This window comes from Bacillus sp. FSL R5-0512 (assembly GCF_038593295.1).
Classification (GTDB): domain Bacteria; phylum Bacillota; class Bacilli; order Bacillales; family Bacillaceae; genus Bacillus; species Bacillus safensis.
The window spans coordinates 1,897,754-1,953,968 of sequence record NZ_CP151982.1 but is presented as its reverse complement, the minus strand read 5'-3'; the positions used below and the strand labels follow the sequence as shown (position 1 = coordinate 1,953,968).

The 56,215-nt window shown below is 41.3% G+C and carries 64 protein-coding genes and 1 other RNA gene (2 of these 65 cut by a window edge); 46 read left to right on the top strand and 19 right to left on the bottom strand.

Translation table 11 applies throughout. From position 1 onward, the window contains the following. Positions 1 to 258, bottom strand: the 5' portion of a protein-coding gene (locus tag NSQ25_RS09845; RefSeq protein WP_061109259.1) for an SDR family NAD(P)-dependent oxidoreductase. 771 nt of this gene lie to the left of the window's left edge; the window shows 258 of its 1,029 coding nt (coding positions 1-258); its start codon is at positions 256 to 258; its stop codon lies beyond the left edge, outside the window. A gap of 246 nt (positions 259 to 504) precedes the next feature. On the opposite strand from NSQ25_RS09845, the gene NSQ25_RS09840 reads away from it, so the two are divergent. After that, positions 505 to 1,227: an acylneuraminate cytidylyltransferase gene (locus NSQ25_RS09840; RefSeq protein ID WP_046311519.1), complete on the top strand. Its 723-nt coding sequence runs from the start codon at positions 505 to 507 to the stop codon at positions 1,225 to 1,227. A 229-nt stretch (positions 1,228 to 1,456) separates the two neighbouring features. On the opposite strand, the gene NSQ25_RS09835 is transcribed toward NSQ25_RS09840, so the two are convergent. Both NSQ25_RS09835 and NSQ25_RS09830 read right to left on the bottom strand, forming a co-directional pair. Further along, complete coding sequence (locus NSQ25_RS09835; protein WP_326136273.1) at positions 1,457 to 2,419, bottom strand: DUF3880 domain-containing protein; 963 nt, start codon at positions 2,417 to 2,419, stop codon at positions 1,457 to 1,459. A gap of 15 nt (positions 2,420 to 2,434) precedes the next feature. After that, positions 2,435 to 2,836 carry a hypothetical protein gene (locus tag NSQ25_RS09830; protein ID WP_024422714.1) on the bottom strand — a complete coding sequence of 134 codons (402 nt, stop codon included), beginning with the start codon at positions 2,834 to 2,836 and terminating at the stop codon, positions 2,435 to 2,437. Between the two features lie 206 nt (positions 2,837 to 3,042). Between NSQ25_RS09830 and cgeC the strand changes: the two genes are divergently transcribed. From cgeC to NSQ25_RS09765, 13 genes are all read left to right on the top strand, one after another. Next, positions 3,043 to 3,363 carry a spore maturation protein CgeC gene (gene cgeC / locus NSQ25_RS09825; protein WP_326136274.1) on the top strand — a complete coding sequence of 107 codons (321 nt, stop codon included), beginning with the start codon at positions 3,043 to 3,045 and terminating at the stop codon, positions 3,361 to 3,363. 17 nt (positions 3,364 to 3,380) lie between these two features. Next, a complete protein-coding gene (locus NSQ25_RS09820; protein ID WP_326136275.1) occupies positions 3,381 to 4,676 on the top strand; it encodes a glycosyltransferase family A protein in 1,296 nt (431 codons plus the stop codon). A 19-nt stretch (positions 4,677 to 4,695) separates the two neighbouring features. Then, positions 4,696 to 4,863, top strand: coding sequence for a hypothetical protein (locus NSQ25_RS09815; protein ID WP_326136276.1), 168 nt, complete (start codon positions 4,696 to 4,698; stop codon positions 4,861 to 4,863). Beyond that, positions 4,824 to 6,200, top strand: coding sequence for a sigma 54-interacting transcriptional regulator (locus tag NSQ25_RS09810; RefSeq protein ID WP_326136277.1), 1,377 nt, complete (start codon positions 4,824 to 4,826; stop codon positions 6,198 to 6,200). The genes NSQ25_RS09815 and NSQ25_RS09810 overlap by 40 nt, the downstream gene beginning before the upstream one ends. A 118-nt stretch (positions 6,201 to 6,318) precedes the next feature. Next, positions 6,319 to 7,719: a lysine 2,3-aminomutase gene (gene ablA / locus NSQ25_RS09805; protein ID WP_034280543.1), complete on the top strand. Its 1,401-nt coding sequence runs from the start codon at positions 6,319 to 6,321 to the stop codon at positions 7,717 to 7,719. 2 nt (positions 7,720 to 7,721) lie between these two features. Then, on the top strand, positions 7,722 to 8,003 hold the full coding sequence (locus NSQ25_RS09800) for a YokU family protein (protein WP_012010281.1): 282 nt from the start codon (positions 7,722 to 7,724) through the stop codon (positions 8,001 to 8,003). A gap of 79 nt (positions 8,004 to 8,082) precedes the next feature. Continuing rightward, positions 8,083 to 8,307, top strand: a complete 225-nt coding sequence (locus NSQ25_RS09795; RefSeq protein ID WP_024422709.1) for a YozE family protein — start codon at positions 8,083 to 8,085, stop codon at positions 8,305 to 8,307. Between the two features lie 142 nt (positions 8,308 to 8,449). Further along, positions 8,450 to 9,130, top strand: a complete 681-nt coding sequence (locus NSQ25_RS09790; RefSeq protein ID WP_024422708.1) for a hypothetical protein — start codon at positions 8,450 to 8,452, stop codon at positions 9,128 to 9,130. 250 nt (positions 9,131 to 9,380) lie between these two features. Further along, positions 9,381 to 9,551 carry a YozD family protein gene (locus NSQ25_RS09785; protein ID WP_065214722.1) on the top strand — a complete coding sequence of 57 codons (171 nt, stop codon included), beginning with the start codon at positions 9,381 to 9,383 and terminating at the stop codon, positions 9,549 to 9,551. Positions 9,552 to 9,601: 50 nt separating this feature from the next. After that, complete coding sequence (locus tag NSQ25_RS09780; protein WP_326136278.1) at positions 9,602 to 10,210, top strand: phosphatase PAP2 family protein; 609 nt, start codon at positions 9,602 to 9,604, stop codon at positions 10,208 to 10,210. Between the two features lie 54 nt (positions 10,211 to 10,264). After that, positions 10,265 to 10,582 (top strand): hypothetical protein, encoded by a 318-nt coding sequence (locus NSQ25_RS09775; RefSeq protein ID WP_326136279.1) that lies wholly within the window; start codon positions 10,265 to 10,267, stop codon positions 10,580 to 10,582. Between the two features lie 112 nt (positions 10,583 to 10,694). Next, positions 10,695 to 11,390, top strand: coding sequence for a purine-nucleoside phosphorylase (gene deoD, locus NSQ25_RS09770; protein WP_012010274.1), 696 nt, complete (start codon positions 10,695 to 10,697; stop codon positions 11,388 to 11,390). Positions 11,391 to 11,458: 68 nt separating this feature from the next. After that, on the top strand, positions 11,459 to 12,289 hold the full coding sequence (locus NSQ25_RS09765) for a M15 family metallopeptidase (protein WP_024422705.1): 831 nt from the start codon (positions 11,459 to 11,461) through the stop codon (positions 12,287 to 12,289). Positions 12,290 to 12,339: 50 nt separating this feature from the next. Here NSQ25_RS09765 and NSQ25_RS09760 read toward each other — a convergent pair whose 3' ends face one another. Together NSQ25_RS09760 and NSQ25_RS09755 are read right to left on the bottom strand one after the other, a co-directional pair. After that, the gene (locus tag NSQ25_RS09760) at positions 12,340 to 12,591 is read right to left on the bottom strand and encodes a hypothetical protein (protein WP_024422704.1); all 252 of its coding nucleotides are present in this window, start codon (positions 12,589 to 12,591) and stop codon (positions 12,340 to 12,342) included. 92 nt (positions 12,592 to 12,683) lie between these two features. Further along, entirely contained in the window at positions 12,684 to 13,382 is a 699-nt protein-coding gene (locus NSQ25_RS09755; protein WP_041117718.1) for a class I SAM-dependent methyltransferase, read from the bottom strand. A 150-nt stretch (positions 13,383 to 13,532) separates the two neighbouring features. Between NSQ25_RS09755 and NSQ25_RS09750 the strand changes: the two genes are divergently transcribed. Beyond that, on the top strand, positions 13,533 to 14,918 hold the full coding sequence (locus tag NSQ25_RS09750; protein ID WP_041117716.1) for a S41 family peptidase: 1,386 nt from the start codon (positions 13,533 to 13,535) through the stop codon (positions 14,916 to 14,918). Between the two features lie 39 nt (positions 14,919 to 14,957). On the opposite strand, the gene NSQ25_RS09745 is transcribed toward NSQ25_RS09750, so the two are convergent. The 3 genes from NSQ25_RS09745 to NSQ25_RS09735 all read right to left on the bottom strand — a co-directional run bounded on the left by NSQ25_RS09745 (position 14,958) and on the right by NSQ25_RS09735 (position 17,509). Then, entirely contained in the window at positions 14,958 to 16,451 is a 1,494-nt protein-coding gene (locus tag NSQ25_RS09745; protein ID WP_041117714.1) for a sodium:solute symporter, read from the bottom strand. Continuing rightward, on the bottom strand, positions 16,451 to 16,654 hold the full coding sequence (locus tag NSQ25_RS09740; RefSeq protein WP_024422700.1) for a DUF3311 domain-containing protein: 204 nt from the start codon (positions 16,652 to 16,654) through the stop codon (positions 16,451 to 16,453). The genes NSQ25_RS09745 and NSQ25_RS09740 overlap by 1 nt, the downstream gene beginning before the upstream one ends. A 237-nt stretch (positions 16,655 to 16,891) precedes the next feature. After that, complete coding sequence (locus NSQ25_RS09735; RefSeq protein ID WP_046311503.1) at positions 16,892 to 17,509, bottom strand: nitroreductase family protein; 618 nt, start codon at positions 17,507 to 17,509, stop codon at positions 16,892 to 16,894. 138 nt (positions 17,510 to 17,647) lie between these two features. On the opposite strand from NSQ25_RS09735, the gene NSQ25_RS09730 reads away from it, so the two are divergent. Together NSQ25_RS09730 and NSQ25_RS09725 are read left to right on the top strand one after the other, a co-directional pair. Next, positions 17,648 to 17,980, top strand: coding sequence for a winged helix-turn-helix transcriptional regulator (locus tag NSQ25_RS09730; RefSeq protein WP_024428324.1), 333 nt, complete (start codon positions 17,648 to 17,650; stop codon positions 17,978 to 17,980). A 75-nt stretch (positions 17,981 to 18,055) separates the two neighbouring features. Continuing rightward, complete coding sequence (locus NSQ25_RS09725; RefSeq protein WP_024422697.1) at positions 18,056 to 18,274, top strand: hypothetical protein; 219 nt, start codon at positions 18,056 to 18,058, stop codon at positions 18,272 to 18,274. 41 nt (positions 18,275 to 18,315) lie between these two features. On the opposite strand, the gene NSQ25_RS09720 is transcribed toward NSQ25_RS09725, so the two are convergent. Beyond that, positions 18,316 to 18,789 (bottom strand): Hsp20/alpha crystallin family protein, encoded by a 474-nt coding sequence (locus NSQ25_RS09720; protein WP_034280567.1) that lies wholly within the window; start codon positions 18,787 to 18,789, stop codon positions 18,316 to 18,318. Positions 18,790 to 18,875: 86 nt separating this feature from the next. On the opposite strand from NSQ25_RS09720, the gene rarD reads away from it, so the two are divergent. The 4 genes from rarD to bshB2 all read left to right on the top strand — a co-directional run bounded on the left by rarD (position 18,876) and on the right by bshB2 (position 21,178). After that, positions 18,876 to 19,787, top strand: coding sequence for an EamA family transporter RarD (gene rarD, locus NSQ25_RS09715; RefSeq protein WP_029705997.1), 912 nt, complete (start codon positions 18,876 to 18,878; stop codon positions 19,785 to 19,787). 78 nt (positions 19,788 to 19,865) lie between these two features. Then, positions 19,866 to 20,147 carry a hypothetical protein gene (locus NSQ25_RS09710; RefSeq protein ID WP_024428326.1) on the top strand — a complete coding sequence of 94 codons (282 nt, stop codon included), beginning with the start codon at positions 19,866 to 19,868 and terminating at the stop codon, positions 20,145 to 20,147. After that, positions 20,144 to 20,494 carry a YojF family protein gene (locus NSQ25_RS09705; protein ID WP_024428327.1) on the top strand — a complete coding sequence of 117 codons (351 nt, stop codon included), beginning with the start codon at positions 20,144 to 20,146 and terminating at the stop codon, positions 20,492 to 20,494. Before NSQ25_RS09710 ends, NSQ25_RS09705 begins: the two co-directional genes overlap by 4 nt. Before the next feature lie 18 nt (positions 20,495 to 20,512). Next, a complete protein-coding gene (gene bshB2, locus NSQ25_RS09700) occupies positions 20,513 to 21,178 on the top strand; it encodes a bacillithiol biosynthesis deacetylase BshB2 (protein ID WP_326136280.1) in 666 nt (221 codons plus the stop codon). A 45-nt stretch (positions 21,179 to 21,223) separates the two neighbouring features. On the opposite strand, the gene NSQ25_RS09695 is transcribed toward bshB2, so the two are convergent. Together NSQ25_RS09695 and NSQ25_RS09690 are read right to left on the bottom strand one after the other, a co-directional pair. Beyond that, a complete protein-coding gene (locus NSQ25_RS09695) occupies positions 21,224 to 22,585 on the bottom strand; it encodes an MATE family efflux transporter (RefSeq protein ID WP_326136281.1) in 1,362 nt (453 codons plus the stop codon). Between the two features lie 59 nt (positions 22,586 to 22,644). Next, the gene (locus NSQ25_RS09690; protein ID WP_008359993.1) at positions 22,645 to 22,770 is read right to left on the bottom strand and encodes a hypothetical protein; all 126 of its coding nucleotides are present in this window, start codon (positions 22,768 to 22,770) and stop codon (positions 22,645 to 22,647) included. 82 nt (positions 22,771 to 22,852) lie between these two features. Here NSQ25_RS09690 and cdaS point away from each other — a divergent pair, with 82 nt between their 5' ends. The 7 genes from cdaS (at position 22,853) to odhB (ending at position 33,086) form a co-directional block, all read left to right on the top strand. Next, the gene (gene cdaS / locus NSQ25_RS09685) at positions 22,853 to 23,479 is read left to right on the top strand and encodes a sporulation-specific diadenylate cyclase CdaS (protein ID WP_326136282.1); all 627 of its coding nucleotides are present in this window, start codon (positions 22,853 to 22,855) and stop codon (positions 23,477 to 23,479) included. A 404-nt stretch (positions 23,480 to 23,883) separates the two neighbouring features. Further along, positions 23,884 to 25,203 carry a peptidoglycan endopeptidase gene (locus NSQ25_RS09680; protein ID WP_041117706.1) on the top strand — a complete coding sequence of 440 codons (1,320 nt, stop codon included), beginning with the start codon at positions 23,884 to 23,886 and terminating at the stop codon, positions 25,201 to 25,203. 78 nt (positions 25,204 to 25,281) lie between these two features. Beyond that, positions 25,282 to 25,860: a superoxide dismutase family protein gene (locus NSQ25_RS09675; RefSeq protein ID WP_034280578.1), complete on the top strand. Its 579-nt coding sequence runs from the start codon at positions 25,282 to 25,284 to the stop codon at positions 25,858 to 25,860. Between the two features lie 89 nt (positions 25,861 to 25,949). Then, positions 25,950 to 26,828: a MoxR family ATPase gene (locus tag NSQ25_RS09670; RefSeq protein WP_034280579.1), complete on the top strand. Its 879-nt coding sequence runs from the start codon at positions 25,950 to 25,952 to the stop codon at positions 26,826 to 26,828. 11 nt (positions 26,829 to 26,839) lie between these two features. Continuing rightward, positions 26,840 to 28,756, top strand: coding sequence for a VWA domain-containing protein (locus tag NSQ25_RS09665; protein ID WP_326136283.1), 1,917 nt, complete (start codon positions 26,840 to 26,842; stop codon positions 28,754 to 28,756). Positions 28,757 to 28,980: 224 nt separating this feature from the next. Then, positions 28,981 to 31,815, top strand: a complete 2,835-nt coding sequence (gene sucA / locus NSQ25_RS09660) for a 2-oxoglutarate dehydrogenase E1 component (protein WP_326136284.1) — start codon at positions 28,981 to 28,983, stop codon at positions 31,813 to 31,815. Positions 31,816 to 31,829: 14 nt separating this feature from the next. Beyond that, positions 31,830 to 33,086, top strand: a complete 1,257-nt coding sequence (gene odhB, locus NSQ25_RS09655) for a 2-oxoglutarate dehydrogenase complex dihydrolipoyllysine-residue succinyltransferase (protein ID WP_024422686.1) — start codon at positions 31,830 to 31,832, stop codon at positions 33,084 to 33,086. A gap of 35 nt (positions 33,087 to 33,121) precedes the next feature. Here odhB and NSQ25_RS09650 read toward each other — a convergent pair whose 3' ends face one another. From NSQ25_RS09650 to NSQ25_RS09635, 4 genes are all read right to left on the bottom strand, one after another. Next, on the bottom strand, positions 33,122 to 34,072 hold the full coding sequence (locus tag NSQ25_RS09650) for a bile acid:sodium symporter family protein (RefSeq protein WP_326136285.1): 951 nt from the start codon (positions 34,070 to 34,072) through the stop codon (positions 33,122 to 33,124). Positions 34,073 to 34,221: 149 nt separating this feature from the next. Next, positions 34,222 to 35,043: a superoxide dismutase gene (locus NSQ25_RS09645; protein WP_034280588.1), complete on the bottom strand. Its 822-nt coding sequence runs from the start codon at positions 35,041 to 35,043 to the stop codon at positions 34,222 to 34,224. After that, positions 35,036 to 36,910, bottom strand: a complete 1,875-nt coding sequence (locus NSQ25_RS09640) for a prenyltransferase/squalene oxidase repeat-containing protein (protein WP_211043343.1) — start codon at positions 36,908 to 36,910, stop codon at positions 35,036 to 35,038. Before NSQ25_RS09640 ends, NSQ25_RS09645 begins: the two co-directional genes overlap by 8 nt. A 102-nt stretch (positions 36,911 to 37,012) precedes the next feature. Continuing rightward, entirely contained in the window at positions 37,013 to 38,497 is a 1,485-nt protein-coding gene (locus NSQ25_RS09635) for an aldehyde dehydrogenase family protein (protein WP_034280593.1), read from the bottom strand. Between the two features lie 212 nt (positions 38,498 to 38,709). Here NSQ25_RS09635 and NSQ25_RS09630 point away from each other — a divergent pair, with 212 nt between their 5' ends. From NSQ25_RS09630 to NSQ25_RS09595, 8 genes are all read left to right on the top strand, one after another. Next, positions 38,710 to 38,922, top strand: coding sequence for a DUF6501 family protein (locus NSQ25_RS09630; protein WP_024422683.1), 213 nt, complete (start codon positions 38,710 to 38,712; stop codon positions 38,920 to 38,922). Positions 38,923 to 38,971: 49 nt separating this feature from the next. Continuing rightward, positions 38,972 to 39,109: a DUF4025 domain-containing protein gene (locus NSQ25_RS09625; protein WP_080701155.1), complete on the top strand. Its 138-nt coding sequence runs from the start codon at positions 38,972 to 38,974 to the stop codon at positions 39,107 to 39,109. A gap of 279 nt (positions 39,110 to 39,388) precedes the next feature. Further along, complete coding sequence (locus tag NSQ25_RS09620; RefSeq protein ID WP_024422682.1) at positions 39,389 to 39,727, top strand: PH domain-containing protein; 339 nt, start codon at positions 39,389 to 39,391, stop codon at positions 39,725 to 39,727. Between the two features lie 175 nt (positions 39,728 to 39,902). Next, a complete protein-coding gene (locus NSQ25_RS09615; RefSeq protein WP_034280599.1) occupies positions 39,903 to 40,550 on the top strand; it encodes an SDR family oxidoreductase in 648 nt (215 codons plus the stop codon). Positions 40,551 to 40,641: 91 nt separating this feature from the next. Continuing rightward, positions 40,642 to 41,142 carry a TraR/DksA family transcriptional regulator gene (locus tag NSQ25_RS09610; protein ID WP_034280603.1) on the top strand — a complete coding sequence of 167 codons (501 nt, stop codon included), beginning with the start codon at positions 40,642 to 40,644 and terminating at the stop codon, positions 41,140 to 41,142. Between the two features lie 132 nt (positions 41,143 to 41,274). After that, a non-coding RNA gene (ssrS, locus tag NSQ25_RS09605) (6S RNA) lies at positions 41,275 to 41,460 on the top strand. Positions 41,461 to 41,593: 133 nt separating this feature from the next. Beyond that, positions 41,594 to 43,396, top strand: coding sequence for a DNA helicase RecQ (recQ, locus tag NSQ25_RS09600; RefSeq protein WP_326136286.1), 1,803 nt, complete (start codon positions 41,594 to 41,596; stop codon positions 43,394 to 43,396). Positions 43,397 to 43,630: 234 nt separating this feature from the next. Continuing rightward, positions 43,631 to 44,452 (top strand): LysM peptidoglycan-binding domain-containing protein, encoded by an 822-nt coding sequence (locus tag NSQ25_RS09595; RefSeq protein WP_326136287.1) that lies wholly within the window; start codon positions 43,631 to 43,633, stop codon positions 44,450 to 44,452. Between the two features lie 153 nt (positions 44,453 to 44,605). Here NSQ25_RS09595 and NSQ25_RS09590 read toward each other — a convergent pair whose 3' ends face one another. After that, positions 44,606 to 45,112, bottom strand: coding sequence for a GNAT family N-acetyltransferase (locus NSQ25_RS09590; protein WP_024428344.1), 507 nt, complete (start codon positions 45,110 to 45,112; stop codon positions 44,606 to 44,608). Between the two features lie 203 nt (positions 45,113 to 45,315). On the opposite strand from NSQ25_RS09590, the gene NSQ25_RS09585 reads away from it, so the two are divergent. From NSQ25_RS09585 to prpB, 4 genes are all read left to right on the top strand, one after another. Continuing rightward, positions 45,316 to 45,855, top strand: coding sequence for a DUF420 domain-containing protein (locus NSQ25_RS09585; protein WP_024422676.1), 540 nt, complete (start codon positions 45,316 to 45,318; stop codon positions 45,853 to 45,855). A gap of 168 nt (positions 45,856 to 46,023) precedes the next feature. Next, positions 46,024 to 47,166, top strand: coding sequence for a citrate synthase (gene mmgD / locus NSQ25_RS09580; RefSeq protein ID WP_061109246.1), 1,143 nt, complete (start codon positions 46,024 to 46,026; stop codon positions 47,164 to 47,166). Positions 47,167 to 47,168: 2 nt separating this feature from the next. After that, positions 47,169 to 48,605 (top strand): bifunctional 2-methylcitrate dehydratase/aconitate hydratase, encoded by a 1,437-nt coding sequence (locus tag NSQ25_RS09575; RefSeq protein WP_326136288.1) that lies wholly within the window; start codon positions 47,169 to 47,171, stop codon positions 48,603 to 48,605. A 12-nt stretch (positions 48,606 to 48,617) separates the two neighbouring features. Continuing rightward, positions 48,618 to 49,535 carry a methylisocitrate lyase gene (prpB, locus tag NSQ25_RS09570; protein WP_326136289.1) on the top strand — a complete coding sequence of 306 codons (918 nt, stop codon included), beginning with the start codon at positions 48,618 to 48,620 and terminating at the stop codon, positions 49,533 to 49,535. 233 nt (positions 49,536 to 49,768) lie between these two features. Here prpB and NSQ25_RS09565 read toward each other — a convergent pair whose 3' ends face one another. Then, entirely contained in the window at positions 49,769 to 50,431 is a 663-nt protein-coding gene (locus NSQ25_RS09565) for a lysozyme family protein (protein WP_034280614.1), read from the bottom strand. A 97-nt stretch (positions 50,432 to 50,528) separates the two neighbouring features. Then, on the bottom strand, positions 50,529 to 51,854 hold the full coding sequence (locus NSQ25_RS09560; protein ID WP_034280617.1) for an APC family permease: 1,326 nt from the start codon (positions 51,852 to 51,854) through the stop codon (positions 50,529 to 50,531). A 186-nt stretch (positions 51,855 to 52,040) separates the two neighbouring features. On the opposite strand from NSQ25_RS09560, the gene czrA reads away from it, so the two are divergent. After that, positions 52,041 to 52,370, top strand: coding sequence for a Zn(II)-responsive metalloregulatory transcriptional repressor CzrA (gene czrA / locus NSQ25_RS09555; protein ID WP_024422670.1), 330 nt, complete (start codon positions 52,041 to 52,043; stop codon positions 52,368 to 52,370). A 31-nt stretch (positions 52,371 to 52,401) separates the two neighbouring features. On the opposite strand, the gene NSQ25_RS09550 is transcribed toward czrA, so the two are convergent. Continuing rightward, positions 52,402 to 52,926 carry a hypothetical protein gene (locus NSQ25_RS09550; protein ID WP_034280620.1) on the bottom strand — a complete coding sequence of 175 codons (525 nt, stop codon included), beginning with the start codon at positions 52,924 to 52,926 and terminating at the stop codon, positions 52,402 to 52,404. Between the two features lie 117 nt (positions 52,927 to 53,043). On the opposite strand from NSQ25_RS09550, the gene NSQ25_RS09545 reads away from it, so the two are divergent. From NSQ25_RS09545 to NSQ25_RS09525, 5 genes are all read left to right on the top strand, one after another. Next, positions 53,044 to 53,976 carry a YafY family protein gene (locus NSQ25_RS09545; protein WP_326136290.1) on the top strand — a complete coding sequence of 311 codons (933 nt, stop codon included), beginning with the start codon at positions 53,044 to 53,046 and terminating at the stop codon, positions 53,974 to 53,976. A gap of 54 nt (positions 53,977 to 54,030) precedes the next feature. Beyond that, complete coding sequence (locus NSQ25_RS09540; RefSeq protein WP_070326576.1) at positions 54,031 to 54,504, top strand: GyrI-like domain-containing protein; 474 nt, start codon at positions 54,031 to 54,033, stop codon at positions 54,502 to 54,504. Between the two features lie 36 nt (positions 54,505 to 54,540). Beyond that, a complete protein-coding gene (locus tag NSQ25_RS09535) occupies positions 54,541 to 55,260 on the top strand; it encodes an MBL fold metallo-hydrolase (RefSeq protein WP_065214738.1) in 720 nt (239 codons plus the stop codon). Positions 55,261 to 55,263: 3 nt separating this feature from the next. Next, positions 55,264 to 55,836, top strand: coding sequence for a TetR/AcrR family transcriptional regulator (locus NSQ25_RS09530; protein ID WP_070326577.1), 573 nt, complete (start codon positions 55,264 to 55,266; stop codon positions 55,834 to 55,836). A gap of 148 nt (positions 55,837 to 55,984) precedes the next feature. Continuing rightward, positions 55,985 to 56,215: the start of an SRPBCC family protein gene (locus NSQ25_RS09525; RefSeq protein ID WP_061109242.1), read on the top strand. It continues 651 nt past the right edge of the window; 231 of the gene's 882 nt are visible here — the first part of the coding sequence; it begins with the start codon at positions 55,985 to 55,987; its stop codon lies beyond the right edge, outside the window.

The window sequence follows — 56,215 nt, the reverse complement described above, 5'->3', positions numbered from 1 at the left end:
CACACCCTTGACGAGCTGTCTCACGCGGCTTGCATCCCGGACATCTCCTAAAGCGAATACGACTTCTGGATGTTCTGCGTACTCATTTTTCATCATGTATTGTTTGCTGTCATCTTTACTGAAGACGATTATCTTCTTTGGAGAGCAACTTGTTAATTTATTCACGATTTGCCGGCCGATTGACCCCGTACCGCCTGTAACCAATATCGTTTTGTCACGAAAAAAGGTCTTCAAAGTCGTTTCTATCTGTTTGGACATATCTAATCCCCCAACTCTCATTTCTCTACTTTGCATCATATGTGAAAGAGCGGCATTCGTTTGAGGAAAAGAACCACTTCATGCATAAATTAGGTGAACAAATTATAACCATCTGCTAGTCGTCTTAATAGAATATGGAGAGATAAGAGATCAACTAGAAAAACGAGAGACCTGAATACTTCAGTACTGCGGTCAGCTCGGGAAGAAAATGGTAAGGGAGCTGTGCGCGAGGGGAGAAGAGAAGACATGTATAGGGGAAATCGTATTTTAGCTATGATACCTGCATTTAGAAGTCACGACGGACAGCATGATGAACACATACGCATATTGGCAGAGAGGCCGCTTATCTATTGGACCATTCAGCCGTTACTGCAAATGATTGAATTAGATGAAGTCATCGTCTCCTCAGAGGATGTCAATACGCAAATCATTTCATCTCACTACGGAGCAAATGTGATTGAACTGCCAAGCACACATGTGACAGAACAAACGCCGTCACTGTTAGCTGTGAAACATGCGCTTGCTTATTTAGAGCGGGAGGGAAAAACCTTTGATATTGTGCTGTATCTGCATCCATCGTCTCCTCTAAGACAGCCGGCAGATATCGAGAAGTGCTTGCAGCTTTTAGTGGAAGGGGGATATGACTGCACCGCATCTTTTACAGAGGCGTTAGAAAACCCAAATGAAACTTGGACACTGCATGAAAACAATGAAGCTACTTTATATAAGGACAATCATTACTTTTTCATGCCAAAGCATGAGCAGCCATATACGTATGGCCGGCTAAATGGTGCGGTATATGCTTTTCATGCTCATTATGCAAAAGAATGCATTCATTCCTTTTTAGAAGGATCTGTCGGAGCTTATATGATGGATCGCACGCGGTCGCTTGTGGTGAAACAGGAGGCAGACCGGAAAGAGGCAGAGAAAATTTTATTAGCTCACCGAGATGCGGAAGATCATGCATAAGCTGGCATTCAACGAGAAAAAGCGCCCAGTTATAGGGCGCTTTCAGCGTGTAGACAAACCCTCGCATTCGGTGTCAGGTCTGCGCTCCGGTGCTCACGAATGTCAAATTCGCTCCGCTCCGGTACTCGTCCTTCCTACACTGCAAAGGTTTTCTATCACGCTGAAAAGAAGACAAAGGGCTAAAATCAAGAACATTTTAGCCCTTTGTCAACAATTTGAAAGCGCCCAGTTATAGGACGCTTTTTACAATGTCATAAAGCCTTTGTGGCATCGTATCAAATGTATTCCAGCGAACGGTTTGTTCGTAGTTGTTCAGTGCGGCGGCCTTTCTTTCACATGCATTTGATCCATAGTATTCAACCTGTTCTATCAAATCGTCCTCATCTTTGTAAAAAGCAAAGCTTGAAAAAGCAGGCGGCGGAGGTAGATCCGTCAATTGAAAACTCCCAGTTGCAGCAATATCAAATGCTCTGTTATTGAGGCTCATATTTTGAATCATGGCTTTGTTTTTGTTATACGCAAATTGAGCCGGCCTATGCGGATTCAGGACAATCGCTGTCTGCTGATAAATGTCCGCCATTTGCTGAGGACTCAGCCAATTCGTTATGAGTGTGAAATCACGATAATGTCTCCGTGATTTGTTTAAGTGACGGTGCCATTCCTTACCTGCAACGAGAATACGCCATTTGTTTTGCTGCAAGAGTGTATCGATGGCTTTGATGCGGTTGGGATAAGGGTAGCCAATGAGTGCAATGTCATACGTGCACATCTCTTCTGGCGATTCATTTTTCTGAAAGACACGTGTATTTGCCGGAATGGGAAAGTAGTGCGTATGATCAGCGCCTAATTGTTTATAAAATGGCAAAACCCCTTCATCAATCGTTAATATAAGCTGAGCTTCATGTGCGCAAGCAGCTGACACATCTGTATAAAAGGGATCTTCTGTCATCCAAAGAACAATCGGGATTTTTTCTTGTTTGAATTGATGAAGCACATCTTTCGGAACATGATCACCGATCATCATCAAAACAAAATCCGGAGAAAATGTCCGGATTTTGTGCATGTTCGTGGGTAGAGATTCTCTATCAATCTTTACACATGAAAAGGGGGAATCAATGAAGCTTTCTTCTACCCATTGATCAAACATGTGATAGATTCCGCCGTAGCCAGAACTGATATAAAGAAGCTTCATGATGATCCTCTCACATTAAGAAGTGAATGTAACACTTTCAACTTTATCTACATCTAATAGAGTCGTTGCTGAGCCTGTAGGTGTGACAGAGCTTTCTTGTGTAACAAATACAACACCTGTTGAAGCATCGAATGATACAAATTGAACTGGCCCAATTAAATCTCCTGAGTCAGTGACAATGCTAATGACTGTTCCTGGTGCAAGTCTTGCAAAGATCCATCTTGCTGGCTGAGATACATCGAGTGTTGTAGCAGAATCTGAAGGTGATGCCTCAGCTGCCACTTCACTTAATAAATCGTTCAATTTTTCTTCCATTTGAACTCCTCCTTCTTCGAGATTAGCTGTTAATGCATGAGTAATTGGCTTGAAAAACACTTTCAATAGTTCCTTTTTTAATTCAGCACGCTTTTCGCTCATTTTTTCCCCATCCTTTCTTCATCAATTCAAACTCACCCCTATGTATATGCCGTTCTTTTTTTTTGGCATAAGCAGAACGCTGATTCCTGATCTTTTTTTCATTTAATCACTTCACACATTTTTAAAAATGTTTTCAAATGCTGAGGCTAAATGAAGTGACGCTCATACTCTAGTAAAGATTAAATGTGAAGAGAGAGGGATTATGAATGGAATTTGAACAATTATTAGATGGTTGGAACGAAGAATTACTAGAGTCGGAAGGAGTGCTTGAAATCATCTTGATTTTACTTCTTCTTCGTCTTTTAGAAGAAAGTGGGGAAGAGAATGTGTCAGACATCAAAGAATTACTTCGTCCATGGCTTGAGCTTGGCATTCCGTTGCCGCGTGTTCATTTGGTCAATGGAGATGTACTTCAAAACGTGGTTGTCGTGCAATTGTTTGATACGGTTGCAGTCTTTAAAAACGCGACAAATCAGCTAAGAGTGAGTGTTCCTTATGTGAACATTGTCAGCTGGGGGGCTTTTTAATCTAATCAAAAAGGATAATGATCATGAAAGTATCGGTGATTTTAACAAGCTACAATAAACCAGATTTCATTGATCGTGTGCTAAAGAGTATGGTAGATCAAACGTATCCGCATTGGGAGCTTTTGATTATGGATGATGGCTCAGAAGAGGGCACCATTCAAAAGATCCAGCCCTATTTAAGTGATGAACGCATTCAGCTGTATTCGCACACAGTTCATCCAGCAAAACGGCTGTTAACCGCACGATATGCGACGCTTATTAATGAAGCATTAACCCGTATAACAGGTGAGCTCATTTGTTATTTAACCGATGATACCATGTACCATCAAGATCGTTTGCTTAAAATGGTGGATGTTTTTCGGTCGAAGCCTCACATAGATATTGTGTATTCCTCGCAGCGGGTCGTGCATGTTGATCAGCATTTAGTGGAAACGATGAGTTTTATTCGAGAAGCAGATCAAATCTTAGAGCATGCGTCCTTTCAAGTGGACCATTGTTCGGTCATGCACAGAAGCTGCTTGCTTCCACTGATCTATGAAAAATACGGACAATATTGGGACGATGAGCCAAAGCACTGGCATCATGCAGATTCTGTATTTTGGATGAGGCTGAATCACTTCGCTGCGTTTTTTCCATTAAAAGATGTACTGGATACAACGTATAAAACGCCCCATTCCTTTCATCATCTGTTTTCGAGTATGCCGTATGATTTAATTGACGGAACGGTCATTGAAAAAGAAGGGGATTATTATCAAATCGCAGACGGGAAACTTCATGGAATTGAAAAACGCTGGATAAATGAAAAGAACAGGCGTGCGATCCGTGTTCCGCTGTTATGTGAGATGAAATATGAAATGAAAGAGAAGCTGGCAGTACCCAATTATACAGTTGTCACCGCAGATTATGGGAAAACGTTCTTTTATATTGAAGATCAGAAAAAAAGACGGTTTGCTTCAAAACGTGACGTGCAATATTTTCAGTTTCACCCAAAGGAGATCTATACGATTTCAAATGACCAGCTTCAGGCATTTGAGGATGGCAGCATCATTCAAGCTTCTCCCGTTTTCAGTCCGCCAAACAGGCGCCTGTTTAAATGGAAACAAGATGTTTATTTACTTGTGCACCATACCTTTTGCCGAATTGATTCTGAGGTCGTGAAGCGATTTGCTTTTTATCATCAGCCGATTAAGCTGTACCCGTCCCAATTTACGTTATTTCAAGAAGGAAAGCCGATTGTGCCGCTGTATAGGGAATCGCTGCAAGAATTCGATATGTCTCTTTATCAAACATCCGGACGAAAGCACTCCTCATAAGAGGGGTGCTTTTTTCGCAATGATTGCAGGAAGTAGGAAGGAAAAAGCGAAACATGAAAAGGACAGGGAACCATTTAGAAATGATCAAGCCGCTGAAAAATCGGCAATTGATGCCGGTTTTTTGGCACTGAAAGTGAGGGGGAAAGAATGGGGAAGGTTGTCGAAAGAGCAGATTGGTTTGAATTGATTTTAGAAGCCATTGATGAAGCCATTCACGTTGTAGATGATCAAGGGATGACGATTTTTTACAATCATAATGCCGCTAAGTTTGACTGTTTACAAAAAGAAGAGGTGATTGGCAAGTACATCCTTGATGTGTATCCCTCTTTAACTGAAAAAACAAGTACACTCATGCATGTTTTGAGAACAGGAAAGCCTATTTATCATTCGCTGCAAACCTATTTGAATAAAAACGGAGAAAGAATTGAAACAGTGAACACGACATTGCCTATTATCGAAGATAACGAGTTAATAGGCGCGGTCGAAGTCGCAAAAGATGTATCAAAGCTGTCGGCTCTTTCCAATCGGTTAGGGCAAAAAAAGCGGACACAAGACGCGGCTGAGGCCGTACAAATGAATGATTTTGCTTCATTTTTAACAAATGATCCGCTTTTAAAAGAAATGCTTGAAAGGGCAAAAAAAGCAGCTGCTTATCCATCATCAGTTGTTGTCTACGGGGAAACAGGGACAGGAAAAGAAGTGCTCGTTCAAGCCATTGTCCATGAATCTGACCGGAAAAATCAAGTGTTCATTCCGCAAAACTGCGCAGCACTCCCAGAATCATTACTTGAAAGTTTATTGTTCGGATCTGTCAAAGGGAGCTATACGGGCGCACTTGATCGCAAGGGACTTTTCGAATTAGCTGATGGGGGCACACTTTTTCTTGATGAGCTGCAAGAGATGCCGCTCACGCTGCAGACGAAATTATTACGTGTGTTAGAGGATGGCGTTGTCCGCCGCATCGGTGACGCAAAATCCATTCAAGTGGATGTTCGGCTCATTACTGCGCTCAATATGGACCCATTCGAAGCAGTGAAAAAGCAAATTTTAAGAGAAGATTTATTTTATAGACTGCATGTATCATCTTTTCATATCCCGCCGCTTCGTGAAAGAAAGCAAGATATCACGCTGCTATCCCGCCACTTCATTCAAACCTATCATCAGCAGTTTTCAAAAAACGTTACACGCCTTTCTGAAGAAACGGAACGATTGTTTATGGCTCACCACTGGCCTGGGAACGTTAGAGAATTAAAACATACGATAGAGCATGCCGTGTTGATGATGCCAAAGGAAGCGGAAGAGATCATCCCTCTATACCTTCCGGCTCATTTACGTGAGCAAAAGCTGGAAAAAGAAACATCTGAATCCTCCTTAAAAAATCAAGTGTCTTCATTTGAACAAACATTGATCCAAGAAGCTTTACATCAGCATAATGGAAATATTAAAAAAACCGCCGCTGCTTTAAAAATCCCTCGACAAACGCTGCAATATAAATTAAAGAAATATGCAGATGCCGAAATATAGGCACAACATCCAATTGAATATGACGGGTAAAAGCTCCTTTTGTAAAGAATAGGGGCATTTTCCCATGTTGGCACATAACTTGCATAGTATAAAGTGAATGCTGATAGGGGGAATGGATATGAATCAGAAATTGTATGAACCGGCACGTCACTGGAAGGACATTGAGCTTTGGAAGGATGTACCTGAGGAAAAGTGGAACGACTGGATTTGGCAGCTGACGCATACCGTGAAAACGCTTGAGGATTTAGAAAAAATCGTAAACTTAACAGAAGAGGAACGAGAAGGGGTGAAGATTTCCACTAAAACCATTCCACTCAACATTACACCCTACTATGCCTCACTGATGAATCCAGACGATCCAAGATGTCCAATACGTATGCAATCTGTGCCAATTGCAGAAGAGCTTCATAAAACAAAATATGATCTGGAAGACCCGCTGCATGAAGATGAGGACTCACCTGTCCCGGGGCTCACGCACCGATATCCAGATCGTGTACTGTTTCTTGTGACAAATCAGTGCTCCATGTACTGCCGTTATTGTACGAGAAGACGTTTTTCCGGCCAGATTGGTATGGGTGTGCCGAAAAAGCAGTTAGATGCTGCAATTGGATATATTAGAGAAACACCTGAGGTGCGGGACGTGTTAATTTCTGGCGGAGATGGGCTGTTAATCAATGATCAAGTGCTTGAATACATTTTGAAAAACTTACGGGATATTCCGCACGTTGAAATCATTCGGATTGGAACCCGCGCGCCGGTTGTCTTTCCGCAGCGTATTACAGATGAGCTGTGCGAGATTTTGAAAAAATATCACCCAGTTTGGCTGAACACCCATTTCAATACAAGTATTGAAATCACAAAAGAAGCAAAAGAAGCGTGCGAACGTCTTGTGAATGCCGGTGTTCCTGTAGGGAATCAGGCCGTCATCCTTGCAGGTATTAATGACAGTGTGCCGATTATGAAGAAGCTGATGCACGATCTTGTGAAGATTCGGGTCAGACCATATTATATTTATCAATGTGATTTATCTGAGGGCATTGGCCACTTTAGAACGCCGGTATCAAAAGGGCTTGAAATCATTGAGGGTTTAAGAGGACATACGAGTGGTTATGCAGTACCAAGCTTTGTAGTAGATGCGCCAGGAGGCGGAGGGAAAATTGCTTTACAGCCAAATTATTTATTATCGCAAAGCCCTGACAAAGTCGTCCTTCGTAACTTTGAAGGTGTCATCACCTCTTATCCAGAACCAGAGCATTACGTCGCAGGCCAGGCAGATGCGTATTTTAATGAAATTTATGAAGAGAAACAAGAACCGGCAATTGGTATTACCGCACTATTAGAGGATGAAGCGAGATCGTTTACGCCTGAGAATTTAAGCCGAATGAAACGTAGAGAAGCATATGAGACAAATCCTGAGCACGACACACTTAAAAACAAACGTGAAAAACGAGATGAATTAAAAGAGAAGAAATATCAAGCGCAGCTCAAAAAAGAACAAACCGTAAAGGAGGAGAAATAGCCTTGCTGACATGTGATTGGTGTGAGGAAAATAAAGCAAATGCGGAGCAGACAACAGTCTATTGGGAACTGATCACGGGCACACAATCAATTGAAATCATCGAAACGCCGTCCATTTCCTGCACGCACTGCGGGATGACCTATCAAAAGGATGAGACAGTCAAAGAGATTGAAGATCAATTAATTTTAGTGGATCAGACAAAACTTCCAGAAAAAATCTCCTATGAAGAATTAATGAGCATGGAGCGGTTATTAAAGCGAAATTACTTTGACTTTTCATCATAAGTTGTACCTCCGCCTATACAAGTCATCAAATTGCTGTATAATATAACAACAAAATAGTGTGTCGCGGAGGGAAAAACAGGTGAAGTCGTTTTACCATTATTTAATGAAGTTCAGACATCCAAAACCGAAAGATGAAATCAGCCATTTCGCAAATGCTGCGTACGAGGATCACAGCTTTCCTAAAGCTTCCACAGATTATCATGAGCTGTGCGCTTATTTAGAATTAAATGGTGATTATTTAAGCTCAATGACAACATTTGACGAAGCGTTTGAGCAATACGAAGTAGAAGTCAAAAAAAAATAACACACAACCGCTTATCCGGATGGAGAAGCGGTTTTTTCATGAGAAATAAAATGGCGTTTTGCATGGTGTGGTTGCCCATGCAGAATTCCTTGCGCCGGCATACGATACGTTAAGACCAAAAGTCGGGCAAGGGGGAGACAGAATGAAGGCGAAAGCACCAAAATATCAAGTAGGGGATATTGTCGTCGTTGTCATGTACGGCACAGTCGGAACGATTACAAAAGTCCATCAAATTGACCAGCACTATTTATATGAGGTCAATCATAATGAGGTGCTTTATTTTGAAACATCACTTCAGCTTTACGATGAGTATAGCGGAGTGATTGTCGATACAGAAAAGCTGGACATTGAATATGAGTTCCTCATTGGCGATGTTGTATATGTAAAAGATTACGGAAAAGAGCTGTTTAAAATCATCGGTCATCGGACTGAAATTTGGCGCTACCTTGAAGATGGCTGGGAAGATGTCATTTACGAACTCACGAGGCTGAAAGACGGAGAGTGGCTGGAAACAGAAGAGGAAGATTTAACGCTTGTCCTAAGAAAATATGAGATGGACCAGTTTGTTCATCAGCTTCTTTTTGTGCATTACGTCGGAGAAACCTCAAAAGAGTTAGAAGAAGATATGGTCCAAACGGCTCTATTGCAGCTGGAAGAGAAACAAGAAAGCGAATCTTCACTTGAATTTCTGGCTGTATCTATAGTGGATGAGCTTCTTGATATTTATAACGATTATAAAATTCTCTATGAATTTTTCAAAGATCCAGAATATAAGGATATGATGGATTTTATTTTGGAAAGTTTACACGAACATTTTGGTTAAAGAAAGACTTGTCCTAACACGAATAAAAAATAAGGCACACAGAAAAATGCAATCACATAAAACCATCCCCTCAAGATACGGCCCATCACCTGATCAAAAGTTTCTCCATCTAATATGCTTAACCATTTCATTGCCTCAAGCCCCATTTCTTTTTGTTTACTGCATTTATATGTATGGAATGAGCCATTATGACAAACTGTAATAAAAAACAGCCGGCGTTCATACATCATAAAAAAGGAGGCGGAATGCAATGAAAGAAGCAGATTTGGTGATTGATACAGAGGAAATTGCGGAGTTCTTCTACGTGGAGCTGATCAAAAGAGGGTACATACCTGCTGAGCTTGAAACATTTGAGCTGGCCGACATTACATTTGAATATATGCTGAAAAAAGCAATGATAGTTGAAGAAGAGGCGTGGTAGGTACTATACTTTGAAGAGATTCTGAAGAGAGAGGGAGGGGAATCTTTCGCGTGTACATCCTATATCTTTTCATTTTATTTGGCGCCATTGCTGCGCTCATGGTATCTGGGGCTTTTCAAGATTTGGACAACCAGATCATCTTATGGTTTGAAAGCATCAGACTCCCTTTTTTAAATGATGTCATGCTGGCTTTGACGGACTTAGGCATCAGCGCGCTGCTCGTTCCAATCATGCTCATTTTTAGTGTGGTCTTGTTTATGTATAAGCGCTACTACTCTATCATGATGCTTTTTCTACTATATCTCACAGAAAAAACAATCAATCATGAATTAAAGGGGCTGTTTGCTAGAGAGCGTCCGGCCTTTGATCACCTTGTAGGTGAAACGTATTACAGCTTTCCGAGCGGACATTCGATGAATGCAGCCACAATCTACCCTTTTATGGCTTATCTATTAGTTGAAATGATCCCACGGCTGAAAGAAAGACAAAAAATCGTCTATTTGATCACAGGGCTTTGCGTTCTGGCCATTGGCATCAGCCGGATGTATATCGGGGTGCATTATTTGACAGATGTTGCAGGAGGCTTTGCGATAGGACTCGCTTTATTTCTCATTTGTAAAAAGATTGACGAAAGATTGCCTGTCATTCGACAAAAATAGAAGAAGGAAATTGACAGATCCCAGCCAATTTTATATAAAAGGGGAGGGGTTTGAATGCAATTGACGTTGAGATTTTTTCAAAAGAAACCTTCAGCATTTCACTTAACCATTTATCAGACACCTGAATATGGCGCTGCAAGCGGGCATCTGCCTGTGTACCGGACAAAGATTGGCGGCAGAACACACCTTGATGTACTGGAAAAAGCATTCTCGACATTTAATGTACATGATACAGTCCCTAATGATTACAATGCGCGGTTTATCACAACAGGTGATATTGTTGTGATTGATGATAAGAAAAAGGGGAAGTGCTATTATCAGCTCTCTCCGGCAGGGTGGAAACGCAGTGAACGAATGATGACGATAGGTTAAATAGATGATTGATGATGCCAGCTTGAGATTCAGCTGGTATTTTCTTTTTTTAGCTCAATCGTTTATAATAAATAGGATAAAATACATAGTAAACGTAAGTGGAGGCTAAAAAATGAGTGTACATATTGGAGCAGAAAAAGGACAAATTGCAGAAACGGTATTGCTGCCAGGCGATCCGCTGCGTGCGAAATATATTGCAGATACATATTTAGAAGATGTTGAGTGCTATAACGAAGTGCGCGGAATGTATGGCTATACTGGAACCTATAAAGGAAAACGTGTTTCTGTACAGGGCACTGGGATGGGCGTACCGTCTATTTCGATTTATGTGAATGAACTCATTCAAAGCTATGATGTTCAAAACTTAATTCGCGTTGGATCTTGCGGAGCCATCAAAAGAGATGTCAATGTACGTGACGTCATTTTAGCCCAGACATCATCAACAGATTCACAAATGAATCGTGTGGCATTTGGACCGATTGATTATGCGCCATGCGCTGATTTTGGCCTGCTCAAGAAAGCCTACGACACGGCAGAAGCAAAAAATGTCGCTGTACGTGTCGGAAATGTATTTACAGCAGACCAATTTTACAATGAAAAACCACTTGAGCTCATGGCTCAATATGGTATCCTAGCGATCGAAATGGAGACAACCGCTCTTTATTCTCTTGCAGCAAAATTTGATCGAAAAGCGTTATCCATTTTGACTGTGAGTGATCACGTTCTAACAGGAGAAGAAACAACGGCTGAAGAGCGTCAAACAACGTTTGATGAAATGATCTTAATTGCGCTAGACTCCGTTTTATAATAGTATAAAGGGTGTGCTACAATGTAGCGCATCTTTATTTTTTTAGAAGAGCAAAAGGAAGGTATGTCATGAAGAAAAGCTACAAAATACTCTCAATCGCATCGATTCTTGGTTTGACAGCCGCGCTATCAGGCTGCCAGTTGCTGGATCAAAAAAGCGGTACATCTGAATCAAACAAAACAAACGAACAAAAAAACGCAGCAAGTTCATCTCCCCAGCACAACTCAAACGATAAGGCAGATTCATCGAATCAAGAGCTGACGTTAAAGAGTGAATATTTCAATGACATCAAGGTTGTGAGCGGTCTGAAAACCATTCAAAATCCTGAAAATGTGCTAGCACTTGTCAACAAAGAATATGCATTACCAGGAACCTATAAACCTTCTGATCTCGTTGTACCAAAAGTAGAATTCTCTTTTTCGGAAGATATTGAAAAGCGATATATCCGCAAAGAAGCAGCGGAAGCGCTTGAGAAGTTATTCAAAGGTGCAAAAAAGGAAAACTTCGAGCTTGCTGCAGTATCTGGCTATCGCTCCTATGACCGTCAAAAAGTCATTTTTGATAGTGAGGTCAAATTAAAAGGCAAAGAAAAAGCACAAGAAGCAGTCGCTTTACCAGGCGAAAGTGAACATCAAACAGGTTTAGCCATGGACATTTCCTCAAAAAGTGCCGGTTTTGAGATCTCTGAAAAGTTTGGTGAAACACCAGATGGCAAATGGGTGGCTAAAAACGCCTATAAATATGGCTTTATCATCCGTTATCCAAAAGGAAAAGAAGACATTACGAAATACGAATATGAGCCGTGGCATCTGCGCTATGTGGGAAAAGAAGCCGCAAAAGCGATGCATGATCACGATTTAACATTTGAAGAATACATGAACAAAGTAAAGAAAATCTAAACAAGTAAAAGGCCTCCCAGCTATTCGGGAGGCCTTCTCTTATTCTTCTTTTAAAAAAAGAACAATCCTGCTAATGCGAAGCCGGTAATGAAACCGAGGCCGATGCCATACGCTGCACCCCAGCCATAATATCCGCCCCAATAGCCAAAGCCAAAGCCTCCGCGAGACCCGCCGACTGGACGAATATAAACTTTGCGGTTTGTCACACGCTCAATGCGTCCGACGTGTACTCTGCCATTACGGTCAGTGATTCTAGCGACTTTCCCCATGTGCTGCTGACAAAGCTTGTAGTAGCGCTCCATGTTTTTCCTCCTTATGACAAACTCTTTTCACTCTTATCCTATGCGAGAGACTTCATAGAGTTTGGACAAAACATATAGGAGATTCGCTCATTTTATACGGTACATTCAAATAGAATGTGACTTAGCTGCTTTCGGTGTGCTTGAATGAGATCGTAGTGTGTTTGCAGCGTTTCGTAAAGAGAAGGGGGTATGTGTTCAGATAATTCCATCTCTGTCGGCTCCTCCTGCCCCATATGTTCATCGAATGAGAGGATCTGAATGTCACGGAAGCCCGCTTCGGTTAACTGCTCCTTCCATTCTTCAAGCGACAAGAGCGAGTGGAAGCCGTAAAAATTCCGAACCGCTGCAAGCTCTTCAGGCGTAAGAGGGGCTTTTAACACAGCTTCATTTGCAATCAATTGGCTGCCAGGAGCAAGCACACGTTTGATCTCAGCTAGTGCATCACGCAGCTTGGTAAAGCTTAAAACAGATTCACTGATGAGTAGAGAGAACGCTTGATCTGGAAAGGGCAGCTGCTCAATGGATGCCTCTAAAGCACGGATCGGCAGTTCCTCCCGTTTGAATCGCAGGTTCGCCTTTTCAATCATCAATGGATGCGTATCAATGGCCTCCACCTGATAACCTATATTTCCTAAATAGGCGGCGGTCTGTCCTGTACCGCATCCAGCGTCAAGTATTCGTGCATGAGGCGGCAGTTTTATATGCTCAATCATCGTTTTTGTTAACTCAATTCCGCCAGGATGGGCACCTGATACGCCAAAATAAGCAAGCATTTCTACATAATCACTCATATAATCCCTTCTTTCCTTATCCTGTTCCTCTCTAAAGATTATGCAATAGAGGGGCAAATGGCTTATCTTTTCAAATAGAAGTTGATCCTTTGGTTGACGGATGAAGCATCGTCCTTGATAATAATGAAAGGAGATAAAGGTGGTGTTTTTTTGAAAAAACAAATGAAGTTCGTGGTAGCCATTCTGGTGACTGCTGCACTGTCCTCAGCGATTACATTTGTGATCACAAAACAAGGTGCTGTCAGCGTCTCAGGAGACGAGAAGTTTAGTAAACTCATGGCTGCGTATACGAAGGTAAAGGATGAGTATTACGAAAAAACGGATGATCAAAAACTAGTAGATGGTGCGATCCAAGGAATGATTGCATCACTTGATGATCCATACTCTACATATATGGATCAGGAGGAAGCCGAAGGATTTAACAATACCATTTCTTCTTCATTTGAAGGAATTGGTGCACAAGTAGAAGAGAAGGATGGACAAATTTTAATTGTCGCGCCGATTAAAGGCTCTCCTGCTGAAAAAGCTGGTTTGAAACCTCATGATCATATTTTAAAAGTGGATGGAAAAAGCACCAAAGGAATGTCGGTCAATAAAGCAGTCTCTCTCATTAGAGGGAAAAAAGGAACGGATGTTAAGCTGCATCTCAATCGTCAAGGAGTCGGTAATGTAGATGTGACCATCACAAGAGACACGATTCCGCTTGAAACGGTGTATGCAAAACTCACAAAAGACAAAATAGGAGAAATCCAAATTACGTCCTTTGCTGAAACCACATCGAAAGAGCTGGATAAAGCAATTGATGACCTCGAGAAAAAAGGGGCAAAAGGTTTTGTCATTGACCTGAGAGATAATCCAGGCGGCATCATGACAGAAGCCATTGAAATGAGCAATGACTTTATTGATAAAGGAAAAGTCATCATGCAGGTTGAAGAAAAAGGGAAGAAACAAGTGTACAAGGCTGAAAAAGAACGCAAAGTCCATCAGCCGGCAGTTGTCCTTGTAAATGGAGGATCAGCCAGCGCTGCTGAAATCATGGCGGCGGCTCTGCACCAATCTTCAGGCATTCAAATTGTGGGTGAAAAGACATTTGGCAAAGGAACTGTTCAAAATGCGCAAAACTATAATGATGGTTCTAGTGTCAAGTTAACCATTGCAAAATGGCTGACACCAGACGGTTCTTGGATCCACAAAAAAGGTATCGAACCACAGGTCAAAGCAGCTCTTCCGAGTTATGCAAAGCTGCCTTACTTAAGCCCGAAAAAATCATATGAGCTAAATGACAATGGAGATGAAGTCAAAGCAGCTCAAAAAATGTTCCAAGCGCTTGGCTACAAAGCAAAAGCAAACGGTGAGTACGATCAAGCATTCCAGTCTATCGTCAAAAGCTTCCAAACAGACAACGATCTCAAATCAGACGGTATTCTGACAGGAGATACAACGACCGTTCTGATGACAAAGATCCAAGATAAGCTAAAGAACAACGATACACAAATGAAAAAAGCCATTGAAGTCTTGAAAAAAGAGATGAAATAAAAAAAGCAGTCCTCATCAGGGGACTGCTTTTTCTTATCCTTACACTTCGTTTGTGAGCGCTTCTGTTTTTTCATGATCCTTTTCAAATAGATCATTCATGACAGAATTGGATGTGACCTTGTTTTGGAAGAATGGATTCAAAATCAAGATGACGACGACGTTTGCTAGTAACCCAAGAAAACCTTCATAAAGGCCGAACGTGACTTGTGAGATATTCGCTGTAAAGGTAACGATGATTCCAATGACTAACCCGGCAATCGTTGCTTCTCTCGATTGTTTTTTCCAGAATAAGCTGATGGCAATAGCTGGGAAGATTTGAACCATTCCTGAAACACCAATGAGCTGAAGCGTGACAAGTGCAGTTGGGAACAGCATCCCGAACAAAAGAGCGAGCCCGATGACGATAAACACCATCGAACGTGTAATGATGGTCAATCTTTTAGGTGACACATTCGGATGAATTAAGTCACGGTATAAATTATTGGCAAATAAATTTGATGCGCCAATGGCCATGATGGAGCATGGAATGAGGGAAGCCAGTGCAATCGTTGAATAAGCGAGCCCCTGCATCACGCCGCCATATGATGTTTGAATTAAATGAAGAAGAGCAAATCTTGGATTTGTATCTTCTGGTAAGACTAAAAAAGCAATAAATCCAAGGAAGATGACCAAAATCAATACAATATTATAAAGAGGCAAAAACATACTGTTTTTACGGATGGCATCTGCGCTTTTGGCTGTAAAAACCCCAGTTGCTGCGTGTGCCCACATAAACAAAGCAAGAGCAGAAACGCCTGAAGCAGTAATAAACCATAAAATGCCTTTAGGACCGCCTTCAGGGATCGTTAGAAGCTGAGGTGCTTCTTTGGCTAACGTATTCATCATCGGTGTCCAGCCGTTAAAATGAATGATCGGCAGTGAAACGACCATAAACAGCATGATCACCCAAACGAGAATATCTTTAATAATGGCTGTATATGTAGGACCTTTAATACCACTGAAAAATGTATAAAGTGCGACTAAAATAAATGAAATAATAACAACTGCATTCACATTAATATAACTAGTTCCAGCGACAGTTAACGTATCTTGAATCCCGCTCAGCTGAAGACAAATATAAGGAATCAGCATAAGTACTCCAACAATCGCAATCAAACTGGATAACAGCTTGCTGTCAAACCGCTCACGTGCATAATCGGCAAGTGTTGTAAGGTTGTGATTTTTCGCAACAGTCCATAGTTTCGGTAAAAAGAAATAAGCAATAAAATAAGCTAGGACGGAATAAGGAATAGCGAAAAAAGCGACGCTTCCAGCTGTATAAGCTGTACTTGTAAGCCCTAAAAAGGTATAAGCTGTATATAAGTCTGCGCCAACGAGGAACCAGACGAGCAGTCCGCCAAATTTTCTTCCGCCGACAGACCATTCTTCTACTGACTGTCTTGATGATTTGTCACGACCAGCGGCAAATCCGATGACCACGACGATGAGAATAATACTTGCAGTAATCAATAAAGCTGTTAAATTTCCTTGCATTAGTCAGTTCCTCCATTTGAATGTTGCATCTTATAAATGATAAATGTGCAAATTGGTGTGAGTACAATCCATAGCAAGAGCCAGAAGTGGAAAAAGGGCAGGCCGATGACAAATGGATGAATGCGATTTGCAAAAGGCAGCAATGCGAGCTGTCCGATGAATGGAATCGCGATAAGTAGTGCCAGCATCAATTTTTTGTTCATGATTTCCTCCTGAATATTTTGTAATTTCATAATAATAGCAGTTGTCAGATTAGATCACAAGACCATTTTCAGAAAAAACAATCATTTTGGTGAATATCATACTAATATAACGCTTTCATTCTTCAAAAAGGAGAAAGAGTGAAGATGTAAAGAGGGGGGAGGTGAAAGAAAGTATGTAGAAATAATATTTAAAGCAAATAAAAAAGCCCAGCATAAAGGCTGAGGCTTTTCCAATTTTTAAAGGAAATCAGATACTTCTTCGATGTCGAAACGATTGCTTTTATGAGCTTCTTTCGCTGCTTTACCAACTGAAATCAGCATAACCGGCTCGTAGCGGCCGCTTACATTGAATTCTTTGATGTACGCGTCTTTACTGAAACCACCCATTGCACATGTATCATAGCCCATTGCTTTTGCCGCAATCATTAATTGCATAGCAGCTAATGAAGCATTTGAATACGCTGCTTCGCGTGCATATTGCTCGCTTTGGTATGCGCCATTGATTTGAGTCATCAATGTTTCTTTAATGTCTTCAGTAATGAAGCCTAGTTCTGCCAGTTCACTGTAGATTTTTTCGCCATTTTGGTTAGCTTCAAGGTCACCTAGAACTGCAATAACAGCTGATGCCTGTGATACTTGCTTTTGGTTGTAAGCGATTGGAAGTAATTTTGCTTTTGCTTCAGCACTATGGAAAACAGTGAAATGCCAATGCTGAAGGTTCCAAGCAGATGGTGCTTTTGTTGTGATTTCAAGAAGCTCTGTTAACTCTTCTTTTGTCATTTCATGAGAAGTATCATACTCTTTTACTGAAGCTCTTTGTTTTAAGATATCAATCGTTTTTTGATCGGTCGCCATATGGATATTTCCTCCCGTTTTTGCAAATAATATGGTACAATAACTAAAAAGTGAGAAACTTACTTATTGTAACTAGAGTTATTTTAAATTGTACACCGTTAGTTTGTCAAACAATCATGAAAAGAAAGGCTGAAATTTATGGAATTCCAATTATGTCCACACATTCAGCAAGCTTTTTTACTCCTAGGCAAAAGGTGGAACGGTCTCATTATACATGTATTGCTTGATGGACCAAAGCGTTTTAAAGACCTCACAGACACGATCCCGTCGATCAGTCAAAAAATGCTCGCAGAGCGCTTAAAAGAGCTCGAGCAAGAAGGGATTATAGAGCGGACCGTCCTGCCTGAGACGCCTGTCAAAGTCATTTACAGTTTAACTGAAAAAGGGAATGCGTTACATGATGTGTTTCATGAGGTATCTCGGTGGGCAGGGGAGTATACAGACTCTCACGGGAAAAAGGAGCAAGCCTAGTTTCAGGTTTGCCCAAACATTTTGACTCCTGATGAATATGCTGATGTTAGGCACATGACAAAGGAGGAGAAATGCATGTACCCTCATACTCCGTATTTTCGAGGCGGCGCCCCTGGCATTCCGCCATATGAATCCAGAGTCCCTTTGTTTTTTGGTTTTGGCGCTCCTTTAGTCGGCGGACTGCTTGGCGGATTTCTAGGAAGTGCGATTTTTAATTATCCCCGTCCATATTACCCGCCGCCACCACCGCCTGCTCCACCACCTTATGGCGGCGGATATCCACCATATTATTAAGAAAAAAGAGTAAGCCTGCTTCCGTTCTTAAAGCAGGCTTTTTATAATGGAATATCAATTTCAGAAATTCCTGGATCATCATGCTTTAAAAACATAATTTCCAATATACCATCTTGATACGACGCCTTCGTTCCTTTTCGTTTCACAGCAGCAGGGAGGACGACTTTCTTCTGCGTCCCTTCTTCAGGAAAATGATCAATAAACAGCAGATTGGCTGTATGTTTGATTTTGACTTTTTCTGTGTTCGGACGAGCAATTTCAATTTTGACAAACACATGATCAGTCGTCTCGAACACTTCGACTTCTGGCTCTTTTTCTTTTTCGACATCAGTTTCTCTCGTTTTTTGATTTTGAGAAAGGGGGTCCTGAAATGGGAACTGAGCAGGATAATTGGAGCCGAATACACTTTCCATGACTTGATTGACATACTGCTCAACGTCTTTAGGATCTGAATTCTTTAAAGCTTCTTTTGAGAACTGCTTTTGAAAAGGGAATAATCGGTTCCAGTCGAACATGCGAATCATCCTTTCTAAATGCCCTGAATTAGTATATGCCCATTCGCCTGCGTGCGTGCTATAATATACGTTAGATTTAGAAAGGGATGGTTACATTGAACGAACAGCAATCAAAAGGTGTTCTCTACACGGCAGCATCTTTTACACTCTGGGGTTTATTCCCGTTATATTGGAAGCTGATGGAACATATTTCGTCAGGCGAAATTTTAGCACACAGAATTTTATGGTCATTTGTGTTTATGTGCGGTATTCTTTTGTATTTAAAACAAGTCCGCCCAGCGATGCAGACAGTAAAGGGTCTCATACTGGATGGTAAAGCATTTTTTTCATTACTTTTATCTGCTATTTTAATTTCAGTCAACTGGTATGTCTACATTTGGGCAGTCAATCATGGTCTTATGCTAGAAGCAAGTTTAGGGTATTATATTAATCCGCTTGTATCCGTTCTATTAGGGATTATTTTCTTAAAAGAACGACTAAATAAATGGCAAACCATTGCCATTCTTATTGCCGCATTTGGGGTGATCCTTTCAACAGTTCAATACGGGTCATTTCCTGTCGTTGCTTTCTTATTAGCCCTTAGCTTCGGCTTTTATGGTTTGATCAAAAAAAGGATGAGCTTCACGAGCGCGATTGGTTTGACGATTGAAACGCTGCTTCTCGCACCGGCTGCACTTGTGTACTTATTATTTTTCTTAAAAGAACCTGTGGTGACTATGAATCCTAACAGCTTCGGGTCGCTCGGTCTCTTATTTTTTGCAGGCGTTTTTACAGCCGTACCACTTCTTTTATTCTCAGAAGGCGCAAAAAGAATTCCACTTTATCAAGTGGGCATTTTGCAATACATTGCACCGACAATTACGCTGTTTTTAGGGCTGTTTGTCTATCACGAACACTTATCCGCAGCTAAAATTGTGACGTTCCTTTGTATTTGGGTGGCGATTTTACTGTTTACCACCTCTCAATTACGCATGAAAAAAACAGCGAATTCTCATTAAGCCAAACGAGCAGTTTGCTTTTTTTTGCAGGCGGATCATGTCATAATAAGTTGTTAACAAAACTGTAGAGGTGATCATATGTCGTCAGCTCATGAGCTTGCAGCCGCCTATCAATCTTTATGGAAAAATCGTCAGCTTGATGTTGATGATATGTCTTCTTTACACGAGGCCATATGTGATGATTTACTCGATGCACGAACTCATCCGCGGGCGAGGAAATCCTTACACCAAAAGTATGTGCTTGCTGTGGAGAGAATTTTAGAAAGTGAGCTTAAGCATGATCATCAGCTGCAGCTGATCAGCTTACATACGAAAAAGCTGCGAGAATTAATTCAAAATGAAGGAAGGAACCACTCATGAAACCAATTCAAACGGAAGATGTCACAACACATCTTGAATCGTTTTTAAATCGTCCAGTCTTCGTTCATCTTGAAACGACAACTGGTTCTTATTCAGCTCATGTAAATGAACAAAATATGACGGTTGTGGCGTATATCCGCAACGCGAAAGTCGTCTATTCACAGGCGAAAATAAAAGGACAAGGTCCATACCGTGTTGGAATGAAAACAGAAGATGGCTGGATTTACGCAGAAGGATTAACCGATTATGTGTTTGATGACCAAGGCCGCCTGCTATTAGCTGGACACTTGCCAGACGGCAAACTAGCGATCTCATTACAAATTAGTGAAACACCATTTCAGGTGTAGAAGAAAGGGTGACAAGTCATGAACGAACATGTACTAGTGATGCTGCCTCACCCCGATGACGAATCCTTTGGGGTTGCTGGTCTCATTGCACAAAGCAGAAAACGCGGAATTCCCGTCACATATGCATGCGGGACACTTGGGGAAATGGGCAGAAATATGGGAAGCCCAACATATGCTAACCGTGAAACACTTCCTGAATTAAGAAAACAGGAATTAATCAATGCCTGCAAAGAAATGGATATCACTGACTTACGTATGCTTGGACTTCGTGATAAAACATTGGAATTTGAAGACGACGAGTATTTGGCAGATGTGATGGAAACCATCATTGATGAAGTCAAACCGACACTCATTGTGACGTTTTATCCAGGACAGGGTGTACACCCTGATCATGATGCGACAGGTGAAGCTGTGATTCGTGCTCTATACCGCAAGAAAAAAGAAGACCGTCCTGTCACATACTGCATGGCCATTACGAAAAATAGAGAAGAAGTGCTTGGACATGCGGATATTGTGATTGATATTACAGATGTGGCAGATATCAAATTAAATGCACTGAGAGCGCATAGAACGCAAACAGAGGGCATGCTGAGAGAGCTTGAACAAAAGCTGAAAAACAAAGAACCAGTCGTCCAAAAATGGTTTGATGAAGAAATTTTCTGGACGTACCAATGGAATGATTAAACAAAAAAGCAGCTGATGTATGTCAGCTGCTTTTTTGTGTTGTATTTAGTGATTCGATACATGCCTGAGTTGACGTTTTTGAATCAACTTAAGACGGATAAAGAGGACGATGGCACCTGCGGCAAGCCCGGCAATCAGTCCGATCCAATAACCAAACGCCCCAAAGGAGGTATATGTGCCAATGAGATAACCGGCAGGAAGACCGATGACCCAATAAGAGACAAAAGCAGCAATGAGCGTATAATTCACATCTTTATAGCCGCGCAGAGCCCCTTGAATGGGTGCAGCAATTGCATCTGACAGCTGGAAAAAGATCGCGTAAATCAAAAAGTGCTGTGTCATTTGTAAAACAGCTGATTCAGCTGTATATAAACCAGCGATCTCTGGTCTGAATAGCAAGATGAGGGCGGCCGTACATAATGAGAATAATACCGCCGTTCCAATGCCGATATAGCTGTAGCTTTGCGCGTCTTTATACCTCTTAGCCCCCGCTTCAAACCCAACAACGATCGTTAAAGCCATTGAGATACTAAGCGGTAAAATATAAAGAATAGAAGCAAAGTTCATCGCTGCTTGGTGACTGGCGATAGTAATGGTATCAAAGTGCCCCATTAATAGCGTCACTGCTGCAAAGATACTCGTTTCAAAAAAGATCGCAAACCCGATAGGAAGGCCAATTTTCAGTATTTGCCCTATACGGGAGATATTCATTCGAGGCAGTTTTTGAAACAAACGAAATGAGGCAAATGGTTCTGCTTTAATGACAATACAAATACTCATGATGAAAATCGCCCAATACGTCATTGCAGATGCAAGACCGGCACCCGCACCGCCAAGCTTTGGAAAGCCCAAATTCCCAAAAATAAATACGTAATTTAAAACAAAGTTAATAGGAAGTGCTGTGAGCGTGATGAACATCGTCACACGTGTTTTCCCTAATGCATCAATAAATGACCTTAGCACCGAATAACCAAACAGCGGGAGGATGCCAAAAGCAAGAAGGCTGAGAAAATGCCGGGCAATATCCTCTACAGAGTGCTCGAGTCCAAGTCCTCCTAGTATGTAAGGAACGCTGATCGTACCAATCACAATCACAGCGATACTTAAAAGAAAGGACAAATAGATCGCCTGAAAGACAGCCCGGGGAACATCTTCTTTATGCCCAGCGCCCATCAGCTGAGCCACAATCGGAGTAACGGCCATCAAAATCCCGGCAAGTCCCGTATAAACAGGTGTCCAAATACTAGAACCGATCGCAACACCCGCAAGGTCTTCTGCACTCACTTTTCCAGACATCACCGTATCTAAAAAGGTAATAAGCGAAAGACCTGCTTGGGTAATTAAAATCGGAATCAAAATGGTTAAAAATAGTGTCAGCTTTGCTCGAATGCTATTCGTTTCTCTCATTATAAGTTCCTCTCTGAACAGAAATAACGAGAGGAATTATACCACGCTATGTAAAAAAATCAATTCTCCGTCGGATTATTTTTCTTAGATGGCTTCGTTTTTTTAAACATTTGGGCATAAATAAAAGAAAGACTGACAACACCTAAAATGCTGCAAGCATATTGGATGATTTTCTGAATGGTCATATTAAGCTCACCTCCATACAAATAGAATGTGCACAATTTGCTATTTTATAACAACAAGCGAAAGAAGGAGGGAAAAGGTCAGATGATCCATCGGACGAACGAAGAAGAGATATTTAAAGCCGGGATGAGAACACATTTGATGAACATTATAAAGGATGCAAGTGACATCATTGATTCTCTTGATGAAACAGAGCAGTGTTTACTTTGTGATCTCGAAGCATTGCATGATCAGTTTAATGAAATGCATGCAGAGGCTTCGTCGTTTTATTTACAAGCGTATATGAAAGAATTCACACCAGGATTTGCTCAATTTTCTTTAGCCATTGAGAATTTATCAAAACAAAAGCATGGAGCACTCATTGTGATTCAAAGACGCGATGAGGTTGAGGATTTTATTCAAAAAGGGACAAACCTTCATGCGAAAATTAGTGCTTCCTTAATAGAAAGCATTTTCTATCCGGGAAATCCACTGCATGACGGTGCTCTTTTAGTCAAAGGAAATACACTTGTCTCTGCTGCAAATGTGCTGCCGCTTACATCAAAAAAAGTGAGTCCTTCGCTTGGCACAAGGCACAGGGCAGCGATCGGACTCTCTGGTATGACCGATGCACTTGTTCTTGTCGTGTCAGAAGAAACGGGAAAAATGTCGTTTGCGAAAGAAGGCGTGCTTTACCCGCTTACCGTAAAAGATCCGGAAATAAGAAAATAATAACACGAACGCTGCATTCTTCATTAGGAAGGATGCTTTTTTATTTGCGGAGAAAAATCAGCCAATTAAGTAAAAAGTCATTTGATACAGAAAAATTTGTCATGTAGAATAGAACTATGAAACTAGCAGCGTGCTTGTTTTGACAAATTTCTAAACGTCAACTTAAAAATTCCTTAAAAAATGTTTATAAATACAACAAACAGCCGATAGAAACGATATGGCTTTGTTTTAGCATTTTGAGTTGGCTGCTTTAGCCTATTTGTTATTGCCCAACGTCTTCATGTCGAGTAATATAATAGAAATAAAGATAAAATAGTGCAAGAGAAGCAGAACCATTAAATGCTAAACTTAAAACTAGTACATAAGTCTTATTGAACAAAATCATGAAAGGCGGAGATTCCTCTATGAAGAAAAAAGTAGTAACCGGCCTCACAGTTTCAGCGATCGCTGGCTCAGCTGTGTTTGCTGCACCGGCAGAAGCACAGACGATCAAGGTGAAAAGCGGTGACTCACTTTGGAAGATTGCCGAACAGTACAATACAAGTATTTCGGAGCTTCAATCTCTTAATCAATTAAAAACGACAATGATTTTTGCAGGACAAAGCTTGAAAATTCCTGGTGAAAAAAGCAAGAAATCCAGTTCATCAACAGGGTCAAAAGCAACGAAATCAAGTGCTTCAAAGACTTCCAGCTATACTGTAAAGCTTGGCGATTCTTTATGGCTGATTGCAAAAAATCATAAAATGTCAGTTGCGAGCTTAAAAAGCCTAAACAGCTTAAACAGCGACCTGATTCGTCCTGGTCAAAAGCTAAAGGTATCTGGCAGCACGAAGACGAGCGGAAACCAGTCATCAAATTCAAACTCATCTTCAAATTCCAGTTCAAGCAATAAGACAACGAATTCAAATAGTTCATCATCAAGTACATACAAGGTTAAATTAGGGGATTCACTTTGGAAAATTGCGAATTCGCTAAATATGTCGATTGGTGAAATCAAAACATTGAACGGATTAAAATCTGATATGATTTATCCGAATCAAGTATTGAAAGTAAAAGGGACGGCTGCATCAAAACCAAGTCAGCCGAAACCTACTAAACCAAGCAATTCAAACAGTAACCAGTCTTCTAGCGGGAAAACAACATCTTATACTGTAAAATCAGGTGATTCGTTATGGAAAATTGCGAATCAATTCAAAGTACAGGTTCAATCAATCCGCACAGCCAACAACTTAAAAAGTGATGTGCTTAGAATTGGACAAGTATTAAAAATCAATGGTGCAGCTTCCGGTTCAACTGGATCGAATGGCTCTACGTCTAACGGTTCAACAAAGCCAGTCGACAATAACAAAAATGATGTACCAATGAATGCAAAGATCACGACAATGATTCAAGAGGGGAAAAAGCTGACAGGCGTTCCTTACAGATGGGGCGGTAATACACCAGCAGGATTTGACTGCAGCGGCTTTGTTTACTATCTCATTAACAAAGTTTCATCTGTATCCAGATTAAGCACAGCTGGCTACTGGAATATGATGACGCCTGTAAGCACACCACAAGTTGGAGATTTTGTTTATTTTACAACGTACAAAGCAGGCCCTTCTCATATGGGACTATACCTTGGCGGAGGAGATTTCCTTCATGCAAGTGACAATGGAGTAGGAATTTCGAACTTAAGCAACCCATATTGGAAAAAAGCCTACTTAGGTGCAAAACGTTTCTTCTAAAAAAAGCCGATTTTCGGCTTTTTTTGTTTGCCTGCTGCTGTGATTGTCCATACTGATAACAAAAGGGGGCAGTCATAAATGAAAAAGTCAGTGTGGATGATCATGATATGTTTGATCTTTACCGCATCAGCATGTCATGCACCGCCGAAAAAAGAAACGACCGAAGAAACAAGCGAAGTTTCAGCACCTAAACAAGCACCAGTCACGACGCCACTCATAAACGAAAGCGGGCAAAAAATAGGAAGCATTGAAATAAGAGAGTCCTCAGAAAATGGGCTGGATCTGCATGTGAAAGCGAAAGGGCTGCCACCAGGTCCTCACGGTTTTCATATTCATGAAACAGGAATATGTGAAACGCCAGATTTTGAAACGGCAGGAGCTCACTTTAATCCAACCCATAGAGAGCATGGTTTTGACAATCCAAAGGGGCACCATGCTGGAGATATGCCTAATTTAGAGGTGGGAGCAGATGGACAAATTGATGTTGTCGTGAATGTACCAGATGTGATGTTAAAGGGAGGCCCGAATCAATTAATCGATCAAAATGGGCGAAGCTTTATCATTCATGCAGAAGCAGATGATTACTTAAGTAACCCTTCTGGTAACTCAGGAAAACGTATCGCTTGCGGAGCGATAACAAAAGAAATGGCAAAATAACAGAAGTCTAACCTTTATGTATTGAGTGCATAAAGGTTTTTTTAGTATACTTGGTGAGGAAAATGATCGAAGAGAGGAATTAATCATACATGTTTAACGAACAATCACTCCCAGAAGAAATTCAAGCAATGATTAAAGCAAAAGCAAAAGTGCTGGAAGAAGAATTTCGTCCACTTATTGGAACAGGCGGCTATGAATCACAGGATACTTCTATCATTCAAGATGCCATGATTGCATTAGCACTAGGAAAAAACGTTCTTTTAAAGGGACCGACCGGCTCAGGTAAAACAAAACTAGCAGAAACATTATCCGCTTTCTTTCAGCAGCCGATGCACAGTGTGAACTGCTCGGTTGATCTTGATGCTGAAAGCTTGATTGGCTATAAAACCATCCACAATGATGGTCAGGTGGCTTCGATTGAATTCATTGAAGGACCTGTGACAAAAGCAATGAAAAAAGGCCATCTTTTATATATTGATGAAATCAACATGGCGAAGCCAGAAACACTGCCTATTTTAAATGGTGTACTCGACTACAGAAAAATGATGACAAACCCATTTACAGGTGAGGTTGTTAAAGCAGAAGAAGGCTTTGGGGTCATTGCGGCAATCAATGAAGGATATGTCGGCACAGTGCCTCTAAATGAAGCGTTAAAAAACCGTTTTGTGGTCATTGACGTTCCATATATCGGCGGCGGTATCCTGAAAGATGTACTGCAATCTCAATCTGTTTTAAAGGATGAGCGGTTAATTGATCAATTCGTTCAGCTCTCATCAGACCTTATTACACAAGCTCATAACGGACAGGTGAGTGAAGAAGCAGCATCCATCCGCGCGCTTCTAGATACTTGTGATCTTGCGCAATACATCCCGCCGCTTCGTGCCGTTGAACGAGGCATTGTTGAAAAGCTGGAAGATGACCGGGAAAAAGCAGCGGTAAGAAATATCGCCCAAACATTATTCGAGTGAGGTTCTAACTTTTGAAATTCATCAAATTTAATGACAGCAGAATCGATTCATTTTTATTTATGGAATTAACGGATTTAGCCAAAACGTTAGCAAAAAGTGATGATGTCGAGCTTGAATACGGTGTGCAGTCCTACTATGAACCGTTTGAAAAGAAAATTTTCATCAGTCATTTTTGGGATGATCGTAAACAAGAAGATATGCTAGCAGGGCTGAAAAGTGATGTGTTCCTTCGTGCAGTAGGCACGGTTTATAGTGATCTTACGGTATTTCAGGAGATCATTCGCTTTGCTCATACATTATCCATTCCTGATGTATGTAAACAATTGTTTATGCTGTTTGAAGATATCCGGATTGAAGAGCGGATTAAGCATGACCGCCCAGGAACAAAAAAGGTATTTAAACGAAGAAGAGAGCTGTACCGGCGTCACTTTAAGACACAATTAACGATTAACCAAGAACGAAGTATTTTAACAGATGCACTCTTTTGTGCGATTTATGTGAAGCTGACAGCTGATTCTCCGCTCGAAGAGATTCCGCCTCTTCATGAGCAGATCAACCCGATGATTCCGTTTATTGAGTCAAGTCTTGAACGTGTATATGATGCGGGTTCAACAGCAGACATCGCAGCTATTGTCAAAGAATTGATGGAAGGGTTCGATGAACTGCTTGAAAAGGATATGCTGAATACGTACTTTTTCTTCCCTGAATTGGACTATGAACAAGCGGCAAAAGAACCGCTGTTCCATGACTTAAAAAGAAAACCTACATTAAGTGAGGACATCAAAGTCGACCGAGAAAAAGAAGGCGATGAAGACATTCACCAAGAGTATATGGAAGTGTGGCATCGAGAAACCGAAGCGCCATCCAAAAGCTTCCTTCAATTTGATTTAGAGCACGGCGGTAAAAGTGATCTTGGTAAGGATGCGGCAAGAGAAGGTGATGACGGAGATCAGGCACTCGGAACTGTCCAAGGCTCTGCAAAGCAAACACACCGAAAAGATTATTCAAAGCTTGAAGCGCTGGAAGAGGCTGAAGGTGAAGAAAGCGGATCAGATGGTCATGAGAATGGAAAAGAAAACAAATATGCGTTTCCAGTCATGATTTCACCAGATCCTCCTAAGCCAGAACAAATCGATGCCTACAAGCAGCATGCGAAGGAAATTGAGCCTTATCAGAAACGCTTAAAACAAATGATCCAAAAAACACTTGAACATAAAAAATCATGGCCTAAAACAGACCTTCATGCAGGACGTCTCAGTAAAAAGCTGATTCGCTACTTTACAGAGTCTAACCCGCGTCTTTTCTATAAAAAACAGGCACCGTCTTCTCAGATTGATGCTGTTTTCACCTTATTAGTAGACTGTTCAGCGAGCATGTTTGACAAAATGAATGAGACGAAAAAAGGCATTGTTCTCTTTCATGAAGCGTTAAAATCCGTGCAAGTCCCACATCAAATTGTTGGGTTTTGGGAAGATACAAACGACGCAACAGAAACAAGTCAGCCAAACTACTTCAACACAGTTGTGTCGTTCAAAGATTCTCTATTTGACGCAGGGCCTTCTATTATGTCTCTTGAGCCAGAAGAGGATAACCGGGATGGCTATGCGATCCGCCAAATGACAAAGATGATTTTAAAGCGAAGAGAAGAGCAAAAGTTTCTGATTGTCTTTTCAGACGGAGAGCCAGCTGCGTTCAGCTACGAACAAAATGGGATTGTCGATACACATGAAGCAGTTCTTGAAGCGAGGAAAAAGGGCATTGAGGTGATCAATGTGTTTTTATCCAATTCGCCGATAGAAGAAGCACAGATGAAAACCATTCAAGATATGTATGGCAAGTTCAGCATTTTTGTACCAGATGTCGATACATTGCCAGATGTTTTATATCCATTACTGAAGAAACTGCTGCATAAAAGCATTGGGGCATAAGGTTTTGCCCCTTTCTTCAAATTATTTTTCGGAATGATTTAAATTTTTTGTTTTTCTGTGAATTTTTTATCTTTAATTGAACAAAGAATGTAGAAAGTAATCCAAAACAGTGGTAGAATATTATTGGAAGCGTTTTATTACATAAATTTGGTCATTGTGTTCTGGAAGTTATATCGAGATAGTGTTCAATCACTTGATGATCAAAGTTGGGGGTAGTGTTCAAAATGTTTCAAAATGATGTGAAACAACCGTTGAGTTGGGAAGAATTTCATGGTCCGAACCTCGGCTATGTGCTCGAGCTCTACGATCAGTATGTCCAGGATCCTACTAGTGTTGATGAAGATCTAAGAGGCATATTTGATGAACTTGGTGCACCACCGAGTGAAATGAAGGAGGAAATTGGGAAAAAAGAAAATAGCGTAGTTACTTCTGAACAAATCCAAAAGATAGCATCAGTCGTTAAACTGGCAGAAGACATCAGAACGTATGGCCATTTAAATGCTTCCGTCAATCCTCTTCGCAAAGAAAAGGAATTACAAGAGCTGTTTCCTTTAAAGGAGTACGGTTTAACAGAAGAAGATGTCAAGAATATTCCGATATCTATTATTAGTCCGGATGCACCAAAACACATTTCAAACGGCATAGAAGCCATTAACCATTTGAGAAATACGTATAAACGTACCATTTCATTTGAGTTTGATCACGTGCATGACTTCGAAGAGCGAAACTGGCTCTCAAAATCAATTGAATCTGGTGAACTATTTAAGAAAAAACCAGCAGATAAATTAGTTTCTGTTTTCAAGAGATTAACAGAAGTTGAGCAGTTCGAGCAGTTTCTTCATAAAACATTTGTTGGGCAAAAGCGCTTCTCTATAGAAGGTTTAGACGCACTTGTCCCAGTACTTGATGAAATTATTTCAGAGTCTGTAACACAAGGGACTTCAAATATTAACATTGGAATGGCACACAGAGGCCGTTTAAATGTATTAGCACATGTGTTAGGAAAGCCATATGAGATCATTTTCTCAGAATTCCAGCATGCGCCAAATAAAGAGCTCGTTCCATCAGAAGGCTCTATTGGCATCAGCTACGGATGGACAGGGGATGTTAAGTACCATCTTGGAGCTGACCGTCAAATCAAAGACGAAGATACAAAGAGTGCGAGAGTTACGCTTGCTAATAACCCAAGTCACTTGGAGTTCATTGATCCAATCATTGAAGGAAGCACGCGTGCCGCTCAGGAATCACGTACTCAAAAAGGCTATCCAGTTCAAGACGTTGAAAAAGCGTTAGCCATCTTAATTCATGGGGATGCAGCATTCCCTGGAGAAGGAATTGTGGCAGAAACATTAAATTTAAGCCAACTTGTAGGCTATCAAGTAGGCGGAACCATCCATATTATTGCCAACAATATGATCGGGTTTACAACAGAAAGCAATGAATCCCGCTCGACGAAATATGCAAGTGACCTTGCAAAAGGATTTGAGATTCCTATTGTTCACGTCAATGCAGATGATCCAGAAGCGTGTTTAGCGGCTGTTCAGCTGGCAGTAGAATACCGCAAACGCTTCAAGAAGGATTTCCTTATTGACTTGATCGGTTACCGCAGATACGGTCATAACGAAATGGATGAGCCTTCTACAACTCAGCCAATGCTGTACGATGCGGTCAGAAAGCACAAAACGGTCAAGAATATCTTTGCAGATAAACTTGTCTCAGAAGGTCTTTTGACAAAAGAGCAGCGTGAAGAAATCGAGCAGGCTGTGACGGCAAAAATAGAAGAAGCTTATAAAAAGGTGCCTTCAAAGAAAGAGCATACGATTCAAGAAATCGAACTGCCAGAGCCTGTATCAAACGGCTTCCCAGCAGTGGATACATCAGTAGAATTTGATGTACTCAGAAAGCTGAATGAAGAATTGATCAGCTGGCCGAATGATTTCCAAGTATTTGGTAAGCTGAAGCGGATCCTTGAAAAACGTGCAAAAGTGTTTACAGATGACCGTAAAGTAGAATGGTCACTTGGGGAAGCACTCGCATTTGCATCTATATTAAAAGACGGTACGCCAATTCGAATGACCGGACAGGATTCAGAGCGTGGTACTTTTGCTCAAAGAAACCTTGTTCTTCACGACAGTCAAACGGGAGATGAATTTATTGCTCTTCATGAACTAAGTGATGCGAATGCATCGTTTACAGTTCATAACAGTCCACTGTCAGAAGGCTCAGTCATCGGGTTTGAATATGGTTATAATGTCTATTCTCCTGAAACGTTAGTGATTTGGGAAGCTCAATTCGGAGACTTCGCAAATGCGGCTCAAGTGTATTTCGATCAATTTATCTCAGCTGGCCGTGCAAAATGGGGACAAAAATCAGGTTTAGTCATGCTTCTGCCGCATGGATATGAAGGACAAGGTCCTGAGCATTCAAGTGGAAGAACAGAACGCTTCCTGCAATCAGCTGCTGAGAATAACTGGACAGTTGCGAACCTGACAAGTGCAGCGCAATATTTCCATATTCTTAGAAGACAGGCGAAAATGCTGCTTCGTGAAGAGATTCGTCCGCTTGTCATTATGACACCGAAGAGTCTGCTTCGTAACCCGAACACATTGTCTGAAGTCCAAGAATTAACAGATGGACAGTTCCGTCCAGTTCTTGAACAGCCAGGTCTTGTACATGATCACGAAAAAGTATCGCGTCTCGTGCTATCTAGCGGGAAGGTATCCATTGATATTAGTGATCGTTTTACTCAAATGGAAGAGCCGAAAGATTGGCTTCACGTTGCAAGAGTGGAACAGCTATATCCGTTCCCAGCCAAAGATATTAAAGAAATTTTAACAAAGCTGACAAACTTAGAAGAAATCGTATGGGTGCAAGAAGAACCACAAAATATGGGAGCTTGGGGATACATTGAGCCATATTTACGTGAAATTGCGCCTGAAAAAGTAAAAGTACGTTACATCGGCCGAAGAAGACGTTCAAGTACGGCTGAGGGTGATCCAACTGTGCATAAAAAAGAACAAGAACGAATTGTATCTGATAGCTTGACTCGCAAAAACTAAGGGGGAAATGAAAAATGGCGGAAATTAAAGTACCTGAATTAGCGGAATCAATCTCGGAAGGAACGATTGCTCAATGGCTAAAGCAGCCGGGCGATTATGTGGAGCAGGGGGAGTACCTGCTGGAACTTGAAACAGATAAAGTCAATGTCGAACTGACTGCTGAAGAATCTGGTGTATTAAAAGAAGTACTGAAAGATTCTGGTGACACTGTACAAGTTGGAGAGGTCATCGGAACGATTGCAGCAGGTGAAGCTGGCGGAAGCGAGTCCGCAGCTCCAGCACCTGAGCAAGCTTCTGCACCAGCTTCGAAAGAAGAACCGGCAGCTGCTCAAAAAGAAGAAGCAGTGAAAGAAGAGCCGAAAGCTGGTAATGGCAGAACCATCGCTTCTCCTGCAGCTAGAAAACTAGCGAGAGAGAAGGGATTAGACTTATCTGAGATTCCAACCGTAGATCCGCTGGGCAGGGTACGAAAGCAGGATGTCGCTTCTTATCAAAAGAATGAAGCACCTGCAAGTGCACCAAAAGCCGCGCCAAAAGCAAATGCTGCGGTGCAAACTGAACAACCAGGAAAGCCTATTGAACGTGAAAGAATGTCACGCCGCAGACAAACAATTGCAAAACGTTTAGTTGAAGTTCAACAAACGGCTGCGATGCTGACGACATTTAATGAAGTCGATATGACAGCTGTGATGGATTTAAGAAAGCGTCGTAAAGATGCCTTCCTAGAACAAAATGATGTCAAGCTTGGCTTCATGTCCTTCTTTACAAAAGCAGTTGTAGCAGCACTGAAGAAGTATCCGCTGCTTAACGCAGAAATTCAAGGTGATGAGCTTGTCTTGAAGAAATTCTATGACATCGGCATCGCTGTTGCTGCAAACGAAGGACTTGTCGTACCGGTTGTCCGTGATGCAGACAGATTGTCATTTGCGGGAATTGAAAAAGAAATTGGTCATCTTGCGAAAAAAGCAAGAGATAACAAATTGTCTCTTAATGAGTTACAAGGTGGATCATTCACGATCACAAACGGCGGAACATTTGGTTCTCTGCTATCAACTCCGATTTTAAACAGCCCGCAAGTTGGAATTTTAGGGATGCATAAAATTCAGCTTCGTCCGGTGGCGATTGATGAAGAACGTTTTGAGAACCGTCCGATGATGTATTTAGCTCTTTCTTATGACCACCGTATTGTCGATGGTAAAGAAGCAGTTGGATTCCTCGTTACGATTAAAAATCTGCTTGAAGATCCTGAGCAGCTATTACTTGAAGGATAATCTTCAATTATAAAAAGCTAGCACCTGTTAAGGTGCTAGCTTTTTTTCTTTTCACTGTCATGTTGTCCTCGTTTTGACCAATACGTCGCAAGCCAGGAACCAGATAAATTATGCCACACACTAAAAATCGCACTTGGTACGGCTGCGAGCGGTGAGAAGTGTGCTGTTGCTAGCGCTGCACCGAGCCCGGAGTTTTGCATGCCTACTTCGATCGAGATCGCTCTACGAGAAGGGATATCCATTCTGCACCACTTTGCGATCAGGTAACCAAATAAGAGACCAAGTCCATTATGTAATATAACAACGGCAAATATCAGTAATCCAGATTGAAGAATCTGCTCTTTATTTGCACTGACAACCGCTGCAATGATCAACACAATTCCAGCAACAGATACAAGCGGCAATGCTTGAACTGCATAGTTTACTTGTTTTTTGAAAAATACCTTAACGATAACACCTAGGATAATAGGAATTAGCACAACTTGGACAATCGACAAAAATAATGTCTCCGGTGATACAGGTAACCATGATCTTGCAAAAATATAGATAAAGAGAGGCGTTAAAAAGGGAGCAAGAAGGGTCGATATAGTTGTGACCGCTACGGATAATGCCATATTGCCTTTTGCCAAGAAGGTCATGACATTGGATGCTGTACCGCCCGGGCAGCAGCCCACAAGAATAACGCCTACAGCAATTTCAGACGGCAGCCGTAATCCGTAAGCTAATAGAAAGGCGATCAGCGGCATGAGTGTGTACTGCGCCAAAACCCCGATTAACACATAGAGAGGTTTACGAAAAAGCTCCTTAAAATCTTCACCAGATAACGTAAGCCCCATCCCAAACATAATGACACCTAATAAAAAAGGGATATACGGTCCAATCTGAGAAAATACGTCAGGAAAAGTAAATCCAAGACATGCAAAGATAATGACCCAGATTGCAAAGGTTCTTCCTGCAAATTGACTAATGGTTAAAAGAATGTTCATTCATTGCTTCATCTCACTTTCCTCACATATCTTTCCTATTTTAAACGAATTTTCTGAAAAAACAACCCATTCTTTATAAAGGTGTTAATAATAAAATTATGTAAACTAAAAATACCCCATATAAGCATTAGCCTATATGGAGCATCGTTTTAAAAAGGGGTCCATCTCACTTGTTGTGCCTGCTTAAGCCTAGCTTCTGGCTCACGCCAGTCGACTACACTCCACCAACGATCTACGTATTTCGCTTTTTCATTCAGATATTGAAGGTAGTAGGCGTGCTCCCATACATCAAGGGCTAGAAGGGGGATCACGTCCCATTGTGACAAAAATTGATGGCGTTCTGCTTGTAAAATCTCTAATCGCTGAGATCTGGGCGCCCATACGAGAATGGCCCAGCCAACACCCTCTACTTGTTTGGCCGCTGCTGAAAATTGAGATTTAAATGCATCATAGCTGTCAAACGATTGTTCAATGAGACGAAGCATTTGTCCAGTGGGCTTTCGTTTTCCTGAAGGACTCATGGAAAACCAAAAAATACAATGTAAATAGTGCCCCGCACCATTGAAGGCAAGCTCCCGTTCCCAATGCTTAATCATTTTAAAATCATTGGTTCTTCTTGCATTTTTTAATGCAAGCTCAGCTTGGTTCAAACCATCTACATATGATTGATGATGCTTCTGGTGATGCAAATACATAATTTCTTTTGATATAAACGGTTCTAGTGCATCATACCGGTAAGGGAGAGGAGGTAACTTGTGACTTCCAGCTGCTACCTCTCGCATGTCTTCTTGTGGGTTCATGTCCTCAGCAATACGTTCTGCCAGTTCGTACCACTCTTGTTCACTGGAATGTTCATCATCCATTGAGAACCATAAATGGTCTACTTTCTGACGGATGTTGTCATCTTGAATCGCGGGTTGAATGGAGCTAAGCCACTCTTTGAGCTGCAAACGGTACTCTTCCTTATTCATTCTTACGCCTCATTTCTTCTAAAAATGTGGAACAAGCCATCATCGGAAAGACAAATGGGTAGCTATGATAAGTGATGTAAAATTGTTTTGGCAGGCCAATGCCTACTGGATAGTGCAAGGCTTCATTCGTGTGCTGATGATGGATCAAAAATGAGATGGCTTTTAAAATCGTTTTGTCATCGGGCTTCTCATATTGTAAAAGTGCCTCTGCTGCCCAAGCCGTCTGAACCACTGTGCCAAACGGGAGGGGGACATATGTTTTTACCTCTGCACTTTTACATGATTCTCCGAAGCTGCCATCTTCTCGTTGAATCTGCTTTAAAAATCGGCATGCTTTTTGGACAGCAGGATGGGTGGAGGGGATGCCGGCAGCTTTTAGACCTGTTAATGCTGCCCACGTTCCATAAATATAGCAAACACCCCATCTGCCAAACCATGATCCATTTTTCTCTTGATGATTTAGGAGCCATTTGACACATTGGTCTTTTTGCCTGTGAACAGGCGGTGACATGTTTTTCTCTTCAAGACCCATGAGATGAAGCACGCGGCCTGTAATATCAGGAGTCGATGGATCAATTGCTGCATCCTCCGCAGATTCAAGCGGCAGATGTCGAAGCAGGAAGTGATCTTGATTTTTTTCAAAAGCGGAGAATCCGCCATCACGGTTTTGCATGGAAAGAAGCCAATTGAATCCTCGCTTCCACTGAACTGGTGCGTATGTTTTCGGAATGGCTTTTAAGACAATTTGCGTATCATCACAATCAGGGTTATTCGTATTGATATCTGAAAAACCAAAGCCTCCCGGAGCAGCATGCCGGTTATGAATCGCCCAATCTGTTTTCTTCATTTGCTGCCGGTTCAGTAAGTATGAGAAAGATTTTGTGATGACTGGGTCTTCTTGTTTTTTGCCAGCTTTTTGAGAAGCATAACTGACAAGCGCTGTATCCCAAACTGTGGATGTGGAATTTTCTGCATACATTCTGCCCTGACAGTCAGTAACTAGCTTTTTCATGCCTTTGACTGCTTTTAAAATGAGATGATGTCCTGGGGAGTACCCAAGACTCATAAGTGCGTAGACCATAAAAATACTTGCACTTAAATAGCTGTACAGTGTGCCATCTTTTTCGAGGCGGTCAAACATATATCGCTTTGCTGCTTCATATCCGAAAAAGTCCAGCCGGCTGTCGAGTGCTGTATACGATCGCATGTAAGTCAGAAAGTGATGAGTGGAACGTTCTTCTCTTGCCATAAACCAGTCAAATGGATTCTTAGACATGTTTGCATCAAGGTGTGCTAGGCTTGGAAATTTCTCATGAGAAGTATATCGTTTGTTGAGTGCAATCATCATTGGTACAAAGTGAATTCTTGCATATGCACTAAGATGATAGAAGTGAAGCGGAAAGTATGTAGGGATGAGTAAAAAGGAAAGTGGTGCATAGAAGTACGGCCAAGGGTGCATGCCGTTGACGGCGAGCATCCACTTTGTCATAAAGTGAACGTTCTTTAATCCGCCATTTGATCGAATATATTGCGCTGCTTTTTCCATATGAGGCTCATCTTGTTGAAACCTGCCTGAAACGAGCATTCCGCAATAGCCCTGCACAGTGGCTGTTACATGTCCCGTTTGATCATGATACAAAGAAAAAGACCCATCCTCATTTTGCTTTTCGCGTATCGCTTCTGCTAATTGATCAACGAAAGCCTGATCCGTATCGCCGACAGCCTTTAACAGCATAATCAAAAAAGCATTTGTCATCATTGGACCTTCAAAGCAGAAAACAAAGGCGCCATCTTCTCGTTGTCTTCGCTGCATCTCTATGTGCAATTCTTCGATAAATTCGTTTACTTTTAATTTAAAATCTTGCATATGCGGCCATGCTCCTTTCCTTTCATACTATATTCAGGAGCCGGCCTGTCACATGCAAACACAAAAAAGCCGATGACACGGTCACCGGCTTTTTTTACGTCATTAGTCTTGGAGATTAATCCATACACTTTTGACTTCTGTATAGTTGTTAAGGGCATATGATCCCATTTCTCTGCCAAGACCTGATTGCTTATATCCTCCAAACGGGGAGGCGGCATCAAAGACATTATAGCAGTTGACCCAAATCGTTCCTGCTTCAAGACGTGCAGCGATATCATGGGCATGCTTTAAGTTTTCTGTCCAAAGTCCTGCTGCTAATCCATATTCAGACTGGTTGGCACGTTCGACCACTTCATCAATGGAATCGTAAGGAATGGCAGATAAGACAGGTCCAAAGATTTCCTCTTTAGCAATGGTCATTTCATCTTCTACATCTTTAAAAATAGTAGGGGAGACGAAATAGCCAGCCTCATAAGGGCAATCGCCCCCGACAACGGCTGTTGCCCCTTCGGATTTACCTTTTTCAATATAGCCTAACACGCGTTCGTGCTGTTCTTTACTTACAAGAGGTCCAATTTGCGTATCTTGATGAAGACCAGCGCCTTGCTTGAGGGATCCTGCATATTTGGCCATTTGATCGACCACTTCATCATATTGGCTCCGATGAACAAAGACTCTGGAACCCGCGCAGCATACTTGGCCTTGGTTAAACATGACGCCATTTAAAGCACCTGGAATGGCTTTCTTTAAATCGGCATCAGGTAAAATAATATTCGGTGATTTTCCGCCAAGCTCTAATGTGACCCTCTTAATGGTTTTAGCCGCTTTCTCCATAATTAATTTCCCAACACTTGTTGACCCTGTGAAGGCCAGCTTGTTCACGTCAGGATGATCAGTTAAGGCTTCTCCGGCTGTTTCGCCAAATCCAGGAACGATGTTAATCACGCCTTCTGGGAAGCCGGCTTTGTCCACTAATTCTGCTAAGTAAAGAGCAGAGAGTGGAGTTTGTTCGGCTGGCTTTAAAACGATGGTGCACCCTGTTGCAAGTGCGGCGCCCATTTTCCACATAGCCATGAGCAGAGGGAAGTTCCATGGGATGATTTGTCCTACAACACCAACCGGCTCATGTCGGGTATAATTAAAATATCCTTGACTGACAGGAAGGGTTTGTCCATTCATTTTTGTCGTCCAGCCAGCATAATAGCGCATGTGCTCTATAGCGAGGGGGATATCTGCATTTGTTGTTTCATTAATTGGTTTTCCGTTATCTAAAGTTTCTAGCTGTGCAAGCTCTTCCTGATTTTCTTCCATTAAATCAGCAAGCTTGAACATGAGGCGGGCGCGTTCAGCGGCAGACATGGAGCGCCAAGGACCATGAAAGGCTTTTTTTGCAGCTTTTACTGCCTCATCAATATCTTTTGCACCTGCTTCATAAACATCAATAAGGGTTTCGCCTGTGGCTGGGTTAGGAGTAGCAAAGGTTTTGTTATCGTGACTTGTGACAAACTGACCATTAATGTAGAGTTTTTTCGTCCCTTGGAGAAAAGATTCGAGTTTTGAACTAATTTGAAGTGTTGTAGAGCTCATAAATAAACAAACCTCCTTAAAGATATGGATTGTTTTCTGCGAGTTCTAGGTGGGAAAAGCGGACATGCAACGAAACTTTATACGCACAAAGATGTAAACGTATACAATAATCATATTACACGACATGTTTGAAAGCAATCCATAACACTCATTGCATTTCGCGAAAATTTGGCTACAATAAATGTATAGATGAAAAAAGGAGTTTTTAAATCATGATCCATCAAAACTGGCAAACGGCTCAAACGTTAAAACAAGTAAAATGTGTACATACAAATGCGAAAAAATATATGGTCGATCGGGCATTAACGGTTGGAAGCACATATGAAGTGAAAAATGAAACAGAAGAATTTCTGTTTGTCGTTGACAACACGGGTAAAGTAGGCGGGTATTACAAGGAGTATTTCGAAGATATTTCAGCTGAATGATTTTGAGGACCATCACTCATACTAAGAAAAACAGTAAAGGGTGATGATGATGAAAAAGCAGCAAAATGACGAGCAGAAAAGTCAACATGCTTGGCATGAACATGAGGACGCTGATATGGCGATTACGCTTGAACAGATTTCCGATGTGTATGCCGAGGGAACCATTGATACACCAAAAGATGAATAGTCATTTAAAAACAGTGATTTGCATAATCACTGTTTTTTTTATTGGAATGAAGCAGCATTTTTTCTCGAAAAGAACTGAAACTTTTTTCCTGCTTTAACAGTCTAAATAAGTAGAGGAAAGAGCATCGGATCAAAAAGAAAAAGTTAAATGAAATTTAATCTATTCGTAATGGAATAACGACCATTTATAGCGTATTCTATAAGTGAGAATAAAACGTACCCACAGAGCCGTGTGGCCGTTTTGTCATAAAGGAATTTGATGCAGGAAGAGGGGGTTTACGTGGGTATTTTTTCTGTCAGTAAACAAAATGATAAGAAATTCGAATCCTTATTGATTGAAGGGGAAAGAATTGAGGCTGTTTACAGACTGCGTCACGACCAAATTTGCTTTACCAATAAACGACTGATCTTTGGCGATAACCGCGTATTTTCTAAGAAGAAAGTCAGGGTCTCCTTGCCGTATCGATCAATTGAAAGTTTTGCCATACAAGAAGCTGGCGTGTTTGATCAGGACACAGGTATGCTGCTTGTCACAAGCTCAAAAGTATTTGAACTCGACTTTTCTAAAGAGACGGATTTGAGTGATGTGCAAGCCATTTTGACAAAACATCTTTGCTGATCAATCTTGCGATTACATAGATCATATGCACTTTTCTCATTCTTCGTTCTTATTTTTATAGATCGCACATTGCTAAGTCCTTCCCATCTGATGGGAAGGGCTTTTTTCTGCTTAAGTGTTTGAATGATAGCAAAAAAGGATAAAGATGAAACAGATACAGAAAGGAGAATGAACAATGAAAGTGTTAGTTGCAGGAGCAAATGGACATACAGGCAGACTTGTCGTTCGTTATTTAAAAGAAAAAGGACATGAGCCGCTTGCTCTCATTCGAGATGAAAAACAAGCTGATGCACTAAAGGAACTTGGGGCAGCACCTGTCATCGGTGATCTTGAAAAAGATGTGACAGATGCTGTAAAACAAGCAGACGCTGTCATCTTTGCAGCTGGTTCAGGCTCAAAAACAGGTGCAGATAAGACCATTGCGGTCGATCAAGAAGGGGCAAAACGCCTCGTTGATACAGCGAAAAAAGAAAACATCCAGCATTTTGTTATGCTTAGTGCCTATAATGCAGATGATCCGAACCAAGGAAAAGGGCAAGGAAGTATGGAAACTTATTATGAAGCAAAAAGAAAAGCCGATGAGCACTTAAGACAGTCTGGTCTTTCCTATACGATTGTCCGCCCAGGTGCCTTGCTGCATGAGGAGAAGACAGGAAAGATCGAAGCTGCCGAACATATTCCAGATAATCAAAACATCGAGATTTCAAGAGAGGACGTAGCCATTGTTCTTGTGGAGAGCTTAACAGAATCCAATGTGAAAAATAAGTCCTTCGACTTGATGAAAGGCGAAAAATCAGTAGAAGAAGCACTTCGTCATCTGTAAGAAAAGAAAGCTGCTGCCAAAGAGGCGGCGGCTTTTTTGATGTTTTCTTTTCCCTTTCAGCGGGAAGGTAATGAGAAAGGAGTGATTGACCGTGGGCTTAACGAAAGAACAACAAGCTGATTTATACGAAAGATTGATTCAATTAAAAGAAGATGTGAAGGGATCAAAAAAGAAAGAAGAATCGATGCTCGTTGAATCGAGTGAGATTTCAAATGGTGTTGGGAATCATATCGCTGATCATGGGAGCATCTATTTAGACCGTATGACAGAACAAACGCTGGATCAGGTCGATGATCAGCTTGAAGGTGAAATCGATGCAGCACTGAAACGAATGGAAGACGGAACATATGGGATATGTGAGAAAACGGGGAAAGAGATTCCATACGAGCGTTTAAAAGCAGTTCCATATACACGTTATTCAATCGATGCAAAGAAAAATGAAGAAACCACTCAAGATCCAAACGAATTTGACCGTTCATTCTCCGATCAAATGCGCGATTTAACAAATAGAGAAACAATGGATCAGATGCATTCAGATACGTATGAAAGATTAGAGGAAGAGCAAGATGTTGATGTAGATGAGGAAAAATAGGATCATAAGCGAAGGTTAAATTTTTTCAGAATAATTTTTTCTTATGTACACATGAACAAATAACTTGTATACATGAGTATTTCATAGAAAAAAGATCTCTTGAAATTTAATAAACTTTCGTGTAATATAGTTTAAAGGCTGCGATGCGCGTAATGTTAATTAAGTTTTAACCTTTAAGCTGTAATAGGGAGTTTTATATTGAAGCCGGAATGTCATGCCTCCTTAGCGAGGAAGACAGGAACGTTTCTGCAAACACCCACTTTGAGGAGTGGTGGTTTAAAACTTTCTTACTTAGATTACGGCATCCGCAGCTTTTCCTAGGATGATTCAAGCCATTTTCCATTGCGGAAAATGGCTTTTTATTTTGTGAAAAAACGAAATTGCACAGTCGGCCGGAAGAGGCATGAATGTATGTTAAAATAGACAAAACAAAAGACGGAGAGGGAATTGGATGTTAGAACAAGCAGAAGCACTCCTGAAACAATACTTTGGCTTTGACGCATTTAGGCAGGGACAGAAACAAGCCATTGAATCGATTGTAAACAAACAGAAGGATACCGTCTGTATTATGCCGACAGGCGGAGGGAAATCGGTTTGCTACCAGATTCCTGCCCTGATGATGGAAGGAACAACGATCGTTGTATCCCCGCTAATTTCTTTAATGAAAGATCAAGTCGATGCGCTAAATGAGATGGGCATACGATCGTCCTTTTTAAACAGCACACTTTCCGCAGCTGAAATGAATAAAAGGCTGAAAAAATGTGAAGATGGGGAATATCAGCTGCTTTATATCACACCTGAACGTTTACAAAATGAGCGTTTTTTTCAGCTGCTTGATCGGTTAACGATCCCTTTAATTGCAATTGATGAAGCGCACTGTATATCTGAGTGGGGGCATGATTTTAGGCCAAGCTACCGCTTTATTCAAGAATGCTTAAATCAGCTGACAAAAAGGCCAGTGATTGTCGCATTAACTGCTACAGCCACGAAAAAGGTCCACCGAGATATATGTGAACAGCTTGGCATGAACGAAGAAGAAACCATTTTTACTGGGTTTGCTAGAGAAAATTTATCTTTTCAGGTGGTCAAAGGAGAAAATAGTGACCGCTTTATCACACATTATATGAAGAAAAATAAGCTTGAGTCCGGCATTATCTATACTGCTACAAGAAAAGAAGCCGAAAACATTTACAATCGGCTAAAGAAACAAAAGATCAAAGCTGGCATTTATCATGGCGGGTTAGATGACAATGTAAGAGAAGAGCAGCAAAACCTGTTTTTAAATGATGACATCCAGGTTATGGTCGCTACATCTGCATTTGGCATGGGAATTAATAAATCAAATGTCCGTTTTGTGATTCATCATCAAATTCCAAGGGATATTGAAAGCTACTATCAAGAAGCTGGACGCGCCGGCAGAGACGGGCTCCAAAGTGAATGCATTTTACTGTTCTCGCCGCAGGGCGTACGAATGCAACGATACCTCATTGAACAGTCAACAGAAGATGAAGTGCGCTATCAGCATGAACTGCTTAAACTAAGGCAAATGGTCGATTACTGTCACACTGAGCAATGTCTGCAGCAATTTGTGATGGACTACTTTGATCAATCAGCAAGTACCCCTTGCCAAAAATGCAGCAATTGCCTTGATGAAAGAGAGCGTGAAGAGGTCACTCGAGAAGCGCAAATGGTTTTATCGTGTACGGTTAGAATGAACGAGCGGTTTGGAAAAATGATGATTGCTCAAGTACTGGCAGGCTCTAAAAATAAAAAAGTGCTTGACCTCGGTTTCGACCGTCTTCCTACATACGCTTTAATGAAGCAGCAATCAGCCCAGCAAATCAGTGATTTCATCGAATTTTTAATTACAGAAGAGTATTTGCACATGTCTGAAGGAGCTTATCCAACATTAAAAGTGACACATAAAGGAAAGAAAGTGTTAGTCGGGCAAGAGGCTGTGTATAAAAAACAGGCAGTGAAAAGAGAGGCGATTCAAGAAAACGATGCATTATTTGAGCAGCTGAGAGCGGTGAGAATGAAGCTGGCGAGAGAGCAGGGCGTTCCGCCATTTGTTGTATTTTCTGATCAAACCTTGAAGGAAATGTCAGCCGTTCAGCCTAAAACAGAAGAAGAACTTCTCCATATTAAGGGAATTGGCGCTCAAAAAAGAGAGAAATACGGGGATGTTTTTTTAGAAGAAATCCGTTTATTTATAGAAAAAGAAAAAAATAAAGAGGTTGAAGAAGAAAAATAAATTTTTTTCGCTGCGTTTGGACACGTTTTCAACAGGAGGTTTCTGATCCTTTCAAAACCTTGATATGGCGGGTAATCGAGCTGTTTTGTGGTCTGATTTACCAATGGAGAGAGATGTTTCATGTAAAGGAACTGTAATCTAAAACATATCGTTTTGTTATTGAATTGACATTTACATATGTTACGATAGCACTCGTTAGCCGCCATAAAAAGCTAACAAGGGAGGATTTACTTTATGAAGAAGACTATTATGTCCTTGGTTGCTGTTGCAGCAATCTCTACAACAGCATTTGGAGCACAGCAAGCTTCTGCAAAGGAAATCACTGTGAAGAAAGGTGATACACTTTGGGGAATCTCTCAAAAAAATGATGTGTCTCTAAAGGACCTAAAGGGTTGGAACAATTTATCTACAGACATGATTTATGTAGGTGATAAATTGACAATCTCTTCAAAAGAGAAAACTCAGGAGCAGTATAAAGTCCAGAAGGGGGACAGCCTCTGGAAAATCGCTCAAAAATTCAATGTGTCAATTAGCGATATTAAGTCTTGGAATAACTTAAACTCAGATATAATTATGATTGGTTCAACACTAAGTGTTGCTGGTCAAAGCTCAGCTCCGGTAAGCTCAGAGCCTGTACAAAAACAGGAGCCTGTCCAAAAAGAGCAAACAACACAAAAAGCTACTCCTAAACAGGAAGCACCGAAAAAAGCTGCTCCTAAACAGGAAACAGCTAAAGCAGAATCATCTTCTGCTAGTCAAAGTGTACAAAAAGAAATGACTGTAACGGCTACTGCTTATACAGCAAATGATGGTGGCATCTCAGGTATCACTGCAACAGGGGTAAACTTAAACAAAAACCCAAATGCGAAAGTGATTGCAGTAGATCCTAATGTCATTCCATTAGGAAGTAAGGTTTATGTTGAAGGCTACGGTGAAGCCATCGCAGCAGATACTGGCGGCGCAATTAAAGGTAACAAAATTGATGTTCATGTACCAAGCAAATCCCAAGCAAAAAATTGGGGCGTTAAATCAGTCAAAGTAAAAGTACTTAACTAGTAACTTATTGTTTTTTGGAAGAAAGCATCAGGTGGCGGCCTGATGCTTTTATTGTACCCTTTTTTTGGTCAAAAAAACACAAATTTTTCAGAAAAATTTGCATTTTCGACAAAAACCAGCGTATATTCCATCATACACGTTGGTTTTTTGTCGTTAGCTGTCCACCCAATAAATTTCTCCGCTTTGTTCTTTCCAATTGATTTGGACATCAAATTGATGCTTTTCATAAAAATGAATCAAGCGGTCTACATGATTCCAATCTCTTTTGACGAGGTCACCTGTGATGACTGGGATGTTCTGCTCTCTTGCGATTTCTTTTAAATGCTTCATACAGATTGAGCCGTACCCATTATCGGGAGGGCCTTTTATATCAGCAATATGAATCTTTCCTTCTTCAGGATATTCCGCAATTAAGGAAAAGTCAGATTGTCCGCGAAAAGCTTTTTCACAATCGGTCAGCATGATTTTACATGTATCAGCATTTTCAATGGCAGAGACAATCATCCATTCATCTTCTTTCGCCTGATCAATGCCAATGATCTTTGCCTTTTTCGAAATATCTTTCATATTTTCTTGCATTCGATACATTTGGAACTGCAATTGCTGTAATTCTTGCTCTAACGCCTTCACATCTTTGGGTGTTTCCTGTAAGATTGACAAGTCCTTACTCCTTTCATATAAGAAATGATAAAAATCACATAAATTCCAATTTTAAAGGAAGTGGATGAATCTTTCAACCCGTTAGAACGCCAGTAATCGGCAAGTTTGTCTAAAATTCGACGAAGACAGCGAATTCATTGACTTTATAGGGAAAGTTAAATAACATACTCTTAGTCGGAACTAATAAAGAGAGGTTTTCAAACATGAACGAACAGAATCAAAAACCGAAAAATTTCACCGGCATTGTTGTCATTTTAACAATTGCCATAAACGGATTAATCGCTTTATTATTTTTAATGCCAAAAACAGATAAATTTAGTCATCTGGATATTACATTTCTGCCGTTACTGAATGCCGTGATGAACAGCTTTACGTTTATCTTCTTACTTTCAGCACTCATTATGATTAAACAAAAGAACATTAAAGCACATAGACGATTTATCTTTGCTGCATTTTCAACAACACTTGTCTTTTTAATTTCCTATGTGACATATCATTCAATGGCAGCTGATACACACTTCGGAGGAGAAGGGATCATCCGTCCGATTTACTTCTTTATTTTGATTACACATATTGTGCTCTCAGCTATTATTGTACCGCTTGCACTGATTACACTATTTAGAGGTGCACAGATGCAGGTCGAGCGTCACCGTAAAATTGCCCGCTGGACGATGCCGCTTTGGCTCTATGTTAGTCTCACTGGCGTCATTGTCTATATCATGATTTCTCCATATTACAGCTAACGTATGTCCAACTGGACATACGTTCTTTTATTTACAAGATGAAGTGCTTTGGATAGAATGGAAATTGGGTATCCGACTAGCACGGTATCTTCCCATCTATAGATTCACATCATTTTTGGCCGTTTGCTCGTTTGGAGATCAACAATTGGACGAAACGGGGGTTATATGATGACTGAACAATTGCAGTATAAACCGGGGCTTGAAGACATTGTGGCAAGCGAAACATCCATATCATACTTAGATGTGGAGCAAGAGGAAATTGTGATTCGCGGGTACGACCTCATTGAGCTGGCACAAAACAAGACATATTTAGAAACAGCCTATCTGCTTATTTATGGAAGATTACCAGATCAGATGGAATATCACCAATTTCAGCAAGATATATCCTCACAAACGAGCTTACATCCAACTATTCAAACCATATTAACGAATCTGCCAAAAACCACTCACCCTATGGATGCGATGAGAACGTGCTTATCTGCTCTTGCAGGGTATGATGACGCATTACATGATCGATCTGAAGCGTGCCAAGTAAGGCGTGCAGTTCGATTATTAGGCCAGCTGCCGGCCATTGTTGCTGGAAGCTATTATATTCTCACAAAAGACGCCGCTATTTCTCCAGATCAGACCAAATCCTACACTGAAAACTTTTTATCCATGTTAACAGGACGCACCCCGGCACAAGACGAAATTACCGCTTTTGACCAAACACTCACATTATATAGCGAACATGAGCTGCCGAATTCAACATTTGCGGCTAGAGTGATTGCATCCACGCATTCTGACATGTATGGTGCTTTTACTGGAGCGATCTCTTCATTAAAAGGTGACCTCCACGGTGGAGCAAATGAAGCTGTCATGCACATGCTTCTTGAAGGAAAAACAACAGAAGGATTCCTTGCGCTCATTGAACGAAAATTAGCCGCAAAAGAAAAAATGATGGGCTTTGGCCACAGGGTATACATGAGAAAAATGGACCCGCGAGCTGCTCTTTTAAAGCGTTCATTGAAAACGCTTACGGAATCAAAGGGAGATACAACGCTATATGACATGTGTGTAGCAGGAGAGGCATATATGAAAGAGCAGAAAAACCTTTATCCAAATCTTGATTATTATGCTGCACCGATTTATTACGTGCTCGGAATCCCTATTTCACTTTATACACCTATTTTCTTTGCTGCAAGAGCTAGTGGATTAGCCGCACATGTGATTGAACAGCATTTGCATAATCGCATTTTTAGACCGAGAGTCCGGTATTTAGGGCCAAGAGGATTAAAGGTTTCAAATGATGATGGAAAAACGGGGGAATGAACATGAACAAAACAGCAGTCGCCAACCAAACAGATCAGCTATTAGAAGAAATCGCAGCCTATGCAGTAGACGGAGAAATTACGAGCAAAGAGGCCATTGAAACCGCGCGGTATGTGCTCATAGACACGCTCGGGTGCGGAATGCTGGCGCTCAATTTTCCAGAATGTACGAAGCACCTTGGACCTATCGTACCTGGAACTGTTGTGCCTAACGGAGCAAGAGTTCCAGGCACTTCGTTTGTGCTAGATCCTGTTCAAGCGTCTTTTGATATTGGCTGTATGATCCGCTGGTTAGATTATAACGATACGTGGCTTGCACAGGAGTGGGGTCATCCGTCAGATAACTTAGGCGGAATATTAGCTGTAAGTGATTATATCAGCAGAACACGCCTTGCAAACGGTGAAGAGCCGCTAACGATGAATGACGTACTGCATGCAATCGTCAAGGCACATGAAATTCAAGGTGTGCTCGCTTTAGAAAATTGTCTAAATCGAAATGGATTGGACCATGTGTTATTTGTCAAAGTGGCAACAAGTGCAGTTGTGTGTGCAATGCTTGGCGGAACAAAGGAAGAGGTCCAGCATGTTTTATCACAAGCGTTTGTTGATAATTCCCCCCTTAGGACGTATCGCCACGCCCCAAACACAGGATCGAGGAAATCATGGGCAGCAGGGGACGCAACAAGCCGCGGAGTGAGACTGGCAATGATGACACGTAAAGGAGAAATGGGTTATCAAACGCCCCTCAGTGCAGAGAAGTGGGGCTTTGAAGATGTTCTTATGAAAGGAAAACCACTTACGCTCGCCCAGCCCCTTGGATCATACGTCATAGAAAATGTTCTTTTCAAAATTGCTTATCCTGCTGAGTTTCATGCACAGACAGCTGCAGAGGCGGCTGTGATGCTGCATGACGCTGTAAAAGATCGTTTAGATGAAATTGACCGGGTAGAGATTACGACACATGAGTCAGCGATTCGGATTATTGATAAGAAAGGGCCGCTTTATAATCCGGCAGACCGTGATCATTGCTTGCAGTATATTACAGCCATTGGACTGATCTATGGTGAACTAACAGCTGACCATTATGAAGAAGAAACGGCGCAAAATCCAGCCATTGATCGTCTTCGTGATCGAATGATTGTGAAAGAGGATAAACGTTATACAGAGGATTATTTAGATCCGAAAAAGAGATCGATTGCAAACTGTGTACAAATTTTCTTTAAAGACGGGACGATGACAGACCGAATTGAAATTGAATACCCGCTTGGTCATCGCAGAAGAAGACAGGAAGGCATTCCGCTGCTTGAAAAGAAATGGGTCTATCATTTAAAGACAAGATTTCCACAAAAGCAAGTGGATCAAATTGTGTCACTCTGCCAAAATCCAAATCAATTAAAAACAACAACAGTACCAGCATTTATGGACTTATTCGTCATATAAGGGGGAGCTAGCGTGTGGATCGTGAATGAAGAAAGAAGTCAGGCTGATTTAGCCGCAGCCTTTAAAGAACAAATGAACAAATCAGCTTTATTTCAAATTCCAGGCGTTCACGATGGAATGTCTGCGCTCTATGCGAAAAAAATGGGCTTTCAAGGGCTCTATTTATCAGGTGCCGCTTTTTGTGCCAGCAAAGGACTGCCTGATCTCGGCATGATCCATTCAACAGAAATGGCAGAAAAAGCGAAGGAGATCATTCGAGCTTCCCAGCTGCCGCTTTTGGTCGATATGGACACAGGTTATGGCGGTGTTTTAAATGCAGCAAGAGCGGCAAAAGAAATGGTTGAGAGCAAAGTGGCAGCTGTTCAAATTGAAGATCAGCAAATGCCGAAAAAATGCGGGCATTTAAACGGGAAATCACTCGTTCCAGTAGAAGAAATGGTCGCAAAAATCAAAGCCATCAAACAAGCGGCACCAACGCTTTTGGTGATTGCAAGAACCGATGCAAAGTCCGTAAATGGAATGGAGGATGTCATCCGCCGGGCCAATCTTTACGTAGAAGCAGGAGCTGACGCTATTTTTCCTGAGGCACTCATCACAGCGGAGGACTTCACGCATGCGTCAAGTAATATTAAAGGGCCGCTCCTTGCAAACATGACGGAGTTTGGCAAGACGCCTTATTATCATGCAGACGAATTTTCTATGTTTGGCTTTCAAATGGTCATTTACCCTGTATCATCACTTAGAGTCGCTGCAAAAGCGTATGAGCGTTTATTTACAGAAATCATGGAAAAGGGAACGCAGCAGGGGATACTGGAGGATATGCAAACGAGAAAAGAGCTGTATGAAACGATTCATTATGATGAATATGAGGAAATGGACCAGCATTTAGCGAAAACGATCCTGCCGGAAATTGGAAAAGAACAGCGGTAAAATGAAAAGCACTTCCTTTACGGAAGTGCTTCAGCGTGTAGACAAACCCTCGCATTCTTTGTCAGTCCTGCGCGCTGGTGCTCACGAATGTCAAATTCGCTCCGCGCCAGTGCTCGTCCTTCCTAGGGCTGCAAAGGTTTTCTATCACGCTGAAAAAAGACAAAGGGCTAAAATAAAGATTATTTTAGCCCTTTGACAACAATCTGAAACACTTCCTTGACGGAAGTGCTTTTTTACGATGATGGTGTGGATGAAGAAGCCAATTTCATCTTTTCTTCAACTGTTTTCGTTTTTTCTTTTACTTTTTCAGCGTAAGTGAAGTCACCGTAGCAATACGGATAGCGGAAGTTATCTTTGTTGCCGCCGCACGTATAGACCTCGGGGTTTCGTTTCACTTGCTTTTTGGAGTATTGCTTTGCCAGTTTCTCGGAATGTTTTCCCCCGTTTTTTGCAACAAAATCAATATAGCCGATTCCCATGTTATAGCTTTGAATAATGGTTTCCAAATCAACGCCTTTTTTCTTCCCATGCTTGTACATAGTCGAAAAATGATGGACTCCTTGTTTAATGCTTTTCTGAGGGTCATTGATTTCATTTCGTTTCAAACCAAGAGATTCAGAGGCCTGCATTGGATCTCCGCCTCTGCCTTTTGATTCTTGATACATCATACCGAGGATTAACCCGGTATACTGATCTAAATCTTGATCTCTTAACTCTGTTTCTACAAGCGGTTTGTAATCATCCAATCTCGACAAAACAATTGATTCCGTATCAATCGGCAGCTTTTTTAACTCCTTTTGATTAAAGGAGATGGCAATGGCTGCTAATACGAAAACAAAGAGAAAAATCGTGAAACAGCCTGAAATGGCAAAACATCCTGTTTTTTTCTTTTTCAAGGTCAGTTCACCCCTGTTTTGCCCCGCTTTTAAAAGGGAAGTACAGCCTTTTTATTATGCCATATCCTGTGCAGGATACCAAGTGAAAACCTTATAATCAATCATATCCAAACGTAAATTCAGGTCGTGTTTTCAGCCTGAAGCAGAAATAAACAAAACCGATAATCAGCCACATCATGCCAATGATTAATGCATTTGTGCTGATGCTCGTTAACAGCCAAAGACAAAACGCCGTCCCGCATAGAGGGATCACTGCATATCTCAATGTATTCAGCACACCTCTTTGTTTTTGTCTGACGAAAAAGTACGCAAAAACAGACAAATTCACAAAGGTAAATCCAATTAACGCGCCGAAGCTGATAAAGGAATAAATGACTTCAAGTTCGCCAACGACTGCGGTTAAGGAGAAAGCTCCGATTAATAAAATATTAAAAACAGGGGTTTTTAATCTCGGATGAATATACCCGAAGAAACGCTTCGGTAACGATTGATCTCTTCCCATTGCATATAAAAGCCTTGCTGCACTCGCATGTGACGATAAGGAGGAAGAAATGACAGCGACCATTGTGCCGGCTAAAAAGAACGAGTGGAGAAATGCGCCGCCCACAAATTCTGCAATTTCAAGTGAGGCTGCATCAGGATGTTTGAACTGCTGAAAATTTGGAAACACCTGCTGCAAAAAATAAGACGTCAAAGTAAACAGTACGCCTCCAATCGCAACTGTTAAGAAAATGGCAAGCGGAATCGTCTTTTTGGGTTTAATGGTTTCCTCAGACATCGTCGAAATGGCATCAAATCCTAGAAAGGAGAAACATAAAATGGTCGCTCCTGAAAAAATAAGCGCTGGATCTAAGCTCGCTGAATAAAAAGGCCGGGCTGACAATAACTCTCCACTGCCAGTGTTTTGTGTGAGCCCATAAATAACAAACCCAACAAAGGTGACGGCGACAATGACCTGAAACGTCACAAATAGCGCCGTAATGTTGGCTGTAAGCCGTATACCGATGACATTGACAGTCGTTATGGCGATAGCAAGTATGATGATCCAAATGTAATGAGGTACATCAGGAAAGGCTGCGGTTAAATAAGCACTACCGATCGCAAAATTCACCATAGGCAGAAATAAATAATCTAGTAAAAGTGTCCAGCCCACAAGGAAGCCGACATGAGGATGAATACTTTTTTGCGCATATGTATAAGCAGATCCTGCTTTTGGAAAAGCCTTCACCATATTCCCATAGCTAAGCGCTGTCAATAGTAATGCAAGTAACGTAAATATATAAGCTGCAGCGACGTGTCCTTTCGTCAGCTGAGCAACAATGCCGTATGAATCAAATACGACAAGTGGATCCATATAAGCAAGCCCGATCACAACAAGTGGAAAGACAGTCAGGCTGCGTTTTAGTCTTGGCTCTTCAGTCAATTTGCCTATCAGCTCCTCTAAAAAAATGAATAAATAATGCTCATTTTAAAAAGAATGCTACCAAGTGTCAATGCTATTTGAATAAATCTTTTTTCTAAAGTGTGCCCGCTTTGCACGCCGGACGTTTTAGTATATGATGATACATAGAATAAGTCGTGATTTGACTAACAAGAAAGGTGAAGCGAAATGAAGGAAGAACTGAATACAAATCAAGAACAGGAACGGATGGAGCTGGATGAAGAAAGTTTATTTCTTGTCTCCCAAACGTTTAAAGCCTTATCTGATCCGACACGTATTCGTATTCTGCACCTGCTGTCTCAAGGTGAATACTCGGTAAATGATATCGCAGAAACACTGAATCTCATGCAATCAACTGTTTCTCATCAGCTGCGTTTTTTAAAAAACCTTCGTCTCGTGAAATCTAGACGAGCAGGGACATCGATTTTTTACAGCCCTGAAGATCAGCATGTGATGGAAGTGCTTGAACAAATGATTCATCATGCACAGCATGACTAATAAAAACCTTCCTACTCAAATAGGAAGGTTTTTACGCATGATGCGTATGTGCTACTCGTTTACCTGCTTTCATCATTTGATAAGAAAAAACAACATAGTAAGCAGCTAACAGAAAAAAGCTGAGCATGGTCATGGCATCATCACTCACAATATGCTGATACAGTTCAACGACACCAATCTTTGTGAGCGAATGGTTCGTCAGTTCACCCAGCTTAAAACTAAGTCGAGATAAAAATAAGCATAAAATGAAGCTTTCAATCCATTTACTCGTTTTCACGTAAAGACGGCCATTTTCTTCTTTCATGCGGATCGTCTCATAGGCATGAACGGCCAGACTGCTTCCAAAGAGCATACCAATAGCGGCATAGATGAAAATGCTGTGATTTTGCCAGCCTTCTAATAAGAGAATAAGGGCAGTGAGTCCAAATACATACATTCTCATCAAAAGACTGATCGGGCGCACAAGCTGATAGCGTCTCATTCGGTTCATTCGAAAGATGATGCAGATCAGCATAATGCTCCCAATGATGAATAACTGCCACACGTGATGTGTCATGATGCAACCTCCTCCTGCATGTGCAGGGATGTAAACGATGCTGGCTGTTCCTTATCTTTACCATTCTTTCTTTTTTTATCAAATCAAAACCTACATTTATGAAAAAGAGGAAAAGTCATGAAAATTGATCGTATTTTGTCTATTGTGATGCTGCTCATTAGCAAAAAGCAAGTACAAGCGAAGGACCTCGCTGAACTTCACGAAGTGAGTGTGAGGACGGTTTATCGTGATATTGAGACCATCAATCAAGCGGGAATCCCTGTTGTGACAACCCAAGGAGCAGGTGAAGGCATTTCACTTGTTGACGACTATCGTTTAGAGAAAAAATTATTTACCGATGATGACATTGAGCTGATTTTAACAGCCCTTGAAAGCATGACGAGTGCATACTCCTTTAAAGAAAGTGAACATGTACTGAAAAAAATCAAATCTCTCATTCCCCCACATACCGATGAAAGCGAGAAACAGCACCATGTCTTTATTGATTTAAGCTCCTGGGGGAAAGACAGCCAGGCAGAAAAGAAGCTTCAGCTGATCCATACAGCTGCTTCCGCGCATCAATTCATTCAATTCACTTATCGCAACGCAAAAGGTGAAACACTTCCTCGGAAAGTGGAGCCTTATACGCTTGTCTTAAAAGGAAGGCATTGGTACTTGTATGCGTTTTGTTGTGTGAAACATGATTTTCGTCTATTCAAGCTGACCAGAATGACAGACCTCATCACCATTTCAGCATATTTCAGGCCGAAAAGAATCAAAAACGAAGAGAAGCCTTGGAATGACTCTTGGCATGAAGAACCTTCAGTCACAACGCTCACGCTTAGGTTAACGGAAGCATCAGTTGGCAAAGTGAAGGAATGGGTGGATGAGAACGAATTGATCATATGTTCAGACGGAACCTATCTGGCAGCATTGACTGTGCCGCAAGATGATTGGCTGCACAGTTTCCTATTCCATTTAGGACCGGACGCCGACATTCTTTCACCGCAGCACATCAAGGAAGCATTTGATCTCCAATTAAAACAATTTATGAAGCGATTAGGAACTTGACATACTGTTGTCAGGTTTCTTTTTATATGATGGGAGAAAAGGAGATGAGAATGTATGTACGATATCGTCACATTAGAGAAACAATGGATCAAAGGGTTGTCTGTTCGAACAACAAATGAAATAGAGAAAACAAAAGAGCGGAAGATTGCACCGCTTTGGCAGGATTTTTTTGCGCAGCAGCTACATGGGGGACAAGCTCCAGTCATAGGGCTGTATTCAGATTATGAAAAAGATGAACATGGTTCTTATTTATTTACAGCTGGAGAGTTCGCGGATCAGCAGATCGAACATGTAAAAGAGATTCCTGCGTCCACCTACGCAAGATTTCAAACAAGAAAAGGACCGATTGAAGAGGTCGTGCTTGAAACATGGCACAAGATTTGGACGTGGGATCAGCGTCAATACCGCACTTATACAGGTGATTTTGAATGGTATGATGAAAGATCTATTGATCCAAAAGAAGCGCAAGTTGATATTTACATTGCGATTGATGAAAAAATGATTGCTAAAACTAATACCATTAGTTAATATAAAACTAACGATATTAGTTTTAGGAGGGCAATCATGAGATTAACAACTTTTGACCGTCTGCACCAGCTTACATTGATGCCGCGATTATTTCCGGTAAATTGCTATGTCTTTGAGGAAGAGGAAGGACTCATCTTAATTGATGCTGCTTTAAAAATGGCGGCGAACTCGATCATCGAATTTGCCCGTAAAAAGAACAAACCAATTCATAAGATTATTCTCACTCATAGCCATATGGATCATATCGGCGCATTAGATGAGGTGAAGAAGGCTTTTCCAGAGGCAGTTGTCTATTTATCAAAACGTGATGCACGCCTTTTTGAAGGTGACTTTACCTTGCTCCCTGATGAACCTCAGCAAAAAATCAAAGGCAGTTTTATGAAAAATATTTATACAAAACCAGATGTGCTTGTTGAAGAAGGAGATGAGATTGGGCCGCTTAAAGTGATTGCAACACCAGGGCATACACCTGGCAGCATTTCTTTATACGATGAAAGGTCAGGAGTTGTCATTGCAGGGGATGCACTTGTGACTAAAGGCGGCTTATCAGTAACGGGTGAGTTTCGGTGGAGCTTCCCGTTCCCGGCTTTTGCCACATGGGATGCAGAAACCGCACTAAAAAGCGCTGAAAAGTTACTGACATTGCGCATATCCTGTCTTGCTGCAGGACATGGTGACCTTATCATAGAGCCTCATGAAAAGCTTCAAGCTGCCGTTAAAAAAAGACAGTACCAGCTAAAAAAAGGAGGGCAGTAAACCGTGTCTCCAAGAATGGGAATTACACAAGAAAAAATTATGGATACAGCGGCTGCATTTGTTGATGAAGAGGGCTTCTCCGCTTTGACTATTGCTACATTGTCTAAAAGACTGAATATTAGGCCGCCTTCTCTTTATAATCATGTATCCGGCCTTCATGAGATTCAGGCAGCACTTGCAGTAAAGGGGCTCTCCATGCTTTGTGAGGAAGGGATGCAAGTCACAGAGGGGCTGGAAAAAGAAGAAGCTGTTTTAGCCTTTGCCAGACAATATGTGCAATTTGTCCGAGAACACCCAGGTCTTTATGAAGCTGCCTTTTCACATATGAACGAAAAAGAAGTACGTATTGCAGCAGAGCGCCTTGTTCAGTTTGTCCAAACCATCATGTCACGCTTTGGTGTAAAGGAAGAGGAAATGACACATGTCGTCAGAGGACTGAGAAGCTTACTGCACGGCTTCGGTGATATTTCTAATAAAAAGGGATTCCAACGAAAAGAACAGCTTGAAGAAAGTGTGAGCTATGCGATTCGGCTCTATATCACAGGTGTATTGCAAAAAGAAGATCTGTCTATTTGACAGGTCTTTTTTTTACAGTGAACCGATATCATAGAGAAGCATCCTTCTGGAACCATTTTTTTGAGAGAAAACGAATAAAGATTTGACAGTTTTGTGAAACATGGTATGCTTATTATGTGAAATAATTCACATAGAGGAGTAGAGGCAGATGAAAAGAAAGCCTGTTTATGTGGAAACAACCATTCATGCACCTTTAGAGAAAGTATGGGAATATACGCAAAATCCAAAGCTTCATGAACAGTGGGATTTGCGTTTTTCAACCATTTCATTAAATGGACCTCAAGATGAACAGCCCCAAACCTTTTTGTATGAAAAGCATCTTGGATTTGGTGTAAGTGTCACAGGGACAGGAGCATATCGAACTAGAATGATGGATGAA

Bases quoted from the DNA above. Each gene is read 5' to 3' on its own strand.
- NSQ25_RS09840 (WP_046311519.1), top strand. From the start codon at position 505: ATGTATAGGGGAAATCGTATTTTAGCTATGATACCTGCATTTAGAAGT.
- NSQ25_RS09835 (WP_326136273.1), bottom strand. From the start codon at position 2,419: ATGAAGCTTCTTTATATCAGTTCTGGCTACGGCGGAATCTATCACATG.
- NSQ25_RS09830 (WP_024422714.1), bottom strand. From the start codon at position 2,836: ATGAGCGAAAAGCGTGCTGAATTAAAAAAGGAACTATTGAAAGTGTTT.
- cgeC (WP_326136274.1), top strand. From the start codon at position 3,043: ATGGAATTTGAACAATTATTAGATGGTTGGAACGAAGAATTACTAGAG.
- NSQ25_RS09820 (WP_326136275.1), top strand. From the start codon at position 3,381: ATGATCATGAAAGTATCGGTGATTTTAACAAGCTACAATAAACCAGAT.
- NSQ25_RS09815 (WP_326136276.1), top strand. From the start codon at position 4,696: ATGATTGCAGGAAGTAGGAAGGAAAAAGCGAAACATGAAAAGGACAGG.
- NSQ25_RS09810 (WP_326136277.1), top strand. From the start codon at position 4,824: ATGGGGAAGGTTGTCGAAAGAGCAGATTGGTTTGAATTGATTTTAGAA.
- ablA (WP_034280543.1), top strand. From the start codon at position 6,319: ATGAATCAGAAATTGTATGAACCGGCACGTCACTGGAAGGACATTGAG.
- NSQ25_RS09790 (WP_024422708.1), top strand. From the start codon at position 8,450: ATGAAGGCGAAAGCACCAAAATATCAAGTAGGGGATATTGTCGTCGTT.
- NSQ25_RS09785 (WP_065214722.1), top strand. From the start codon at position 9,381: ATGAAAGAAGCAGATTTGGTGATTGATACAGAGGAAATTGCGGAGTTC.
- NSQ25_RS09775 (WP_326136279.1), top strand. From the start codon at position 10,265: ATGCAATTGACGTTGAGATTTTTTCAAAAGAAACCTTCAGCATTTCAC.
- deoD (WP_012010274.1), top strand. From the start codon at position 10,695: ATGAGTGTACATATTGGAGCAGAAAAAGGACAAATTGCAGAAACGGTA.
- NSQ25_RS09765 (WP_024422705.1), top strand. From the start codon at position 11,459: ATGAAGAAAAGCTACAAAATACTCTCAATCGCATCGATTCTTGGTTTG.
- NSQ25_RS09760 (WP_024422704.1), bottom strand. From the start codon at position 12,591: ATGGAGCGCTACTACAAGCTTTGTCAGCAGCACATGGGGAAAGTCGCT.
- NSQ25_RS09755 (WP_041117718.1), bottom strand. From the start codon at position 13,382: ATGAGTGATTATGTAGAAATGCTTGCTTATTTTGGCGTATCAGGTGCC.
- NSQ25_RS09745 (WP_041117714.1), bottom strand. From the start codon at position 16,451: ATGCAAGGAAATTTAACAGCTTTATTGATTACTGCAAGTATTATTCTC.
- NSQ25_RS09740 (WP_024422700.1), bottom strand. From the start codon at position 16,654: ATGAACAAAAAATTGATGCTGGCACTACTTATCGCGATTCCATTCATC.
- NSQ25_RS09735 (WP_046311503.1), bottom strand. From the start codon at position 17,509: ATGGCGACCGATCAAAAAACGATTGATATCTTAAAACAAAGAGCTTCA.
- NSQ25_RS09730 (WP_024428324.1), top strand. From the start codon at position 17,648: ATGGAATTCCAATTATGTCCACACATTCAGCAAGCTTTTTTACTCCTA.
- NSQ25_RS09725 (WP_024422697.1), top strand. From the start codon at position 18,056: ATGTACCCTCATACTCCGTATTTTCGAGGCGGCGCCCCTGGCATTCCG.
- NSQ25_RS09720 (WP_034280567.1), bottom strand. From the start codon at position 18,789: ATGTTCGACTGGAACCGATTATTCCCTTTTCAAAAGCAGTTCTCAAAA.
- rarD (WP_029705997.1), top strand. From the start codon at position 18,876: ATGGTTACATTGAACGAACAGCAATCAAAAGGTGTTCTCTACACGGCA.
- NSQ25_RS09710 (WP_024428326.1), top strand. From the start codon at position 19,866: ATGTCGTCAGCTCATGAGCTTGCAGCCGCCTATCAATCTTTATGGAAA.
- NSQ25_RS09705 (WP_024428327.1), top strand. From the start codon at position 20,144: ATGAAACCAATTCAAACGGAAGATGTCACAACACATCTTGAATCGTTT.
- bshB2 (WP_326136280.1), top strand. From the start codon at position 20,513: ATGAACGAACATGTACTAGTGATGCTGCCTCACCCCGATGACGAATCC.
- NSQ25_RS09695 (WP_326136281.1), bottom strand. From the start codon at position 22,585: ATGAGAGAAACGAATAGCATTCGAGCAAAGCTGACACTATTTTTAACC.
- NSQ25_RS09690 (WP_008359993.1), bottom strand. From the start codon at position 22,770: ATGACCATTCAGAAAATCATCCAATATGCTTGCAGCATTTTAGGTGTT.
- cdaS (WP_326136282.1), top strand. From the start codon at position 22,853: ATGATCCATCGGACGAACGAAGAAGAGATATTTAAAGCCGGGATGAGA.
- NSQ25_RS09680 (WP_041117706.1), top strand. From the start codon at position 23,884: ATGAAGAAAAAAGTAGTAACCGGCCTCACAGTTTCAGCGATCGCTGGC.
- NSQ25_RS09675 (WP_034280578.1), top strand. From the start codon at position 25,282: ATGAAAAAGTCAGTGTGGATGATCATGATATGTTTGATCTTTACCGCA.
- NSQ25_RS09670 (WP_034280579.1), top strand. From the start codon at position 25,950: ATGTTTAACGAACAATCACTCCCAGAAGAAATTCAAGCAATGATTAAA.
- sucA (WP_326136284.1), top strand. From the start codon at position 28,981: ATGTTTCAAAATGATGTGAAACAACCGTTGAGTTGGGAAGAATTTCAT.
- odhB (WP_024422686.1), top strand. From the start codon at position 31,830: ATGGCGGAAATTAAAGTACCTGAATTAGCGGAATCAATCTCGGAAGGA.
- NSQ25_RS09650 (WP_326136285.1), bottom strand. From the start codon at position 34,072: ATGAACATTCTTTTAACCATTAGTCAATTTGCAGGAAGAACCTTTGCA.
- NSQ25_RS09645 (WP_034280588.1), bottom strand. From the start codon at position 35,043: ATGAATAAGGAAGAGTACCGTTTGCAGCTCAAAGAGTGGCTTAGCTCC.
- NSQ25_RS09640 (WP_211043343.1), bottom strand. From the start codon at position 36,910: ATGCAAGATTTTAAATTAAAAGTAAACGAATTTATCGAAGAATTGCAC.
- NSQ25_RS09635 (WP_034280593.1), bottom strand. From the start codon at position 38,497: ATGAGCTCTACAACACTTCAAATTAGTTCAAAACTCGAATCTTTTCTC.
- NSQ25_RS09630 (WP_024422683.1), top strand. From the start codon at position 38,710: ATGATCCATCAAAACTGGCAAACGGCTCAAACGTTAAAACAAGTAAAA.
- NSQ25_RS09625 (WP_080701155.1), top strand. From the start codon at position 38,972: ATGAAAAAGCAGCAAAATGACGAGCAGAAAAGTCAACATGCTTGGCAT.
- NSQ25_RS09615 (WP_034280599.1), top strand. From the start codon at position 39,903: ATGAAAGTGTTAGTTGCAGGAGCAAATGGACATACAGGCAGACTTGTC.
- recQ (WP_326136286.1), top strand. From the start codon at position 41,594: ATGTTAGAACAAGCAGAAGCACTCCTGAAACAATACTTTGGCTTTGAC.
- NSQ25_RS09595 (WP_326136287.1), top strand. From the start codon at position 43,631: ATGAAGAAGACTATTATGTCCTTGGTTGCTGTTGCAGCAATCTCTACA.
- NSQ25_RS09585 (WP_024422676.1), top strand. From the start codon at position 45,316: ATGAACGAACAGAATCAAAAACCGAAAAATTTCACCGGCATTGTTGTC.
- mmgD (WP_061109246.1), top strand. From the start codon at position 46,024: ATGACTGAACAATTGCAGTATAAACCGGGGCTTGAAGACATTGTGGCA.
- NSQ25_RS09575 (WP_326136288.1), top strand. From the start codon at position 47,169: ATGAACAAAACAGCAGTCGCCAACCAAACAGATCAGCTATTAGAAGAA.
- czrA (WP_024422670.1), top strand. From the start codon at position 52,041: ATGAAGGAAGAACTGAATACAAATCAAGAACAGGAACGGATGGAGCTG.
- NSQ25_RS09550 (WP_034280620.1), bottom strand. From the start codon at position 52,926: ATGACACATCACGTGTGGCAGTTATTCATCATTGGGAGCATTATGCTG.
- NSQ25_RS09545 (WP_326136290.1), top strand. From the start codon at position 53,044: ATGAAAATTGATCGTATTTTGTCTATTGTGATGCTGCTCATTAGCAAA.
- NSQ25_RS09540 (WP_070326576.1), top strand. From the start codon at position 54,031: ATGTACGATATCGTCACATTAGAGAAACAATGGATCAAAGGGTTGTCT.
- NSQ25_RS09535 (WP_065214738.1), top strand. From the start codon at position 54,541: ATGAGATTAACAACTTTTGACCGTCTGCACCAGCTTACATTGATGCCG.